This is a genomic window from Chitinimonas sp. BJYL2 (assembly GCF_027257935.1).
Taxonomy (GTDB): Bacteria; Pseudomonadota; Gammaproteobacteria; order Burkholderiales; family Chitinimonadaceae; genus Chitinimonas.
The window spans coordinates 399,444-455,366 of sequence record NZ_JANZKW010000003.1 but is presented as its reverse complement, the minus strand read 5'-3'; the positions used below and the strand labels follow the sequence as shown (position 1 = coordinate 455,366).

General features: G+C 61.5%; 58 protein-coding genes and 1 tRNA gene (2 of these 59 running past the window's edge). 29 read left to right on the top strand and 30 right to left on the bottom strand.

Annotated features, from left to right (window positions below; all coding sequences use genetic code 11):
* From ybaL to O9X62_RS11970, 4 genes are all read right to left on the bottom strand, one after another.
* On the bottom strand, positions 1–1,406 hold the 5' portion of the coding sequence (gene ybaL, locus O9X62_RS11985; RefSeq protein WP_269533111.1) for a YbaL family putative K(+) efflux transporter. Its footprint begins 304 nt before the window's first position; only the first 1,406 of its 1,710 coding nucleotides appear in the window; it begins with the start codon at positions 1,404–1,406; its stop codon lies beyond the left edge, outside the window.
* Between the two features lie 34 nt (positions 1,407–1,440).
* Complete coding sequence (locus tag O9X62_RS11980) at positions 1,441–2,022, bottom strand: HD family hydrolase (protein WP_269533110.1); 582 nt, start codon at positions 2,020–2,022, stop codon at positions 1,441–1,443.
* On the bottom strand, positions 2,019–3,719 hold the full coding sequence (locus tag O9X62_RS11975; protein ID WP_269533109.1) for a glutamine--tRNA ligase/YqeY domain fusion protein: 1,701 nt from the start codon (positions 3,717–3,719) through the stop codon (positions 2,019–2,021). Before O9X62_RS11975 ends, O9X62_RS11980 begins: the two co-directional genes overlap by 4 nt.
* A gap of 91 nt (positions 3,720–3,810) precedes the next feature.
* On the bottom strand, positions 3,811–4,164 hold the full coding sequence (locus tag O9X62_RS11970; RefSeq protein WP_269533108.1) for a DMT family protein: 354 nt from the start codon (positions 4,162–4,164) through the stop codon (positions 3,811–3,813).
* Between the two features lie 67 nt (positions 4,165–4,231).
* On the opposite strand from O9X62_RS11970, the gene O9X62_RS11965 reads away from it, so the two are divergent.
* The gene (locus O9X62_RS11965; RefSeq protein WP_269533107.1) at positions 4,232–5,383 is read left to right on the top strand and encodes a tetratricopeptide repeat protein; all 1,152 of its coding nucleotides are present in this window, start codon (positions 4,232–4,234) and stop codon (positions 5,381–5,383) included.
* A gap of 6 nt (positions 5,384–5,389) precedes the next feature.
* Positions 5,390–6,649: a murein L,D-transpeptidase family protein gene (locus tag O9X62_RS11960; RefSeq protein ID WP_269533106.1), complete on the top strand. Its 1,260-nt coding sequence runs from the start codon at positions 5,390–5,392 to the stop codon at positions 6,647–6,649.
* A 162-nt stretch (positions 6,650–6,811) separates the two neighbouring features.
* Here O9X62_RS11960 and O9X62_RS11955 read toward each other — a convergent pair whose 3' ends face one another.
* On the bottom strand, positions 6,812–7,552 hold the full coding sequence (locus tag O9X62_RS11955) for a beta-ketoacyl-ACP reductase (RefSeq protein WP_269533105.1): 741 nt from the start codon (positions 7,550–7,552) through the stop codon (positions 6,812–6,814).
* Positions 7,553–7,873: 321 nt separating this feature from the next.
* Complete coding sequence (locus tag O9X62_RS11950) at positions 7,874–9,478, bottom strand: ABC-F family ATPase (RefSeq protein ID WP_269533104.1); 1,605 nt, start codon at positions 9,476–9,478, stop codon at positions 7,874–7,876.
* Positions 9,479–9,617: 139 nt separating this feature from the next.
* Here O9X62_RS11950 and O9X62_RS11945 point away from each other — a divergent pair, with 139 nt between their 5' ends.
* Together O9X62_RS11945 and purL are read left to right on the top strand one after the other, a co-directional pair.
* Positions 9,618–11,105, top strand: coding sequence for a hypothetical protein (locus tag O9X62_RS11945; protein ID WP_269533102.1), 1,488 nt, complete (start codon positions 9,618–9,620; stop codon positions 11,103–11,105).
* 101 nt (positions 11,106–11,206) lie between these two features.
* Positions 11,207–15,160, top strand: coding sequence for a phosphoribosylformylglycinamidine synthase (purL, locus tag O9X62_RS11940; protein WP_269533100.1), 3,954 nt, complete (start codon positions 11,207–11,209; stop codon positions 15,158–15,160).
* 176 nt (positions 15,161–15,336) lie between these two features.
* Here purL and O9X62_RS11935 read toward each other — a convergent pair whose 3' ends face one another.
* Genes O9X62_RS11935 through cutA form a run of 3 tightly spaced genes read right to left on the bottom strand, consistent with a single transcriptional unit; the run spans position 15,337 to position 18,004 of the window.
* Positions 15,337–15,876, bottom strand: coding sequence for a TlpA disulfide reductase family protein (locus O9X62_RS11935; protein WP_269533099.1), 540 nt, complete (start codon positions 15,874–15,876; stop codon positions 15,337–15,339).
* A gap of 5 nt (positions 15,877–15,881) precedes the next feature.
* Positions 15,882–17,672, bottom strand: coding sequence for a protein-disulfide reductase DsbD (gene dsbD / locus O9X62_RS11930; RefSeq protein ID WP_269533098.1), 1,791 nt, complete (start codon positions 17,670–17,672; stop codon positions 15,882–15,884).
* Positions 17,669–18,004, bottom strand: a complete 336-nt coding sequence (cutA, locus tag O9X62_RS11925; RefSeq protein ID WP_269533096.1) for a divalent-cation tolerance protein CutA — start codon at positions 18,002–18,004, stop codon at positions 17,669–17,671. Before cutA ends, dsbD begins: the two co-directional genes overlap by 4 nt.
* Here cutA and O9X62_RS11920 point away from each other — a divergent pair.
* On the top strand, positions 18,003–18,464 hold the full coding sequence (locus O9X62_RS11920) for an FxsA family protein (RefSeq protein ID WP_269533095.1): 462 nt from the start codon (positions 18,003–18,005) through the stop codon (positions 18,462–18,464). The genes cutA and O9X62_RS11920 overlap by 2 nt on opposite strands.
* Here the strand turns inward: O9X62_RS11920 and O9X62_RS11915 are convergent, their stop codons facing one another.
* From O9X62_RS11915 to O9X62_RS11895, 5 genes are read right to left on the bottom strand one after another with little or no spacing between them, the layout of a single operon-like run.
* Positions 18,465–18,758: a DUF167 family protein gene (locus O9X62_RS11915; protein ID WP_269533094.1), complete on the bottom strand. Its 294-nt coding sequence runs from the start codon at positions 18,756–18,758 to the stop codon at positions 18,465–18,467.
* Positions 18,755–19,342, bottom strand: coding sequence for a YggT family protein (locus tag O9X62_RS11910; protein WP_269533092.1), 588 nt, complete (start codon positions 19,340–19,342; stop codon positions 18,755–18,757). The genes O9X62_RS11915 and O9X62_RS11910 overlap by 4 nt, the downstream gene beginning before the upstream one ends.
* A gap of 35 nt (positions 19,343–19,377) precedes the next feature.
* Positions 19,378–20,184 (bottom strand): pyrroline-5-carboxylate reductase, encoded by an 807-nt coding sequence (proC, locus tag O9X62_RS11905; protein ID WP_269533090.1) that lies wholly within the window; start codon positions 20,182–20,184, stop codon positions 19,378–19,380.
* Positions 20,181–20,777, bottom strand: a complete 597-nt coding sequence (locus O9X62_RS11900) for a hypothetical protein (RefSeq protein WP_269533088.1) — start codon at positions 20,775–20,777, stop codon at positions 20,181–20,183. The genes proC and O9X62_RS11900 overlap by 4 nt, the downstream gene beginning before the upstream one ends.
* The gene (locus O9X62_RS11895; RefSeq protein ID WP_308446468.1) at positions 20,774–21,490 is read right to left on the bottom strand and encodes a YggS family pyridoxal phosphate-dependent enzyme; all 717 of its coding nucleotides are present in this window, start codon (positions 21,488–21,490) and stop codon (positions 20,774–20,776) included. Before O9X62_RS11895 ends, O9X62_RS11900 begins: the two co-directional genes overlap by 4 nt.
* Before the next feature lie 65 nt (positions 21,491–21,555).
* Here O9X62_RS11895 and O9X62_RS11890 point away from each other — a divergent pair, with 65 nt between their 5' ends.
* Positions 21,556–22,596 carry a type IV pilus twitching motility protein PilT gene (locus O9X62_RS11890; RefSeq protein WP_269533087.1) on the top strand — a complete coding sequence of 347 codons (1,041 nt, stop codon included), beginning with the start codon at positions 21,556–21,558 and terminating at the stop codon, positions 22,594–22,596.
* 161 nt (positions 22,597–22,757) lie between these two features.
* Positions 22,758–23,894 carry a PilT/PilU family type 4a pilus ATPase gene (locus tag O9X62_RS11885; RefSeq protein ID WP_269533085.1) on the top strand — a complete coding sequence of 379 codons (1,137 nt, stop codon included), beginning with the start codon at positions 22,758–22,760 and terminating at the stop codon, positions 23,892–23,894.
* A 24-nt stretch (positions 23,895–23,918) separates the two neighbouring features.
* Here the strand turns inward: O9X62_RS11885 and O9X62_RS11880 are convergent, their stop codons facing one another.
* A complete protein-coding gene (locus tag O9X62_RS11880) occupies positions 23,919–24,671 on the bottom strand; it encodes an ABC transporter substrate-binding protein (protein WP_269533083.1) in 753 nt (250 codons plus the stop codon).
* A gap of 142 nt (positions 24,672–24,813) precedes the next feature.
* On the opposite strand from O9X62_RS11880, the gene O9X62_RS11875 reads away from it, so the two are divergent.
* Both O9X62_RS11875 and O9X62_RS11870 read left to right on the top strand, forming a co-directional pair.
* A complete protein-coding gene (locus O9X62_RS11875) occupies positions 24,814–25,614 on the top strand; it encodes a hypothetical protein (RefSeq protein ID WP_269533082.1) in 801 nt (266 codons plus the stop codon).
* Positions 25,615–25,621: 7 nt separating this feature from the next.
* Positions 25,622–26,536 (top strand): FecR family protein, encoded by a 915-nt coding sequence (locus O9X62_RS11870; RefSeq protein ID WP_269533080.1) that lies wholly within the window; start codon positions 25,622–25,624, stop codon positions 26,534–26,536.
* Positions 26,537–26,649: 113 nt separating this feature from the next.
* Here O9X62_RS11870 and O9X62_RS11865 read toward each other — a convergent pair whose 3' ends face one another.
* A complete protein-coding gene (locus O9X62_RS11865; RefSeq protein WP_269533078.1) occupies positions 26,650–28,158 on the bottom strand; it encodes a mechanosensitive ion channel family protein in 1,509 nt (502 codons plus the stop codon).
* A gap of 95 nt (positions 28,159–28,253) precedes the next feature.
* Here O9X62_RS11865 and O9X62_RS11860 point away from each other — a divergent pair, with 95 nt between their 5' ends.
* Entirely contained in the window at positions 28,254–29,492 is a 1,239-nt protein-coding gene (locus O9X62_RS11860; protein WP_269533076.1) for an EAL and HDOD domain-containing protein, read from the top strand.
* Positions 29,493–29,505: 13 nt separating this feature from the next.
* Here the strand turns inward: O9X62_RS11860 and O9X62_RS11855 are convergent, their stop codons facing one another.
* On the bottom strand, positions 29,506–29,883 hold the full coding sequence (locus O9X62_RS11855; protein ID WP_269533075.1) for a hypothetical protein: 378 nt from the start codon (positions 29,881–29,883) through the stop codon (positions 29,506–29,508).
* Positions 29,884–30,036: 153 nt separating this feature from the next.
* Here O9X62_RS11855 and ompR point away from each other — a divergent pair, with 153 nt between their 5' ends.
* The 4 genes from ompR to O9X62_RS11835 all read left to right on the top strand — a co-directional run bounded on the left by ompR (position 30,037) and on the right by O9X62_RS11835 (position 33,570).
* Positions 30,037–30,765, top strand: coding sequence for a two-component system response regulator OmpR (gene ompR, locus O9X62_RS11850; RefSeq protein ID WP_269533074.1), 729 nt, complete (start codon positions 30,037–30,039; stop codon positions 30,763–30,765).
* Between the two features lie 16 nt (positions 30,766–30,781).
* Positions 30,782–32,107, top strand: coding sequence for an ATP-binding protein (locus O9X62_RS11845; RefSeq protein WP_269533073.1), 1,326 nt, complete (start codon positions 30,782–30,784; stop codon positions 32,105–32,107).
* 82 nt (positions 32,108–32,189) lie between these two features.
* Positions 32,190–32,723: an SRPBCC family protein gene (locus O9X62_RS11840; protein WP_269533072.1), complete on the top strand. Its 534-nt coding sequence runs from the start codon at positions 32,190–32,192 to the stop codon at positions 32,721–32,723.
* A gap of 79 nt (positions 32,724–32,802) precedes the next feature.
* Positions 32,803–33,570 carry a 3-hydroxyacyl-CoA dehydrogenase gene (locus tag O9X62_RS11835; protein WP_269533071.1) on the top strand — a complete coding sequence of 256 codons (768 nt, stop codon included), beginning with the start codon at positions 32,803–32,805 and terminating at the stop codon, positions 33,568–33,570.
* 92 nt (positions 33,571–33,662) lie between these two features.
* Here the strand turns inward: O9X62_RS11835 and erpA are convergent, their stop codons facing one another.
* The 6 genes from erpA to rplM all read right to left on the bottom strand — a co-directional run bounded on the left by erpA (position 33,663) and on the right by rplM (position 37,367).
* The gene (erpA, locus tag O9X62_RS11830) at positions 33,663–34,013 is read right to left on the bottom strand and encodes an iron-sulfur cluster insertion protein ErpA (protein WP_269533070.1); all 351 of its coding nucleotides are present in this window, start codon (positions 34,011–34,013) and stop codon (positions 33,663–33,665) included.
* 153 nt (positions 34,014–34,166) lie between these two features.
* Positions 34,167–34,568 (bottom strand): polymer-forming cytoskeletal protein, encoded by a 402-nt coding sequence (locus O9X62_RS11825; protein ID WP_269533069.1) that lies wholly within the window; start codon positions 34,566–34,568, stop codon positions 34,167–34,169.
* Between the two features lie 3 nt (positions 34,569–34,571).
* Positions 34,572–35,282, bottom strand: coding sequence for a DUF6776 family protein (locus O9X62_RS11820; protein WP_269533067.1), 711 nt, complete (start codon positions 35,280–35,282; stop codon positions 34,572–34,574).
* Positions 35,283–35,289: 7 nt separating this feature from the next.
* Entirely contained in the window at positions 35,290–36,318 is a 1,029-nt protein-coding gene (argC, locus tag O9X62_RS11815) for an N-acetyl-gamma-glutamyl-phosphate reductase (RefSeq protein ID WP_269533066.1), read from the bottom strand.
* A 203-nt stretch (positions 36,319–36,521) separates the two neighbouring features.
* Positions 36,522–36,914: a 30S ribosomal protein S9 gene (gene rpsI / locus O9X62_RS11810; protein WP_269533065.1), complete on the bottom strand. Its 393-nt coding sequence runs from the start codon at positions 36,912–36,914 to the stop codon at positions 36,522–36,524.
* Positions 36,915–36,935: 21 nt separating this feature from the next.
* Positions 36,936–37,367, bottom strand: coding sequence for a 50S ribosomal protein L13 (gene rplM, locus O9X62_RS11805; RefSeq protein WP_269533064.1), 432 nt, complete (start codon positions 37,365–37,367; stop codon positions 36,936–36,938).
* 473 nt (positions 37,368–37,840) lie between these two features.
* Between rplM and O9X62_RS11800 the strand changes: the two genes are divergently transcribed.
* Positions 37,841–38,260, top strand: coding sequence for an OsmC family protein (locus O9X62_RS11800; RefSeq protein ID WP_269533063.1), 420 nt, complete (start codon positions 37,841–37,843; stop codon positions 38,258–38,260).
* A gap of 23 nt (positions 38,261–38,283) precedes the next feature.
* Here O9X62_RS11800 and O9X62_RS11795 read toward each other — a convergent pair whose 3' ends face one another.
* Both O9X62_RS11795 and coq7 read right to left on the bottom strand, forming a co-directional pair.
* Complete coding sequence (locus O9X62_RS11795; RefSeq protein ID WP_269533062.1) at positions 38,284–39,582, bottom strand: MFS transporter; 1,299 nt, start codon at positions 39,580–39,582, stop codon at positions 38,284–38,286.
* Between the two features lie 88 nt (positions 39,583–39,670).
* Positions 39,671–40,288, bottom strand: a complete 618-nt coding sequence (coq7, locus tag O9X62_RS11790) for a 2-polyprenyl-3-methyl-6-methoxy-1,4-benzoquinone monooxygenase (RefSeq protein WP_269533061.1) — start codon at positions 40,286–40,288, stop codon at positions 39,671–39,673.
* A 98-nt stretch (positions 40,289–40,386) separates the two neighbouring features.
* Between coq7 and O9X62_RS11785 the strand changes: the two genes are divergently transcribed.
* The 7 genes from O9X62_RS11785 (at position 40,387) to O9X62_RS11755 (ending at position 47,042) form a co-directional block, all read left to right on the top strand.
* The gene (locus O9X62_RS11785; RefSeq protein ID WP_308446467.1) at positions 40,387–41,061 is read left to right on the top strand and encodes a peptidylprolyl isomerase; all 675 of its coding nucleotides are present in this window, start codon (positions 40,387–40,389) and stop codon (positions 41,059–41,061) included.
* Between the two features lie 11 nt (positions 41,062–41,072).
* A complete protein-coding gene (locus O9X62_RS11780) occupies positions 41,073–41,567 on the top strand; it encodes a peptidylprolyl isomerase (RefSeq protein WP_269533060.1) in 495 nt (164 codons plus the stop codon).
* A 156-nt stretch (positions 41,568–41,723) separates the two neighbouring features.
* Entirely contained in the window at positions 41,724–42,467 is a 744-nt protein-coding gene (locus O9X62_RS11775; protein WP_269533059.1) for a UDP-2,3-diacylglucosamine diphosphatase, read from the top strand.
* Between the two features lie 132 nt (positions 42,468–42,599).
* The gene (locus O9X62_RS11770) at positions 42,600–43,091 is read left to right on the top strand and encodes a hypothetical protein (protein WP_269533058.1); all 492 of its coding nucleotides are present in this window, start codon (positions 42,600–42,602) and stop codon (positions 43,089–43,091) included.
* A gap of 42 nt (positions 43,092–43,133) precedes the next feature.
* Positions 43,134–43,916 carry an ATP-binding cassette domain-containing protein gene (locus O9X62_RS11765; protein WP_269533057.1) on the top strand — a complete coding sequence of 261 codons (783 nt, stop codon included), beginning with the start codon at positions 43,134–43,136 and terminating at the stop codon, positions 43,914–43,916.
* A gap of 100 nt (positions 43,917–44,016) precedes the next feature.
* Positions 44,017–44,625 carry a glutathione S-transferase gene (locus O9X62_RS11760; protein ID WP_269533056.1) on the top strand — a complete coding sequence of 203 codons (609 nt, stop codon included), beginning with the start codon at positions 44,017–44,019 and terminating at the stop codon, positions 44,623–44,625.
* 158 nt (positions 44,626–44,783) lie between these two features.
* Positions 44,784–47,042 carry an arginine/lysine/ornithine decarboxylase gene (locus O9X62_RS11755; protein WP_269533055.1) on the top strand — a complete coding sequence of 753 codons (2,259 nt, stop codon included), beginning with the start codon at positions 44,784–44,786 and terminating at the stop codon, positions 47,040–47,042.
* A 66-nt stretch (positions 47,043–47,108) separates the two neighbouring features.
* Here the strand turns inward: O9X62_RS11755 and lysA are convergent, their stop codons facing one another.
* Complete coding sequence (gene lysA / locus O9X62_RS11750) at positions 47,109–48,347, bottom strand: diaminopimelate decarboxylase (RefSeq protein ID WP_269533054.1); 1,239 nt, start codon at positions 48,345–48,347, stop codon at positions 47,109–47,111.
* Between the two features lies 1 nt (position 48,348).
* A complete protein-coding gene (locus tag O9X62_RS16030) occupies positions 48,349–48,462 on the bottom strand; it encodes a lipoprotein (RefSeq protein WP_374708394.1) in 114 nt (37 codons plus the stop codon).
* 76 nt (positions 48,463–48,538) lie between these two features.
* Between O9X62_RS16030 and cyaY the strand changes: the two genes are divergently transcribed.
* From cyaY to mscL, 4 genes are all read left to right on the top strand, one after another.
* Entirely contained in the window at positions 48,539–48,853 is a 315-nt protein-coding gene (gene cyaY, locus O9X62_RS11745) for an iron donor protein CyaY (protein ID WP_269533053.1), read from the top strand.
* Positions 48,850–49,293 (top strand): YqaA family protein, encoded by a 444-nt coding sequence (locus O9X62_RS11740; RefSeq protein ID WP_269533052.1) that lies wholly within the window; start codon positions 48,850–48,852, stop codon positions 49,291–49,293. Before cyaY ends, O9X62_RS11740 begins: the two co-directional genes overlap by 4 nt.
* Positions 49,294–49,593: 300 nt before the next feature.
* Positions 49,594–50,541 carry a porin gene (locus O9X62_RS11735; RefSeq protein WP_269533051.1) on the top strand — a complete coding sequence of 316 codons (948 nt, stop codon included), beginning with the start codon at positions 49,594–49,596 and terminating at the stop codon, positions 50,539–50,541.
* Positions 50,542–50,724: 183 nt separating this feature from the next.
* Entirely contained in the window at positions 50,725–51,177 is a 453-nt protein-coding gene (gene mscL, locus O9X62_RS11730) for a large-conductance mechanosensitive channel protein MscL (protein ID WP_308446466.1), read from the top strand.
* Positions 51,178–51,246: 69 nt separating this feature from the next.
* Here mscL and O9X62_RS11725 read toward each other — a convergent pair.
* Positions 51,247–51,323 (bottom strand) — tRNA-Arg (locus tag O9X62_RS11725).
* Between the two features lie 209 nt (positions 51,324–51,532).
* Here O9X62_RS11725 and O9X62_RS11720 point away from each other — a divergent pair.
* Entirely contained in the window at positions 51,533–52,339 is an 807-nt protein-coding gene (locus tag O9X62_RS11720) for a cytochrome c5 family protein (RefSeq protein ID WP_269533050.1), read from the top strand.
* 74 nt (positions 52,340–52,413) lie between these two features.
* On the opposite strand, the gene O9X62_RS11715 is transcribed toward O9X62_RS11720, so the two are convergent.
* Entirely contained in the window at positions 52,414–53,577 is a 1,164-nt protein-coding gene (locus tag O9X62_RS11715) for a DUF1501 domain-containing protein (RefSeq protein WP_269533049.1), read from the bottom strand.
* Positions 53,578–53,588: 11 nt separating this feature from the next.
* Positions 53,589–55,007 carry a DUF1800 family protein gene (locus tag O9X62_RS11710; protein ID WP_269533048.1) on the bottom strand — a complete coding sequence of 473 codons (1,419 nt, stop codon included), beginning with the start codon at positions 55,005–55,007 and terminating at the stop codon, positions 53,589–53,591.
* 209 nt (positions 55,008–55,216) lie between these two features.
* Here O9X62_RS11710 and O9X62_RS11705 point away from each other — a divergent pair, with 209 nt between their 5' ends.
* Both O9X62_RS11705 and O9X62_RS11700 read left to right on the top strand, forming a co-directional pair.
* A complete protein-coding gene (locus O9X62_RS11705) occupies positions 55,217–55,468 on the top strand; it encodes a YfhL family 4Fe-4S dicluster ferredoxin (protein WP_269533047.1) in 252 nt (83 codons plus the stop codon).
* Positions 55,469–55,546: 78 nt separating this feature from the next.
* Positions 55,547–55,923, top strand: the 5' portion of a protein-coding gene (locus O9X62_RS11700; protein WP_269533046.1) for a hypothetical protein. 388 nt of this gene lie beyond the right edge of the window; only the first 377 of its 765 coding nucleotides appear in the window; its start codon is at positions 55,547–55,549; its stop codon lies beyond the right edge, outside the window.

Below are 55,923 nucleotides of genomic sequence, written 5' to 3'. Positions count from 1 at the left end.
CCACGGGCGCGGAGACGCTCGACACGTTCGCGGTTCTGCTCGGCCACCACATAGGGGATGCCCTGCTCGTCCAGCGCCATACCGATACGCCGGCCCACCCGTCCGTAACCCACCAGCACCACCTGCCCGGCCAGATACTTCTGCTCGGTACTCATCGGCAGCTCGGCCAGCGGGTCGGTATCGCGTTCCAGCGCACGCATCAAGCCGGGCTTGGCCCGCAGCCAGCGGGTCAGCGGTGCAATGCCGGCAAAGGTCAGCGGATTGATCGCGATCGAAATCAGTGCGCCGGCCAGGATCAGGCTCTGGCCCTCGGTGGGCAGCAGGCCAAGTGCCACGCCAAGACCGGCAAGGATGAACGAGAACTCGCCGATCTGAGCCAGGCTGGCCGATACCGTGAGCGCGGTGTTGAGCGGGTAGCGGAAAGCCAGCACCAGGGCGCCAGCGGCAATCGACTTGCCCACCACGATGATGGCCACCACCGCCAGCACCTGCAGGGGCTGGTCAAGCAGGACGCGGGGGTCGAACAGCATGCCCACCGACACAAAGAACAACACGGCAAAGGCATCGCGCAGGGGCAGGGATTCCTCGGCCGCGCGGTGGCTGAATTCGGACTCGCGCATCACCATGCCGGCAAAGAAGGCACCAAGCGCAAACGACACGCCGAACAGCTGGGCAGCCCCAAATGCAATGCTGACGGCCGCCGCCACCACCGCCAGCGTGAATAGCTCGCGCGAGCCGGTCTTGGCCACATGCCAGAGCAGTTTGGGCAGCACTTTCTTGCCCAAGCCCAGCATCAGGCCAATGAATACCGCGACCTTGAGCAAGGTCAGCCCCAGCGCCAGCCAGACATTGCCATCAGCAGCTTCTGCCCCTTTGCCGCCCAAGGCACCCGCCAGCGGCGGCAGCAGCACCAGCACCAGCACCATCGCCAGGTCTTCGACTACCAGCCAACCCACGGCCAGCTTGCCGTTGAGCGTATCGAGTTCGCCCTTGGCTTCCAGCGCGCGCAGCAGCACCACCGTGCTGGCGACTGACAATGCCAGGCCGAATACCAGCGCGCCGCCCAGACCCCAGCCCCAGTACCAGGCTACGGCAGCACCCATCGCGGTCGCGACCGATATCTGCAATACCGCACCCGGCACGGCCAGACGCCGTACCGCCATCAAGTCCTGCAGGGAAAAGTGCAGGCCCACACCGAACATCAGCAGCATCACGCCGATTTCGGCGAGCTCCGAGGCGATCTGCATATCGGCCACAAAGCCGGGCGTGTAAGGGCCGATAAGGATACCGGCCAGCAGATAACCCACCAGAGCCGGCAGTCGCAGCTTGTCTGCCAGAAAACCGAATATAAGGGCCAGGCCCAGTGCCGATGCGATGGTGGTGATCAACGGAATCGCATGGGGCATGGGCAGGCTCTCCTCGGGTTCGGGCTGTGGGGTATCAGGTCAACCACCCCGCGTCGCGGGCGGCCTCGAGCCGGGGCAGGACGTGTTGCCACAAGGTGGGTGCCGCGTCGTTGATCGGCAGGTTCTTGCGGATCACCTGCTCGAAGCGCACCGCATTCTCGCGCCAGCCTATGCCCTCATTCGCCAGATTCTGCAGCATGGGCATCATGCGGTCGCAGGCATAAGCGAAGCGGCCCTCAGGCGTGTCACGATCTTCATATTCACGCCACAACGCCATGAAGGCATCACGCTGTGGGGCGGGCAGCATGCCGAACAGACGCTCGGCTGCTGCTACCTCCTTGTCTGCTTTGTCGGCCGCAGCTGACTCGTCGTAGAGAAAGGTGTCGTCGGCGTCGATTTCGACAATATCGTGTACGAGCAGTATCTGCACCACGCGGTTCACTTCAACCGCCGGCTCGGCATGCTCGGCCAGCAGCATGGCCATCAGCGCGACCTGCCAGCTGTGCTCCGCGCTATTTTCATAGCGCGTCATGCCGACTGGCCGTGTCCTACGCAAGACCGCCTTGAGCTTGTCGAGTTCCAGCAGGAATTCGAGCTGCGCCGCGAGCACGCTCATTTGGTCCAGCTGTCCTTCAGCCCCACAGTGCGGTTGAACACCACGCGTCTGCCCGGCTGATGTTCGACACGGTCGGTAACAAAGTAACCGAGGCGTTCAAACTGGTAGCGGGTTTCCGGGGCGGCGTCGCGCACGGCGGCTTCCACATAGCCGGTCACGGTTTTCAGTGACTCGGTGTTAAGGAACTGTTTGAAGTCGACGTACTGGCCGTCGTCGCCACGAACGGCATCTGGGCGTTCTACCGTGAACAGGCGCTCGTACAGGCGCACTTCGGCCTCCACCGCATGCTCAGCCGAGATCCAGTGGATCACGCCCTTGACCTTGCGGCCGACCGGGTTCTGGCCCAGCGTGGCCGGGTCGATGGAACACTTGAGCTCTACCACCTTGCCGGTAGCGTCCTTGATGACTTCGTCGCACTTGATCACATAGCTGTAGCGCAAACGCACTTCGCCGCCGGCCGTGAGGCGCTGCCAGCCCGGTGGCGGGGTTTCGCTGAAATCGTCGCGTTCGATATAGATGACCGGCGCAATCGGCACCTCGCGCTCACCGAATTCGGGATGGTGCGGATGGAAAGGCGCGGTACGTGAGCCGGTAACACCCGCTTCAAAATTGGTCAGTGTGACCTTGATAGGATCAAGCACGGCCATCACGCGCGGGGCCTCAGCTTCCAGCGTTTCGCGCACGGCGCCTTCGAGCACCGAGAAATCGACCACGTTCGGTGTTTTGGATATACCGCAGCGCTCGGCAAACAGGCGGATGCCGGCCGGGCTATAGCCACGGCGGCGCATGCCGCTGATGGTGGGCATGCGCGGGTCATCCCAACCGCTGACCAAGGCTTCAGTCACCAGCTGGTTGAGCTTGCGCTTGGAGGTCACCGTATAGAGGAGCTCCAGACGGGAAAACTCGATCTGCTGCGGGTGGCACGGGATGGTGATGTTATCGAGTACCCAGTCGTACAGCGGGCGGTGGTCTTCGAATTCCAGCGTGCACAGCGAGTGGGTGATGCCCTCGAGCGCGTCCGAGATGCAGTGCGTGTAGTCATACATCGGGTAGATGCACCAGGCGTCACCCGTGCGGTGGTGATGTGCACGGCGTATGCGGTAGATCACCGGGTCGCGCAGGTTCAGGTTGGGTGAGCCCATATCGATCTTGAGGCGCAGCGTGCGCGAACCATCGGGGAACTCACCGGCGCGCATACGCGCGAACAGATCGAGGTTCTCCGCCACCGAGCGATCACGGTAGGGGCTGTTACGGCCGGGCTTCTGGAAGTCGCCACGGTAATCGCGCATTTCTTCGGGTGTCAGCTCGCACACAAAAGCCAGACCCTTGTTGATCAGCTCCACGCCATATTGATATAGCGTTTCAAAGTAATCCGAGGCGTAGCGCACACCACCATCCCACTCAAAGCCGAGCCAGTGCACATCGGCCTGGATGGCCTGCACGTATTCGTCTTCTTCCTTCTCGGGGTTGGTGTCGTCAAAGCGCAGATTGCACTCGCTGGCGTAGCCGCGACCCTTGTAGTCTTCCTTGATGCCGAAGTTCAGGCAGATGGACTTGGCGTGGCCCACGTGCAGGTAGCCGTTGGGTTCCGGCGGGAAGCGGGTAATGGTGCGCGGGTGCTTGCCGCTGGCGAGATCGGTGTCGATCACATTGCGGATGAAGTTGCTGACAACCGGGGCGGCATTTTCGTTGGACATAAAATCGGTTCACGCTGGATTTGTGCAATACGGCGATTTTACCCGATAGCCGGCCCCGCGCGCCCAAGCAATACCAAACCCGGCTGACCACTCAACTCCGGAACATGAAGTACACGGCACCCAGAAGGCACAAACCCGCCCAGACAAAGTCCCATTTGAATGGCTGCTGCATATAGAAAATCGCAAATGGGACAAACAGCGCCAGGGTGATCACCTCCTGGATGATCTTGAGCTGCCCTAGCGTGAACACCTGATAGCCAATACGGTTTGCCGGCACCTGCAACAGATACTCGAACAAGGCGATGCCCCAGCTCGCCAATGCCGCGATATACCAAGGCTTGGCCGACATGTCCTTGAGATGGGCATACCAGGCAAAGGTCATGAAGACATTCGAACAGACCAGCAGCAGGATGGACACGAGTCCGGCAGGCAGAGCGGTATTCATCGGGGGCGATGGCGGCGAGTCTGGTAAAATTGGCAGTTTGTGTCGAACCCGGAACGCTGTCCAGCCGATGCCGCTTACCCGCTTGCTCCCCTCCCTGCTGTGCCTTGCCTTGCTGGCCGCCTCCCACGCCGGAGACGCCGGGGACATTGCCGCCAGCCTTCAGCGTGGCCGTGCTGATGATGCCCTGAAGGCCGCCGACAAGGCGCTGGCCAGTTCACCCCGGGATGCCCGTCTGCGCCTGCTGCGCGGCAATGCGCTGGCGCAGCTTGGTCGAACGGCCGAAGCGATACAGGTCTTTACTGCGCTCACCAGTGACCATCCGAACCTGCCCGAGCCCTATAACAACCTGGCTACGATCTACGCCCAGCAAGGCCAGCTCGACAAAGCACGGGCCGCATTGCAAATGGCCCTGCAGACAAACCCGGCGTATGCCACGGCCCATGCCAACCTTGCAGATGTTTATGCACGCCTCGCAGCACAAGCCTACGACAAAGCCTTGCAGCGGGATGTGGTGGAACGCCAGGCCCGGCCCCAGGATGCGCCGCCAACGCAACCCGCGCCCAAACTCGCGCTCGTGCCCGATCTCTTAAGCCGCACGGCACCCGCTAATAGCCGCCCTGTGGTTTTGGCCCAGGCGCCCACGCCGGCACCCACGCCGGCACCCACGCCGGCACCCACGCCCGCGCCAGCACCCTCGCCGACTCCCAAGCCGGTCGCCGCCAGCAAACCTGTCGTGGTCGCCGCCGCGCCCAGCCCGACACCGGCACCCGCTGCCAGCAAGCCGGCTATGCAGCCGGTAACAGCGGCGCCCGCCCCTGCGGCCCAGCCCGGCAAGGTACCAGCACCTACCCCGACGCCTGCGCCGGCGGCCGACAAGAACAAAGACGCCGAAGCGCAGGTCAGCAAAGCCGTCATCGCTTGGGCGGACGCATGGGCAGACAAACGCGTGCCTGCCTATCTGGCCAGCTACAGCCGCCAGTACAAACCCGCCGGCATGAGCCGTAGCGAATGGGAAAAGCAACGCCGCCAGCGGATTGAAAGCGCCAAGAAGATCAGCGTGAAGGTGGGCAAGCTGCGCATCAAGATAGACGGCAAGAAAGCCACTGCCCGCTTCGTGCAGCAATACAGCTCGGACAAGACCGACAAATCCACCGTTAAGACCTTGATTCTGGAGAAGAATGGTGACCGTTGGCTGATCTCGGAAGAACGGGTAGGATAAGTGTCCATGCGTCGTTCCTGGCTGAAAGTCTGTACCTGCCTGATCGCGGGCCTGTATCTGGCCCCGGCTGCCAATTCCATGCAATGGCAGCGTCCCGGCGTCAGCGACCTTCCTGCGCTCGCGCAGGCGGCGCTCGCTACAGCGCAATCGAATCCCGAAGCACTCGTGGTCGCGGCGCTCAACGCCATCCGCCAGAATCGTCTGACCGATGCTGACCGCATGGTTGATGCCCTGCTCGACGCCAAACCCAATTACCGCCTCGCCCATCTGCTCAAGGGCGATTTGCTGATGGCCCGCGCCCAGCCACTGGCTGGCATAGGCAGCGCTCCCGTACGTGACGACAAGCTCGACGATCTGCGCGCCGAGGCCACGGTCCGGCTTGCCCGCTACGACGCCCCCCCGCCCACCGACCAGATTCCCGCCAACCTGCTGCAACTGACACCGGCGCAGAAACACGCGCTGGTCGTGGATGCCAGCAAGTCGCGGGTCTATCTGTTCCGCAATGAAGACGGCACGCCGCGCTTTGTTCGCGATTTCTACGTCACCATCGGCAAACTTGGCTTTGACAAGAACCGCGAGGGCGATCAGCGCACACCGCTGGGTGTGTATTTCGTCACCGGCCACATGCCGCGTGAGCAGCTCGACAAGAGTTACGGCAATCGTGCCGAGCTCTACGGCGTGGGCGCTTGGCCGCTGTCTTACCCCAATGACTGGGACAAGCAGATGGGCCGCACCGGCAGTGGCATCTGGCTGCATGGCGTGCCATACGACACCTACAGTCGCGCGCCCAAGGCATCGAATGGCTGCGTGGCCTTGTCGAATACGGATATGGCGGCGCTGGGTGCCTATCTCACCCCGAACACGCCGGTCATCATTGCGCCAGCGATCCAGTGGCTGAATCAAACCGAATGGGCCGCACGCCGGAATCAGGCGATTGCGGAAGTCGAAGCCTGGCGACGTGACTGGGAAAGCCTCAATACGCCCCGCTATCTGCAGCACTATGCGAGCGAGTTCCGTAGCGGCAATCATGATCTGGCCAGCTGGAAGACCCAGAAGGCAGCCGTGAACGCCGGCAAGCAGTGGGCCAAGATCCGTCTGGACAACGTCAACCTGTTTGCCTACCCCACCCGCGAAGGCGACATGCTGATGGCGGACTTTGCGCAGGATTACCGCAGCAGCAATCTCGACAACCGTACCCGCAAGCGCCTGTACTTCAAGCAGGAACGGGCTGACTGGAAGATCGTGTTCGAAGGATCGCTGAGCTGAGGCGCTTTACTTAGGATGCACTCAAACAAAAGCCCGTCGATACACGACGGGCTTTTGTTTGAGTGCACGGGGTGCAATGAGCCCCCTTGGCCACATTGCACATCACAACCCGGACATGGCTTGGTGCAATGCGCGTAGCTTCTGCGCCCTACATCTCCGGCATCAGATGACCAGACCACCATCCACCGACAGCACCGCACCGTTGATATAGCTGGCGTCATCACTGGCCAGGAAGGTGTAGACCGCGGCGATTTCCTCGGGTTGGGCCAGGCGCTTCAGCGGTACGCGCTCTTCCATCGACTGGATCACCTTTTCGGGCATGTCCTTGAGAATGGGCGTCGCCACGAAACCCGGGCACACGGCATTGCTGCGGATACCCTTGCGGCCCAGTTCCTTGGCCCAGGTCTTGGTGAAGCCGATAACGCCGAACTTGGCCGCAGCGTAGTTGCTCTGCCCGAAGTTGCCGTAGAGGCCCACCACCGACGACGCGTTGAGGATGACGCCCGTTCCCTGTGCAACCATGATGTCGACCACGGCCTTGGCACAATTGAATACGCCTTTGAGATTGATATCGATCACGCGGTCGAACTGCTCTTCGGTCATCTTGGTGAGTTGCGCATCAGCGACGATGCCGGCATTGTTGACCAGCACATCCACACGCCCCCACTGCGCCTTCACGGCGGCGACCATGGCGTTGATCTCGGCCATGTCAGTGACATTGACGACGTGGCCGACGGCCTCGCCACCCTGGCCGACAATCTCGCTGACCACCTGGTCAATGCCGGCACGATTCAGATCGCAAACCACGACCCGCGCGCCTTCCTTGCCGAAACGCAGGGCCGTGGCACGCCCGATACCGCTGGCAGCCCCGGTGATGATGGTGACTTTGCCCGACAAACGCATCTTGATGACTCCCGGTTGATTTCACTCCGACCAGACAGGGGCTGGCCCGCAAGAGGAAACGCAGCGCCCCGGTAGGGAACGCTGCGTTTTGTCTGCTCCATGCTTCTTCTTTGTCTGTATACGGTCGAGCGGCCGTTGCGGTGGCTCCACGTGACGGTGTCATTGCACCGATTTGATGTCTGCTGATGTTCGGCAGACTGTGCTGGAATTGCGGAGCCGATAATAGTACGGGCCACCTAGAGCAGCAACTCTAAGCGGGAACTAATCGTCAAATCACGAATCTTGTCCGCAAAATGCAACAGTTCCCGCTGATTTCCCAGCTCACTCCAAGCCCTGGCTGGCCAGATAGTCTTCATAGCCACCGATATAGTGTTCATAGGTGCCGTCGCCGCGCAGTTCCAGAATCTGCGTCGCCAAGGAGGACACAAACAGACGGTCGTGCGAAACGAAGATCAGCGTGCCCTTGAACAGATCGAGTGCCAGGTTCAGCGATTCGATCGATTCCATATCCATATGGTTGGTCGGTTCATCCATCACCAGCACATTGGGCTGTTGCAGGATCAGTTTGCCGTACAGCATGCGGCCCTTTTCACCCCCCGACAGCACACGCACCGACTTCTTCACGTCGTCGCCGCTGAAGAGCAGCTTGCCGAGCACACCCCGCACGACCTGATCGTCATCACCGGGCTTGGCCCATTGCTTGAGCCAGTCGAACAGGTTGTCGTCGCAATCGAAGTCCTCTTCGTGATCCTGCGCAAAGTAACCAATCTCGGCCTTTTCTGCCCACTTCACTGAGCCGGCATCGGCCTTGAGTGCGCCCACCAGCATCTTCATCAGCGTGGATTTACCCACACCGTTACCGCCAATCACGGCCAGCTTCTGATTGGCCTCAAAAATCAGGTTCAGCCCCTGAATCAGTGGCTTGTCGAAGGACTTGGACAGATTGGTCGCCTCGAAGGCCTGGCGGTGCAGCTTGATCTTGTCGTCAAACTCGAAACGCACGTAAGGGTTCTGCCGCGACGAGGGCTTCACCTCGACCATGCCTTCCTTGATCTTGTCGGCCAGCTTGAGGCGGCTGGTGGCCTGACGCGCCTTGGATTTGTTGGCCGAGAATCGCGCAGCAAACACCTGCAGTTCGGCAATCCGCTCCTTGGCTTTGGCATTGGCACCGAGTGCGCGCTCGCGCGCTTGCGTGCTGGCCAGCATGTAGTCGTCGTAGTTGCCCGGATAAATCTGAATGGTGCTGTAGTCCAGATCGGCCATATGCGTACAGACCTGGTTCAGGAAGTGACGGTCATGGCTGATGATGATCATGGTGGAATCACGCTCGTTCAGCGTGTTTTCCAGCCAGCGGATGGTGTTGATATCCAGGTTGTTGGTCGGCTCGTCCAGCAGCAGCACTTCGGGATTGCTGAACAGGGCCTGCGCCAGCAGCACGCGCAGCTTCCAGCCCGGCGCCACCTCGGACATGGGGCCGAAGTGTTGCTCGATCGGAATGCCGGCGCCAAGCAGCAGCGCACCTGCGCGCGCTTCGGCATCGTAACCGCCCATCTCGCCGAACTTCACCTCCAGATCAGCCGCACGCATGTAGTCGTCTTCCGTCGCCTCGGGGTTGGCATAGATGGCGTCTTTCTCGTGCATGCAGGCCCAGAGCTCGCCGTGACCCTGCAGCACCACATCGATCACTCGCTGGTCTTCATAGGCGAACTGATCCTGGCGCAGCTTGCCCAGACGCACACCGGGATCGAGGCTGACATTGCCTGCTGTCGGCTCCAGGTCGCCGCCCAGAATCTTCATGAAGGTGGACTTGCCGGAGCCATTTGCACCAATCAGGCCGTAACGGTTGCCGCCGCCGAACTTGACGGAGACTTTCTCGAACAGCGGCTTGGCGCCGAATTGCATGGTGATATTGGCTGTAGTGATCAAGCTGAGGGCTCCTGAAACCGTGACATGTCGCAAAAATAAAAATCCGCGCATGGCGCGGTGCGGCAAAATTGCGTAATTTTAACATAGCTGCCCTGCGCAACCGCCGGCCCCAATAACAGAAGAAGACCCAGAAGCGGATATGTTCGACTTTTCCAGCCTGATCGACGTCCTGATGCGCCGTGCCCGCGAGGAGGAACCTCAGGGCCCCAGCTTCACCCAGTTGATTGTCGAGTTGCCGGCCGAAGACACGCTCGCCGCGATGATCGAGATCAACAAGGCGCTTGCCGCCCTCAACCGCAATCCGCGCCTGAGCCTGAAGGAGCGGTATCAATCCGTACGCAGCTGCGATGAAAAAGCGCGGCCGCTGACAGCCTTGCTCAGCAAGGTCTACCACGGCGAGGAGCAGATCGAGCAGATCCTCCCGCATCAGGTCATGCCCACCCTGCTGGCGTGCTGGAAAGAACTGGCATCGGCCTACAAGCTGTGCCTGAAGCAACACGCCCAAGCCCCCAGCCCCAAGTTCGAGCAAGAGGCGCAACTGATCACCTTGCGCGCGATCATCTATTACAGCGAGCAGGCCAAGTGGTCCTATCTGCGCTATTTCGATGCCGAACCCCGGCTATGGCGCAGCCTGAACAATCTCTATCAGATTGCTGAAGCCGCCGGCTTTGCCGACAAGATGATGGCGCCCTACCCCGATATGGCTGCCACTTCGGTCAGCCGCGTGTATCGGCATGCCCTGCTGCTCAAACTCAGCGAACCCGAACGCCATCGGATTGAAGAAATCTGGATGCTCGACCAGCTGCTGGATATGTGGGTGGACGATATCTCCCTGGAAAGGGTTATCCGCCCACGCGATCAGAGCTTTGCCATCAATCTGGATGAACCCAAGCCCCCCATGAAGCTGCGGCGCAATATGGTGGGGGAACGCTATCGGTATTTCGATACCGAAACGCTGGCAGATCGGCTGGCGCAGGCCAGCGTGTTTGCCGCCCAGGGCGTGGCAACCGTGCCCATCATGACCGAGCAGCTTGATCATCCGCGCCTGGCGCGTTTTCTCGGCGATCTCTCGGTGGTGTACTCCCGCGTAGGGCAGTCGCGCGCCAGGCGCAGCGAGCGCCGGCTGAAAGATCGCCCGGCCGATGCTGCCATCGGCTTCGACGTGATCCATACCCTGCTGGCCCATGGTCGCGGCACCAGCAACTGGGAACCCTGGAACCTGCTGGATGAAAGCGGCAACGGTTTCGGGGCGCAGTATCGCTCGCACTATGACGACCGGCTGACCATCGGCGAGTTGCTGGCACTGCGCAGTGGCGACACCACCTGGCTTGCTCTGGTGCGCCGGCTGCATAAGTCGTCGGAAGGCAATGTGCGGGTCGGGGCAGAGCGTCTAGCCGCCCAGCCAGCCCCTGTGATGCTCGCAGGCGGCTCGGGCAATGTGCCGGCGCTATATTGCGCTGAGTCGCCACATGGCCGTGTTCTGGTAATGAATCTGGCTCAACACGAGGCTGGCGCGCTGTTTACGCTGGCGTCCGGTACCAAGCGCTTCACCATCAAGCTTGGCCCGGCGCTGGAAGTACTGCCTACCTGCGCCATCTGCAATTTCAACGTGCTGGCCAAAGACTGATCCTTGCGGAACAGCCCGACGACTCCCGTTGGGCCAGCAAAGCGGTGGGCTTTCCGGTAAAATTCGCGGGCTTTCTCCCCCATTACCGCACGGCCTAATACATGCCCACTGTTCTCAAGCTCCGTGGCGGCATCGCCCTCTCCGCGTTCCGTATCGAAAAACTGGTTCAGCAACTGGCTGCCGCCGGCATCCGCGATGTCGCGCCGTATGCCGAGTTCTGGCACTTTGCCGAGCTGAACGCAGCGCTGGATGCCGACGAGCAAGCCAAGCTGGCCCGCATTCTGGCCGACGATCAGCCCGCCGATGATGCACGTGCCCAAGGCAGCCAGCTACTGGTGACGCCACGCATCGGCACGATTTCGCCGTGGTCGTCCAAAGCCACCGACATTCTCAAGCTGTGCGGTCTGGACAAGGTCAGCCGCATCGAGCGCGGCATGGTGGTGTATGCAGGCCGTGCGCTGACTGCCACCGAACAAGCCAAGCTGGCCGAACTGGCCCACGACCGCATGACCGAGAGCGTCTGGCCCGGTCTCGATGGCATCGAAAAGCTGTTCTCGCATATCGAGCCGCAACCGCTCGCCAGCGTGGACATCCTGGGCGGCGGCCGTGCTGCACTCGATGCCGCCAACCGCGAGATGGGTCTGGCCCTGTCGGATGATGAAGTCGAGTACCTGGTCGAGAACTTCGGCAAGCTCAAGCGCAACCCGACCGATGTCGAGCTGATGATGTTTGCGCAGGCCAACTCCGAGCACTGTCGCCACAAGATTTTCAACGCCGATTTCATCATCGACGGCGAGGCCCAGGTCAAATCGCTGTTCGGCATGATCCGCGATACCCATAAGGCGCATCCGCAAGGCACCGTTGTGGCTTACTCGGACAACGCCTCGGTGATCGAAGGCGCAGGCATCCTGCGCTTCTACCCGCAGGCCGGCAGCCAGGAATACCGCTACAACGCCCGCCCCACCCACATCCTGATGAAGGTGGAAACGCACAATCACCCCACCGCGATTGCCCCGTTTGCCGGCGCCTCGACTGGCTCGGGTGGCGAGATTCGCGATGAAGGCGCGACCGGTCGTGGCTCGCGCCCCAAGGCTGGCCTGTGCGGCTTCACGGTATCGAACCTGAACCTGCCCGGCTTCAAGCGCCCCTGGGAGCAGTTCAGCAACACCCAGGCTGAATACGGCAAGCCCAACCGCATTGTCTCGGCCCTGCAGATCATGGTCGACGGCCCCATCGGCGCCGCCGCCTTCAATAACGAGTTCGGCCGGCCCAACCTGGCTGGTTACTTCCGTACCTACGAGGAAAGCCACCTCGGCGAGATGCGCGGTTACCACAAGCCCATCATGATTGCCGGCGGCCTCGGCAACATCGATGGCGACCATGTGGGCAAGCACGATATCCCCGAAAGCGCGCTGATCGTGGTGCTCGGCGGCCCCGGCATGCTGATCGGTCTGGGCGGTGGCGCGGCCTCGTCGATGGATACCGGTGCCAATGCTGCCGATCTGGACTTCGACTCCGTGCAGCGCGGCAACCCCGAAATCCAGCGCCGGGCGCAGGAGGTCATCGACCGCTGCTGGCAGCTGGGCGACAAGAACCCGATCCTGAGCATTCACGACGTGGGAGCGGGCGGCATCTCCAATGCCCTGCCTGAACTCGTGCACGGCTCGGACCGTGGTGCTGTGTTCAAGCTGCGCGATATCCATATCGAAGAAAAGGGCATGTCGCCCGTCCAGATCTGGTGTAACGAATCGCAAGAGCGTTACGTGATGGCGATTCCCGCCAACGCACTCGATACCTTTGCCGCCATTGCCGAGCGCGAGCGCTGCCCCTTCGCCGTTGTCGGTACTGCCACGCTCGAAAAACAGCTGGTGCTGGATGACAGCCACTTCGGCAACAAGCCGGTGGACATGCCCATGGACGTGCTGCTGGGCAAGCCGCCCAAGATGACGCGTGACGTGAAGCGCCTGTACCCTGAGCTGCCAACGTTTGATTCCAGTTCACTGGATCTGTTTGAAGCGGCCTACCGCGTGCTGCGTCTGCCCGCCGTGGCCGACAAGCGCTTCCTGATCACGATCGGCGACCGCTCGGTGGGCGGCATGACGGTGCGCGACCAGTTCGTCGGTCCTTGGCAGGTGCCAGTGGCCGATGTGGCCGTGACCACCATGGGCTTCGAGACTTATCTGGGCGAAGCCATGGCCATGGGCGAACGTACGCCGCTGGCACTGATTTCGGCACCCGCATCGGGCCGGATGGCCGTGGGTGAAGCCATTACCAATATCGCTGCCGCCCCGATCGCCAAGCTCGGCGACGTGAAGCTCAGCGCCAACTGGATGGCCGCCGCCGGCCATCCCGGCGAAGATGCCAACCTGTTCGATACCGTCGAAGCCGTGCGCGATCTCAGCATCTCGCTGGGCTTGAGCATCCCGGTGGGTAAGGACAGCCTGTCCATGAAGACGGTGTGGCAGGAAGACGGGCAGCAAAAGGCGGTGGTGGCCCCGCTATCGCTCGTCGTATCGAGTTTTGCCCCGGTTACCGATGTACGCCGCACGCTCACGCCGCAGCTGCGTACCGATCAAGGTGATACGGATCTGCTGCTGATTGACCTTGGTCGCGGCAAGTGCCGCCTCAGTGGTTCGGCGCTGGCTCAGGTCTACAAGCAAGTCGGCAACCACGCACCCGATCTGGAAGACCCGGCAGCGCTCGCCGCCTTCTTCCAGGTGGTGCAGCAACTCAACGCCGACGGCAAGCTGCTGGCCTACCACGACCGCAGCGATGGCGGCCTGTTCGCCACCGTGACTGAAATGATGTTCGCCGGTCACACCGGCGTGACGCTGGACGTAGACGAGCTGTGTATCGAACGCCGCCGCAACGAGCGGGAGTTCAGCGAGTACACCCCTGAGTCGATTGCCCGCGCTGAAAACGGCCGCATGATGGGCGTGCTGTTCAATGAAGAGCTCGGTGCCGTGCTGCAAGTGCGCCGCAGTGACACCCACGCCGTCATGGCTGCCTTCTTTGCAGCCGGCCTGCGCAGTCAATTGCATGTGATCGGCACGCTCAACGACGACGACCGCCTCAAGATCAAGAAGCGCAACCGTCTGGTGCTCAACGAGACCCGTACCGATCTCTACAAGGCCTGGGCCGAAACCAGCTGGCAGCTCCAGCGCCTGCGCGACAACCCGGCCTGTGCCGACAGCGAATACGCGCTGCTGGGCCAGAAGCAACGCGGCCTGTATGCCGAACTCAAGTTCGATCCGTCCGAGGATGTTGCAGCACCGTACATCGCCAAGGGCAACAAGCCGCGCATGGCGATCCTGCGCGAGCAGGGTGTGAACGGCCAGATCGAGATGGCCGCCGCGTTTGATCGCGCCGGCTTCACCTCGGTCGACGTGCACATGTCCGACATTCTCTCGGGCCGTCTCTCGCTCAAGGACTTCCAGGGGCTCGCCGCCTGCGGTGGCTTCAGCTACGGCGACGTGCTGGGTGCGGGCGAAGGCTGGGCCAAGTCCATCCTTTTCAACAGCCTGGCGCGCGACGAGTTCGAAGCCTTCTTCCAGCGTGGCGATACCTTCGCACTGGGCGTGTGTAACGGCTGCCAGATGATGTCCAACCTCGCCGAGATCATCCCCGGCGCGCAAAACTGGCCCAAGTTCCGCCGCAATGCCTCGGAACAGTTCGAAGCGCGTCTCGTGATGGCAGAAGTGCCCGACAGCCCCAGCCTGTTCTTCGCCGGCATGGGCGGCTCGCGTCTGCCGGTGGTGGTATCGCACGGCGAAGGCCGCGCGGTATTCGCCAACCAGGCCGACCGCAAGACGGTGCTGACCGCCATGCGCTATGTGGACGACCGCGGCAACGCTACCGAGGTGTACCCGCTGAACCCCAACGGCTCGCCCGACGGCATTGCCGGTGTCACCACTGCCGATGGCCGCTTCACCATCATGATGCCGCACCCGGAACGCACCTTCCGCACCGTGAACCTGAGCTGGCATCCCGATACCTGGGGTGAGGATAGCGGCTGGATGCGCATGTTCCGTAATGCGCGCAAGTCACTGGGCTAAGCCTCTGTGATTGGTAAACAAAAGGCCCGCACAAGCGGGCCTTTTGTTTTGGGCGGCGGGGTAAGTAGGGTGCCATAAGGCTGAAGGCCGCATGCACCATCACGTCATCACCCCAATCGGTGCAATGCGCTGCGCTTATTGCACCCTACTCATGGATTGGCTCCTGCCCAGCAATGTCAAATGAAGGGTTTGAGCAAGGCATCTAGCTGCGCTTGCGTCAAACGCCCCGGATGCGCCGCGACCTGCTTGCCAGCGGCGTCGTAAATCACCGTAAAGGGCAAAGCACCCACGCGATTCCCCTCGGTGCGCATCAGCTCCATGGCATCCTGCTCGCCGACCAGCACCGGGTAGTTGATCTTGTATTCATCGACAAACTTCTGCACATCGGCCGCGTTGTCGATCGCCAGACCCACAAAGCGCACCTTGTCGCCCACGGCATTTTGCGTGGCAATGAACTCGGGGATTTCTTCGCGGCACGGCGCACACCAGGTCGCCCAGAAGTTGACCACCAAGGGCTTGCCTTGCCATTGCGAGAAAACCTGCGGCTGGCCCTTGAGGTCCTTGAAACCCGATTGCCATAGCGTGGGCTTGGCCACGCCGTTTGCGGCCAGCGGTTCTGGCTGGGGTTTGAGTTGGGCCTGGCGGGTATAAATGCCGGCAGCCAAGGCGGCGGCAATGATGACGACGCCGGTAATCAGGGTAGTGGAACGTTTCATCAGGCTCAGACCGGCAGTTGTTGCAAACGTTGCAGGAAGGGTTCGGCGGCTTCAAAGCCGATCAGGCGGGCAGGGATTTCCTTGCCTTGGGCGTCGAAGAAAATCGTGCCCGGCGGGCCGAACAGACCGAAGCGCTTGAGCAGCGCCTTGTGTTGCGGCGTATTGGCGGTGACATCCGCCTTGATCAGCACCAGCTTGCCCAGTGCGCGCTGCACGCCGGCATCGCTGAATGTGAAGCGCTCCATCTCGCGGCAGCTGACGCACCAGTCAGCATAGAAATCCAGCATCACGGTTTTGCCACGGGCGGCGGCCAGGGCCGCATTGAACTCATCAACCGAGTTCACATACTGGAACGGCAGCTTGCCCTCAGCGGCCACGGCTTGTGCACCTGCCAGTGGTTTAAGCGGTTGCAAGGGATCACGCGCGCCAGCCAACAAGCCGACAAGCAGTGCAGCACCCGCCAGCACCAGCATGACGCCCAGCGCCTTGGCCAGCCGCTTGGCGGCTTTGGCGTGCGGCGGCAAAGGATCGAGTGCCGACAGTGCCACGCCGGCGCCAAGTGCCAATGCCGACCACGCCAGCATCAGCAACCAGCTTGGCAGCACCGGCGTGGCAATCCAGATCGCCACCGCCAGCATCACCGTCCCGAACACATTGCGCACGGCCGTCATCCAAGGGCCGGCCTTGGGCATGACATGACCGCCAAGCGTACCGACCAGCACCAGCGGCAGCCCAATGCCAAGTGCCATCACGTAAAGGGCCAGTGCGCCTTTGACGACATCACCACTGGCGGCGATATAGCCAAGGGCTGCGGCCAATGGTGGCGCGACACATGGACCGATGATCAGGGCCGAAAGCGCTCCCATGGCAAATACAGGAAGCCAGCGGCCACCCGGCAGGCGGTTCGAGGCATCGTTCAATCGGGATTGCAGCGCATTGGGCAGCTGCAGTTCAAACAGGCCGAACATGGACAGTGCCATGATGACGAAGAACACGGCGAAGGCGCCGAGAACCCAGGGATTCTGGAGGGCGGCGGAGAGCAAGGTGCCCGAAAGTGCCGCAGCCACACCCGCTACCGCATAGGTCAGCGCCATGCCCTGCACATACACCATGGCCAGCGCAAAACCCCGACCACGACTGACCGTCGCCCCCTGCCCAACAATGATGCCGGACACGATGGGCAGTAGCGGGTACATGCAGGCGGTGAACGCCAGACCCAGTCCAGCCAGAAAGAAGAAGGCCAGCAGGGCCAGCAACTTGCCGGAACCGAACAGGTCGGCACCATCGCTGGCCGTCCTGGGTGCTGCCTGCGGGGTAGCCGCTCCCGCCGCATCGCCAAGCAGGTTGCTGACGGCACGGCTGGCATTGCCGGCCTTACCGTCAGACAGGGGCAATTCAACAGTTTCGGGCGGATAACAGATTCCCGCGTCGGCGCAACCTTGCGAGACGATCTTGATGCGCGCATCGGCGGCCATGGGCTGCTTGCTGCGCAGCGTGATCGTCACGTTCTGGCGGTAGACCTCGACCTCGCCGAAATAGTCATCATGCTTTTTCTTGCCCGGCGGAATCTCGGCGGTGAGCGCCTGCTCACCCGGTTGCAGACTGAACTTGAACTGATCACGGTACAGGTAGTAGCCGTCGGCGATATCAAAGCGTACCGAGGCCTCGGTGTCGCTGTTTTTTTGCAGCGTGGGCTTGAAAGCTTCGGCAGCCGGCAGCAACTCATCGGGATTGATGGCCGCCCAAGCCGGGAAAGTGAGGAACCCGGCGAGCAGCGCGGCGACAAAGCGTTTCATGCTGCACTCCCGGTTTCGGCGCGTACCCAGTCCAGATAAGCTGGCAAACCTTGTGTCACAGGAAGTACCAGCAGCTCGGGAAGCTGGTAAGGATGCAGTTCGCGGATCGCGTTTTCCAGTGCCGGGTAGGCACGGTGCGTGGTCTTGATCAACATCGGAATCTCGGTAGCGTGCTCAAGCTTGCCTTCCCAGCGATACAGGGAGCGGGCAGGCGCGAGTAGATTGACACAGGCAGCGAGCCGGCGTTCGATGAGCGCGCCGGCCAATTGTTCGGCCACCCCTTCATCGGGGGCGGTGCACAGTACCACCAGAACGGAATCTTGTTCACTCATGTTCAGAAAACTCTTGCCCTTTGTGGGCCTTGGATTATTGCTGCTACCGCTGGCCGAGCTGCTGGCCATCATCACGTTATCGCAGTGGATAGGCTGGTGGATGCTGGTGTGGCTGGCGCTCAGCGGCGTGGCAGGATTACTGGTACTCAAGAGCTGGCGCGCCGCCACGGCCTGGGCAGTGGTCGACAGTATCAAGTCCGGCGAAGTACCGATACGCCGGCTGTTCTGGGTGGCGCGCACCTTGGTGGCTGCCCTGCTGTTCGTGTTCCCCGGCCCGGTCAGTGATGTACTCGGTTTGATCCTGATTCTGCCCGTCTGGCCCAGCCCCAAGGGCTTCGCCATGCCCGGCATGGCGGGTATGGGTGCATCCCGGCCGGCCAACGATGGTGTTTTTGAGGGCGAATTCAGCCGCGTGGACGAGATTGCCGGCGCGTTGCCGCCAGGCAAGGACCCGCGCTGATCACGCTTCCGCCAGCAGCGCGTCGGGGTGCCGCGCGCTGCCGTTGATCCTGACCCGTTTGTGGCGCGAGAGTTCACCGTTTTCCAGCACCACCGCGTTGCGCGGCACATCAAACCAGTCGGCCAGCCAGGCAATCAGCGCCTTGTTGGCCCTGCCCTCCACCGGGGGTGCCGCCAACCTTAGCTTGAGCGCGCCATCATGCAGCCCGGCAACTTCCGTCTTTTTGGCGCCGGGTTGCAAGTACAGGCTCAGCACCCAGGCGCCGCCGTCCTGTCGCGCCCAGTTGTGCGTCATGCCGCCTGCACGATGAAGGCCATCAGCTGCATTTCCAGCGGTGCCACGGCAAAGTTCAGCAACATCTGCAGGAACAGGATAAGCACCAGCGGACTCAGGTCGATGCCGCCAATCAGCGGAATCATCCGCCGCAACGGCGCCAGAAATGGGCGCGTGAGCGCATCCAGCAAGGGAGCCAGCGGGTTGTAGGGATTCACCCAGCTCATGATCGCGTGCACCAACACCGCACCGAACAACAGATACAGCGTGAGTTTGAACAGTTCAAGCACGGCCAGCATGGAGAGCCCGATACCGGCGGTCGGACTCCATAGATTGACTGGCCACGGCGAGATCAGCAGCAACAACACATGCATCAACAAGGCGCCCAGCCACGCCAGCAGCAAGGTGGCGGTGTCGTAAGTCCCAGCACTGGGAATCAGCCGCCGTGCCGGCAAGACAATGAAATTGGTCAGCTTGACCGTGAACTGCGCCAGCGGATTGCCAAACGGTGCACGGGCTACCTGCAGGTAAAAACGCAGCAACAGGTTGAGCAGGAAAAAGCCCACCAGGTTCTTGATCAGGAAGGCCAGCGGCTCATACAGCATCGGTTTGTCTCCAGCAGTCAGGCCGGTTAGGAAAGTTACTTGCCCAGTTCATCGGCAAGTTCGGCAGCACGGGCGCAGGCAGCATGGGCGCCCGCCACAATGCCGGCCTGCACACCGGCTTCGTTCATGCGGGCCAGCGCAGCTGCCGTCGTGCCACCTTTGGAGGTGACCTTCTCGCGCAACGTTCCCACTTCGTCATCGCTGGCCATGGCCAGTTTGATGGCGCCATCGAAGGTGCCATAGGCGAGCTGGCGGGCAGTTGTCGCATCAAAGCCCAGTTCGCGGGCTGCAGCTACCAGCGACTCCATGAAATGGAATACATAGGCAGGGCCGGAACCCGAGATGGCAGTAATGGCATCAATCTGCTGCTCCTGCTCTACCCAGACCACCTGCCCTACGCTCTGAAGGATGCGGCTGGCAACTTCCCGATCGGCAATGTCGGCCTGAGGGCCCAGCCAGGCTCCGCTGACGCCCGCACGTACCAGAGCCGGCGTGTTCGGCATTACCCGGACCAGTCTCGCCCGGCCACCCAGCCAGCGATCAAGATCCGCCATACGGATGCCGGCAGCGATGCTGATCACGAGCCGCCCCGCCAGCGCCCCGGCCTGATTGCGGGCCACCTCGGCCAACTGCTGCGGCTTCACGGCCAGTATGGCCACGTCCGTCGCCGGCAGCGGCACGTCCGCTGCAAGGGTCGTCACCCCGAATTCGCTGGCAAGCTGGGCACGCTTGCCCGCATCGGGCTCAACCACATACAAGTCGTTTGCGGCGTAGCCCTGCTGCAAGAGGCCGCCCAGCATGGCGGTCGCCATATTGCCACCACCGATAAAGACGATTTTCATGGGGATTCACTTTCCGTAGCCGGGGCGTGCATTGGTGCGGACTCCCCGATGGTGATGGCTGGACGGCGCTTGAGAAGCAAGTGCCGGAGCAGGTTGAAGTAGAGTTTGTCGAGTTCGCGCTGACCCGAGAACGGCAGTATCAACTCACCATCACGGTGTTCAAGCTGCAGCGAGGCCAGGCGGCCTTCGTGCAGCGCATAGCTCAGTCGATCAATCTGTTCGAGCAGCAAGATGGTGGACACTGGCGCGCCCCAGCCGCAGTAGGTGAGCGACAGGTGGCGGGCATCCAGCTCCAGTACCGAGCGCCAGAACCATGCGCGCACATACCAGAACACGCCGGCTGCCAGCAGTCCGCCCATCAACGCAATGGCCAAGGCCATGGGTGACTCGCTCAACAGGCCCACGGTGAACAGCAATAGCAGGATGGCCAGCACTATCCCTGCAGCAAACTGAAGCTTGAGCCGGTACGGCGAACCGTCGGGCATGCGCTGCCATGCGGAAGCCAGCTCCAGCCGGTCTCGGCTATCGCCTTCTTCCACGCGCAGCCAGCGAGCGAGTTCGGCCAGCGTTGCCGGTGTGTGCGTTGTGCTCAAGCCTGATTCTCCAGCGGTGCAAGCGGTGTCTGGCGGGCGCCAAACAGGGCGGTACCCACGCGCACCAAAGTGGATCCTTCGGCAATGGCCTGGGCCAGGTCGGCCGACATGCCCATCGACAAGGTATCAGGCACAAGGCCGGCCTGGGTGATTTCGTGGCGCAGCTGACGCAGCAATCCGAACTGCTGACGCAAGACCGGCTCGGCGGCATCCGCGGCGGGAATGCACATCAGGCCGCGCAGCCGCAGCCCGGGAAGCTTGGCCACCGCCAATGCCAGCGGCAGCGCCTCGGCCGGGTCGCAGCCGGACTTGCTGGCTTCGCCCGACACATTCACCTGAATGCAGACATTCAATGGCGGCATGGCCACCGGCCGCTGAGCCGACAACCGCTCGGCGATGCGCAGCCGATCAACGCTATGCACCCAATGGGCACGCTCTGCCACCGGGCGACTCTTGTTGCTTTGCAACGGCCCGATGAAATGCCATTCCAAGTCAGCGAGATCTGCCAGCGCTTCGGTCTTGTCGACCAGCTCCTGCACATAGTTCTCGCCGAATGCGCGCTGCCCGGCCGCGTAGGCAGCCCTTACCGTTTCAGCAGGAAATGTCTTGCTGACGGCAAGCAGCGTACACTCGCCCGGTGCGCGGCCAGCGGCCTGCAGCGCGGCATCGATGCGGGCTTGCACCTGCTGTCTGGATTTCTCGAAGTCCGCCATCCATAATGCCTTGCAAAATGTGCCGCAAACCCAATTGGCATGCGGCTTTGAACGGGGAATTATAAATGGAAATCTCGGAACTTCTGGCGTTCTCGGTCAAGAACAAGGCCTCGGACTTGCACCTCTCGGCCGGCATGCCGCCGTGTATCCGTGTACACGGCGATGTACGCCGCATCAACCTGCCGGCGATGGAACACAAAGACGTTCATGACATGGTGTACGACATCATGAACGACGGCCAGCGCAAGACCTATGAAGAAACGCTGGAATGTGACTTCTCGTTCGAGATTCCCGGTCTTGCCCGTTTCCGCGTCAACGCCTTTAACCAGAACCGCGGCGCCGGCGCCGTATTCCGTACCATTCCCTCCAAAGTGCTGAGCCTGGAAGACCTGAATGCCCCCAAGGTATTCAAGGAAATCGCCGAGACCCCGCGCGGCATCGTGCTGGTGACCGGCCCTACCGGTTCGGGCAAATCGACCACGCTGGCGGCGATCATCAACTACATCAACGAAAACGAGTACGGCCACATCCTTACGGTGGAAGACCCGATCGAATTCGTGCATGAATCGAAAAAGTGCCTGATCAACCAGCGTGAAGTCGGCCCGATGACGCTGTCGTTTGCCAACGCGCTGCGTTCCGCACTGCGGGAAGACCCGGACGTCATCCTCGTGGGCGAAATGCGTGACCTCGAAACCATCCGCCTGGCGCTGACCGCCGCCGAAACCGGCCACTTGGTGTTCGGTACGCTGCACACCTCGTCCGCCGCCAAGACGGTTGACCGTATCGTTGACGTGTTCCCGGCAGCCGAAAAGGAAATGGTCCGGTCGATGCTGTCAGAATCCTTGCGTGCGGTGATCTCACAATCGCTGCTCAAGACCAAGGACGGCAACGGCCGGGTGGCAGCGCACGAGATCATGATCGGGATCCCGGCCATCCGTAACCTGATCCGCGAGAACAAGATCGCGCAGATGTACTCGACGATCCAGACCGGCCAGCAGCACGGCATGCAGACGCTGGATCAGTGCCTGACCGATCTGGTGCGCCGTAACCTGATCACCAATGCCGAGGCACGCAGCAAGGCGATGAATCCGGATAACTTCAAGTAAGTCCGCTCAACCATTGTTTGAACCACCAGGTCACGGCGTACCGCCAAAGCGACGCCGGCCAGTGGCTGGATTGGCCCTGTAGCAGGCGTCGGTCCAGTTAAACGCACGACGACACACGTTGCCAGTTCGACTCGGTGAGATCGAATTGCAGGAGTAAGACCATGGAAAAGGAACAGGCCACCAAGTTCATGCACGATCTGCTGCGACTGATGCGGCAAAAGAATGCGTCGGACTTGTTCATTACCGCGGATTTTCCGCCCGCGATGAAAATCGACGGCAAGCTCACGCCGGTATCCAGCCAGGCACTCAGCTCGCAGCACACCAAGGAACTGTGCCGCGCGGTGATGAATGACCGGCAGGCTGAAGAATTTGAAGCCACCAAGGAATGCAACTTCGCCATCAGCCCCGGCGGTATCGGCCGCTTCCGCTGCAACGCATTCCAGCAGCAAGGACGGATTGGTCTGGTATTGCGGACCATCACGACCGACATCCCCAAGTTCGATGATCTGGGCCTGCCGGTGGTGCTCAAGGATGTGGCGCTGGCAAAGCGCGGTCTGGTGATCTTTGTGGGCGGTACCGGTTCAGGTAAGTCGACCTCGCTGGCAGCGATGATCGGCTTCCGGAACGAGAACAGCTACGGTCATATCATTACGATTGAAGACCCAGTCGAATACGTACACGAACACAAGAACTGTATCGTGACCCAGCGTGAAATCGGGGTGGATACCGATAACTGGCACAACGCGCTCAAGAACACGCTGCGGCAAGCCCCCGACGTGATCCTGATCGGTGAAATCCGCGACCGCGAAACCATGGATTACGCGGTGGCCTTTGCCGAAACCGGTCACCTTTGCATGGCCACCCTGCACGCCAACTCGGCCAACCAGGCGCTGGACCGGATCATCAACTTCTTCCCTGAAGAGCGCCGTGCCCAGCTGCTGATGGACTTGAGCCTGAACCTCAAAGCATTCATCTCGCAACGGCTGATTCCGCATCGCTCTGGCAAGGGCCGGGTGGCAGCGGTAGAAGTGATGCTCAACAGTCCGCTAATCTCCGACCTGATCTTCAAAGGCGATGTGCACGAGATCAAGACCATCATGTCCAAGAGCCGCGAACTCGGCATGCAGACCTTTGATCAGGCGTTGTTCGATATCTACGAAGAAGGTCGTATCAGCTACGAAGACGCACTACGCAACGCCGATTCGGTCAACGACCTGCGTCTGAAGATCAAGCTGGACTCCAAGGAATCGAAGAACCGGGACGCCATGGCAGGGCTGGATCACCTGGATATCGTCTAGACGCGCACCCCGTCCTTTGGCGGCTCAGTGCGCCGACTGATAACGCGCCAGGATCTGCGCGATATCGCCGCGTTTGCGCATGCGTTCCAGCGCCGCCAGCGCTGCCTGCCCCGGCTGGCCCGTGCGGATGGGCGTCGCACATTCAATCTCGTAGCTATTCACCACCAGCGGGTTTGCGGCAAAGCGGACACGCTGGTGTTTTGCATACCAGGCCAGCACCAGACTATCGACCAAGGCGTAATCCGATCTGCCCAGCAGCAGCTTGGATAAGGCCAACGCAGGCGTGGGCGCATCCTCGCGGACAATCTGCTTGCCCAGCTGCACCTGCAAGGCGTCCGGATATACATACCCAAGCACCGTGCCCAGCGTCTTGCCGCGCAGCTCAGCCAGGTTGGCCGGGCTAGGCGTATCTGCGCGGGCCACCACCACGTCCTGCACGGTGAAGAGTGTGCCGCTCCAGCGGTAATCTGCCGGATTGCCGACCCAGCGACGATTCAGGAAGCAGCGCAAATCGACTTCGCCATGCATGACGGCGTTATCGATGCGCTTGCGCGGCAGGGTCAGTACCACCACAGGCACATTCATCTCCCGTCCCAGGGCCCCATACAGCTCATGCATGATGCCGCCGCTCAAATGCCCTTGTGCATCCACCTCGCCAATCGGCATACCCCAGCCGGACGACGCGCTGACCCGCAGTGGTGCCGCCCGGACAGACCAAGGAGCCAAGGCAATCATCAGCAAGAGGCAGGCATGCAGGAAGGTGCGCATATATTCCATGTTAGTGCCTGAGCACGGGCTCGGCACCCTGTACCGACACTGTGGTGAAGATGCCGCCACAGCCACGCTGATCTCCCGACAAACTGGCGCACCGCCACATCAGACCTAGAATGAGGTCACGTGCCCCCGGGAGATGCGCACCATGATTCGCCTTACGATGCCCTGTTTGCTGGCCGCGCTGGCGCCACCCTTGCTGGCGGCGGACTTCACGCTGACAAGTGGATGGGGTTACAGCGACTACGATGATCCACTGGTGCGTGAATGGTCCGTTCCGCTGGGCTTCTCTTATCGCAGCAGCGACTGGAGCGTGGATGCGAGCGGCAACTGGCGTCAGCAGCGTGCCAGCGTGGATCAGGCCCTTGCAGGACGAACGGGCTTCAAAGCCGTGCGCGTGGGCCAGCGTCTGGTCTGGGTGCCCGTACAGCGGCCGCGCCCGGATGGCGCGCTGGGACGCGTTAACGGCTGGGGCGACGTCAACCTAAATCTGGGACGCAGTTTCAGTTTCGGGGAAGAGAACGACCCTTGGGGTATGGATTGGCGCGCTGGGGTGAAGCTGCCCACGGGTAGTGAGGAGAAGGGTTTCTCCACCGGCAAGACGGACTGGTCGCTGTCTGCCAGCTTGAGCCGCGGCTTTGGGCCCTATCAGTTGAGCTGGAGCAGCGGCTACAGCTGGCTGGGCAAGCCGGCGGGCCAGACCACCCGCAACGTCTGGAACAGCGACCTCTACCTCGGTTATGAGAATCCCCAGGGCTTTGGCATGGGCATGGACTACGCGTGGTCGCAAAATGCCACGCCCGGCTATCCGTCTTCACGCAGTGTCAGCCTGTCGGGATACCTGCCCCTGGGCGAAACGGGGCGCCTGGGTATCAACCTGATGCGCGGCCTGTCTGACGACGATCCGCAGCAGGATATCTCGATCACCTACAGCTATCGCTTCCCCTGAGGCCACCATGTTGCGCATGCTCTTGCTGCTGTCGCTTGCTTGCTCGTCACTTGTCCACGCTGCCATTGCCGGACGCATTGAGGCCGCCGGTGGCGAAGTAGCCCGCTTCGATCTTCATGGTGATCCTCAGACGACCGTCGTGACCAGCAAGGTCTCGGTAGGCGATACCTTGCTGACCGGTGCCAAGGGCTGGATGGTGGTATCGATGAGTGATGGTGCCAGCCTGACCCTGCGTCCCAATACGCGTGTGCGGGTTGACGATTATCGCTACAGCGCCGACAGACCCGATGATTCCCGTGCCTGGATCAGCTTGCTGACCGGTGCCTTGCGCTCGGTGACCGGGCTGATCGGCCAGAGTCACAAACCCGCCTACCGGCTGGCCACGCCCACGGTGACTATGGGCATCCGGGGAACCGATCACGAAACAGTGGTGATTGAACGCAGCGACGATCCGGATCTGCCCGCTGGCGTCTATGACACGGTGCATGAAGGTGAAACCCTCATGCGCGCGGGAGGCGCCGAGTTGACGGTTCGTCCCGGCGAGGCCGCCTTTGCGGCGCAGGGTGCCGATGCCAGGCCGGGCTTGCTGGTACGCCGGCCCGCTGTATTCGAGCGATTGCGACAGTTTGCCCAGGAGCATGGCATCGAGTCTGTGTTGAATCGCTTGCACGAGCGCACGGATCGCGGCTTCCGCGCACGACCGCTCTCTCCGGAGCAGCGCGATAGCCTGCTGGAGCAGGGACGGCAGGCCCTGCGCGAGCGGATGGAGTCGCGACAGTCAGAACGTCAGGAGGACGGGGCCACGGGCATGATGAACCCGCCACCCCGTGCGGAACAGGCGGAGCAGGCAATCCGGCAACGGATGCAGAACCGGCGGGAACAAGGTAAACCGGTGGTGCCGCCGCGGCGACGCGCTAACTGAAAATGCGCCGCTTCCCGGCCAAACGGCCGAACTGTTATCCGCCAAACCAGGCAACCCGACGACAGACAGGTTGCCGTCCGTGCCAACAAGGGATTGTTACCAGGCCGCGGTGCTTACAGCCCGAAGAAGCGGCGAATGCGTTCGAGCACCTCCGCCTGAGGGGGGCTGGCCGGCGTACTGAGCTTGTCGCGGCTATGCAGATGGTTCTCTGCCATGCGCTCGGCCAGTATCCGCGATAGCGTATCTGCCAGACTGGGGCGGGCGGTGAGAATGGCTTCAAAGCCGGCACGATCAAGCCGATAGCATTCCACATAGCTGGCAGCCACCACCGTTGCCGTGCGCGGCGCGCCCAGCATCAGGCCCATTTCGCCAAAGAAGCTACCCGCCTTGAGGTGGCCGAGCAGATCCGCTGTCGGGGTATCGTAGTCGTGCCAGACGTCTACTTCCCCCACGGTGAGGATATAGAGCCAGTGCGCAACCGCGCCCTCACGGCTGATGACATCACCACACTCGAACGGCGCAAAGCGCAATTGCACGGCCAGATGGCGACGCTCCTCGTCGGTGAAATCGGCAAACAGCGGTACACCCGCCAGCGCCGTGAGCCGACGCTCCAGATCCACTTCCTGTCGCTGGGCTGCAGTCTTGTCGTTGTCCTTGGTCATCAGGACATTGTGGCTGGGCGCAGCCATAGGAATCCCGTTACGGACCATGGCGGCCACAAGGTGGGCGCGGACCTGGGAGTCGGTACCGTCATCGGCCAGAAAGTCCGTCAGCCAGTAGCGCAGCGCGTAGCGGCCAATGCCATCGCGCATTTCCATCAGCACGGCATGGGGGGGCGGTTCGCTTGCCACCCCGTCGATATGCGCATCACGAATGGCCATATGCATCAGCTCGAGCACACGCGCGGGCGGATGATCCCAGCTCACCTCCAGCCACACCCAGCGTCGCCAGACGAGCGGATGACCATTGAAGCGCTTGCCCACGAGCTGGAAGCTGTTCTTCATCAGCCAGGCATTGGGGACCACCACGGTTTCACCGTTACGGGTCTCGATCAGGGTAGAGCGCCAGCCGATCTGCAGTACTTTGCCGGAGACATCCGGCAGCTTGACCCACTGCCCCAATTCCAGCGAATCATCGAGCTGTAGCGCAATGCCCGAAAGGATATTGCCCAGCGTATCCTGCATCGCAAAGGCCAGCACCGCCGTGATCACGGCCGATGTGGTCACCAACTGCGACAGATCCAGCCCGGCATAACGCAGCCGCACCAGCCCCCAGACCAGATAGGCCACCATCACCAGCACATCTTCGAGGATGCGCGGCGGCTCGATCCTTAGCGCGGCAAGCCCTAGCCGGAACAGCGCCAGGCCAAACAGGCGGATGACAACCAGGCCCAGGATGATGGTGAACAGCTCGACCAGAATGCCGGCTGCTTGCTTCATCCCGTGAGCCTCGGCCAGATGGCCCAGCGACAAGCCGATCAAGCCGCCGATCAGGAACAGGATGGTGAGGGCCACATTACGCCGCTCGGCGGGACGATAGCGGTACAGCGCAAACAGCAGGATGCCGCACACCAGCAGGATATACGGCCATTCGTGGCGGGACAGATAGGTGATATCAGGCATGGATGACTCGCATGGATTGCTTTCAGCATAGCCAAGTCACCGAGCGACGGGCGAACTGGCTTGCTACGATGAAATCACACACAGACGCCTCTGCCATGCCCACACCCCAATTCTTTCTTGGCCGCCAGCCCATTGTCGGACGTGATCGCGAACTGGTTGCCTATGAACTGCTGTTCCGCACCAGCCTCGATAACGCGGCGAGTGTGGCCGATGACGTCACGGCCAGTGCGGCGGTCATCCAGCACGCCTTCTCCGGCCTCGGACTGGACTCGGTGCTGGAGGACAAGCTCGGCTTCATCAACCTCTCCGAACCCCTGTTGCAAAGCGATGTGATCGAGATACTGCCGCGCGAACGCGTGGTGCTGGAGCTACTGGAAACCATCGAACTCACCCCAGCGGTCGTGGAACGCTGCCGTACGCTCAAGGCTGCGGGTTACCGGCTGGCGCTGGATGATGTGATCCGCTTTGATGAGGCGCAGCGGGCCATACTGCCACTGATCGAGATCGTGAAGCTCGACGTGCTGGCCATGAAGCCGCATGAGATCGCCCTGCTGGTGCATCAGCTCAAGCCCTATGGCGTCAAGATCCTGGCCGAAAAGGTCGATTCCACCGAACAGCGCGATTTCTGCCACGAGCTGGGCTGCGATCTGTTCCAAGGCTACTACTTTGCCCGACCGACCATACTCAGCGGCCGTCCGGTGCAGCCATCTGCCATGCTACTGCTCAAGCTGCTGGGGCAGGTCATGGCCGATGACGATATCGACGCGCTGGAAGACACGCTCAAACAGGCACCAGACCTGACGGTGCACCTGCTACGCATCGTCAACTCGGTGGCCTTCGGCCTGCCGCGCACCATTTCCAGCGTGCGCACCGCACTGACCCTGCTGGGGCGCGCGCAGCTGCACCGCTGGGTACAGATCATGGTCTTTGCCCAGCAGTCAGCGGGCCACCAGACCAGCGATCCGCTGGTACAAACCGCCGCGCTGCGCGGCCGATTGATGGAGCGACTGACCCAGACCCTGCGCCCCGAGGACGCTGCTCTGGCAGATCGCGCTTTCATGGTCGGCATGCTGAGTCTGATCGATGCCCTGTTCGGCAAACCGATGACGGAGGTGATCACGCCCTTGCATCTGGAGTCGTCGGTGGAATCGGCACTGCTGGCACGTGAGGGATGGCTAGGGACGCTGCTGCGGCTGGTGGAAGGATTCGAACTTGCCGATACCGATGTCACTACAACCCTGCTGGCGGCCTATCCCGCGCTGGATCTGGATGTGATCAACCGCCTGCAGATCGAGGCCATGAGCTGGGCTGCGCGACTGGGGCGCGAAGAGTAGTCTCAGGCTTGCGTCAGCGCGACGGCCCGGCCGCTTCTGCCGCTTCGGCAGCCTCGACCTGTGCCGCACGGGCACGCTGTGCCTCCATACGCGCGCGCCGCTGCTGGCGCAGCAGATGGATTTTGTCGCGCCGCTCCTCCAGGCGTGCGCGCAGCCTGGCTGCCTCGGCCTCGGTCAGGTCTCCGCGGGCAACCGCGTCGCGGATGCGTGCCTCTCGATGCCGGAACCGGTCTGCAAGGGCACGCTGGCGCATCTGCTTGGCGGCCTGTTTGGCAACCAGATGCGCGCGCTCGCTATCTGCCTGCTGTTCAGCCATCACAACGTCATCCTGCGCCCGTGCCAGTACAGGCAAGGTAATCAGACTGGCGATCAGGATGATGAAGCGGTGCATGGCAAGAAACCGTAGCTGAGTGTGCCGAGCATACCCGCGGTCAGGCCACGCGGCATGGCGCAATTGTAAATCGGCACCACCGCCGTGCCCTACCGAAACGGATTTTTACATCTATCCCGAAAGCCTGCCCCGGGACTCGCTACACTGCCGCACATGACGACGACCTCGCCCCGCAAGATCCTGCTGATTGACGATGACCCGCGTTTGCGCGAGCTGGTACAGCGCTATCTCAACGATCAGGGTTTCTCGGTAGATGCCTTTGAAGACGCCTCCAGACTGGAGGCGCGCCTGCAACGTAATCGCCCCCATCTGGTTTTGCTGGATCTGATGATGCCGGGCGAAGACGGGCTGGCGGTGTGCCGCAAACTGCGCGCCATGGGCGATAACATTCCCATCATCATGCTGACCGCACGCGGTGACGATATCGACCGCATCATCGGTCTGGAAATGGGTGCCGATGACTACCTGCCCAAGCCTTTCAATCCGCGTGAGTTGCTGGCCCGCATCAACGCCGTACTCCGTCGACAGAAGGAACCTTCGGCGCTGGCCGCACCCTTGACCGAAGGAGAGCACTTCAGCTTCGGCCCGTTCAAGCTCGAAATCGCCAACCGCAAGCTCCTGCGCGAGGGCGAGACCATACCGCTGACCAATGCCGAGTTCGCCCTGCTACGCGTGTTTGCCAGCCATCCACGCGTGCCCTTATCCCGCGAACGCTTGATGGAGCTGGCGCGAGGACGCGAGCACGAGGCCTTTGATCGCAGTATCGATGTCCAGGTTTCTCGCCTGCGGAAGCTGCTGGAAACGAGCCCGGCCGAACCTGTCTATCTGCAAACCGTATGGGGCTTTGGCTATGTTTTTGTCCCCGACGGTGGCGAACGCTAGGAGGCCACTGTAGTCCATGCCACGCTGGTTCAAGCGCTGCCTGCCGCAGACCATCTTCTGGCGACTCGCCTGGCTGACCGCGATTGCGCTCTTGCTCAGCGTGCTGTTTGCGCTCGCATTGTTCAATTACAGCCGGCAGCAGATCATTGCCGATCAGGCTGTCGAGCAGATCAGTGAGGTGCTGGCCAGCCTGGAAGATGATCTGGACGGGCTGACCCCCACAGAACGTGACGAGTGGCTGGATATCAACCGACGGCCCTACGCCCCCCACCTGCTCCCGTTCCAGCACCCTGACACCCCTACCGCGACGCGCTTGCGCAGCTCGCAGAACCGGCTGCTTGCGCGCGTGCTGCGCGAACGGCTCGATACGGTGGGAGATATCCGTGAAACCCCGCCACCCAAGCGGCAGCTCTGGGTTGAAGTGCGTCTGCTTGGGGAGCGCTGGTGGCTGGTGGTGCCACTGGGACGGTTCCGCGCCGCTTCAGCCTGGCCGGTTTGGGCCAGCATCCTGATCTTTGCGCTGGCCGCGCTGGCAGTGGCGGCACTGTTTGCCTGGCGCATCAATCAGCCCTTGCGCGAGTTGCGCGCCGCCGCCGCCCGGCTCGGCCAAGGCGAGCGCCCCGAGCCCTTGCCGGAAACGGGTCCGCTTGAAGTCCGCGACCTTTCCATCAGCTTCAACCGTATGCTGGCTGATCTGGATACCAGCGAGCGCGAGCGGGCCATCATGCTGGCCGGCATCTCGCATGATCTGCGCACCCCCTTGGCGCGGCTCAAACTCGGTGTCGAGATGATGAGCGATACCAGCCTGCAGGACGGGATGCGGGAGGATGTGGAGGATATCGAGCGCATCCTCGGCCAGTTTCTCGATTTTGTCCGCGGTCTCGGTGATGAAGCTCCCCAATTGAGCGACCCAGCCGAGCTGGCCAGAGGGGTTGCAACACGTTACGCCCGGGCTGGTCACAGTATCGAGATCGATCTTGCCGACACGCTCGTCCCGGTGCTGCTGAGACCCCTGGCGCTGCAGCGCGCCCTGGGCAATCTGCTCGATAACGCGATTCGCTACGGCGCCGCACCCTGGGTGCTGCGTGTGTCGCCGCACGCCGGCGAACTGCATTTCAGCGTGATCGACCACGGTAATGGCATCCCTGCCGAGCTGCTTGCCGCGGCGCGCCAGCCTTTCCAGCGACTCGACAGCGCACGCCGGGCAGATGGCGGTAGCGGCCTCGGCATGGCGATAGTCGAACGGATTGCCCGCATGCACGGTGGCCGGCTTGATCTGGTAACGGAAGATGGGCTGACGGCCACCCTCGTTGTGCCGGCCAGCCCACCCGCCACGAAGTGACGTAAACGTCACTTTGATCCGGGCTTGGGCTATAGTCGCGCCCATCATCCGCTTTGTTGACTGTCACTTCCGGGAGTAGCCCATGAAACTGCTCAAACGCATCGTCCTGATCCTTGCCGGCCTTGTGGTGTTATTCGTCGCCATCGGCTTTCTGCTGCCCAGTCACTTCCGTGTCGAACGCAGTACCGTGATACAGGCCCCTGCCGGAAAGATTTTTGCGCAGATCGATTCCCCGGCCGCGTGGAAAACCTGGACCGTGTGGAACCAGCGTGATCCGGCCATGCGAATCACTTACAGCGGCCCGACGCGTGGCGTCAACGCGGCATGGCAGTGGGAGAGTGCCACCGAGGGCAACGGGAAGATGACGTTCACGGCTATCGAGCCTGATCGGCAACTCACCTACAAGCTGGAGTTTCCCGATATGGGCATGGTGTCCACCGGCATCGTCCAGCTGGAAGCCGCAGAAGGCGGGACCCGCGTGCGCTGGACCAACGAGGGCGAGCTTGGCGGTAGCCCGGTCAATCGCTATTTCGGCCTGCTGATGGATCGTCTGGTCGGCCCCGATTTCGAGTCCGGCCTGGCCAACCTCAAAGCCCGTGTCGAGCAGGCGCCCTGACCACTCCGGCGACTCTCATTCATCCTGCCCTGACGGCCGCCCGGCAGGGCTCCATCCCTACCTTCTGGAGACAAGTCAGATGCAGATTCCAAACAGTGTATTCCTCGTCAGTGGTGGCGCATCCGGGCTGGGCGCCGCCGTGGCGCGTCGTGCCGTCCGTGAGGGTGGCAAGGTCGTCATCGTCGACCGCAATCGCGAAGCCGGCGAGCAGCTGGTCGCCGACCTGGGCGCTGCAGCACGTTTTGCCGCTGCCGACATCACGGATGAGGCAAGCTGCAAGGCGGCCGTGGCACTGGCCATCAGCGAGTTCGGCCGCCTGGATGCGCTGGTGAACTGCGCCGGCATCGTTCACGGCGAAAAGGTGCTGGGCAAAGACAGCGTCCACGCGCTCGATACCTTCCGCAAGGTCATCGAAGTCAACCTGATCGGCAGCTTCAACCTGCTACGCCTGGCTGCTGCCACCATGGGCCAGCAAACACCCGGCGCCAGCGGTGAGCGTGGCGTGATCATCAATACGGCTTCGGTTGCCGCCTTTGATGGCCAGATGGGTCAGTGTGCCTATACGGCCTCCAAGGCCGCCATTGCCGGCATGACGCTGCCCGCAGCCCGTGATCTTGCGCGCTCGGCCATCCGAGTAATGACCATCGCACCCGGCATCTTCAAGACACCGATGATGGCGAGCCTGCCGCAGGAAGTGCAGGACAGTCTGGCTGCGAATGTGCCCTTCCCTTCTCGCCTGGGTGACCCGGACGAGTACGCGTCGCTGGTCATGGCGATAGTGGGCAACCCCATGCTCAATGGCGAAACCATCCGCCTTGATGGCGCCCTGCGCATGCAACCCAAATAAGCCGGATCTGCTAGCCGCCCCAAAGCAAAACGCCCCGGTTGTCCGGGGCGTTTTTTATCTACAGCAGCTTGTTTACAACAGCGCAGACAGGATCAGACCGAGAACGAGGAGCCGCAACCGCAAGTGGATGAGGCATTCGGGTTCTTGATCGTGAACTGGGAGCCTTCGATACTTTCGACGTAATCGATTTCGGCGCCCACCAGATACTGATAGCTCATCGGATCTACCAGCAGGGTGACACCATCCTTGGTAAAGGCGCTGTCGTCCTCATTGGTGATCTCGTCAAAGGTGAAGCCGTACTGGAAGCCAGAGCAACCACCGCCAGTCACGAATACACGCAGTTTCAGGTCCGGATTGCCCTCTTCGGCAATCAGGTCAGCCACCTTGGCGACGGCAGAGTCGGTAAACACAAAGGGGGTGGCGAGGTCGGCGGGGGCGTTCATATGGGGCACTCCAGGCAATTCAATGATTTAACGGCAATTATCCGCCCTGACCACGCATTTGTTAAGCGTGATACAGCAAAGTAAGGGCAAGCCGCTGGTTGACGAACCATTCGCCGCGGCGCGGAAAAATTATCTGTCGCTGCTTAGATGGGGCTACTCCGACTTGGTTTCAAGCACCGGCTTACCCGATGGCGCACCCGCCATATGGATCAACTGCCCCGAAACCACGGCACCGGGATGCATTTCCAGCGTGTGGTAATGCACATCGCCCTGCACGCGACACTTGGCCTGTAGCTCCAGATAGTGGGTAGCGTAGATCGGTCCTTCAATCACCCCGTTCAGCACCAGATGCGCCACCCGGACGGTCCCCTTGATGCGCGCCTTTTCACTGACAACCAGCGTGCTCTGCTTGTCTTCGACCGCCGTCACATCACCCGTGATTTCGCCATCGACCCGCAAACCGCCCGAAAAACTCATATTGCCGGTGATATGGGTCTCCAGACCGATCAGGCTATCAATACGGCTGGTGGCTTTCTGTTTGTCGTTTCCAAACACGGTTCATCCCTTTACGTCGTAATTGCGTGTCAGCTTGGCGCGGCTCTCGCCATCGGCATAGACGCGGATCTCGACCTGCTTGAGCCGCGCATCGGGCGGCAATTCGGTCTCGCGCTCCAGACGATGATAGCGAGTGACGTTCACCTTGATTCTGGGTGCAGGCCAGACCAGCGACTCGCGTCGCCCACCCCGCTCCACCACCAGACGGAACTCCACTTCACCCCGGAAGGCCTCCTGGGTGGACTGCCCCTGTACCAGTATCGCCCGCAAGCGGTAATGCCCCGGCGACACAGGCTCAACCCGGAACTGATCCAGTGCCAGCGCAGGCGCCCGATCTGTTTTGGTCAGCAAAGATTCGTAGAACGCGATCTGCTCGCGCAAGGCACCGTTATCGGCCTGCAACTGAACCAGCTGACGCGAAACCGTTTCGCGTGTCGAGGTTTCCAGCCTCAGCTGCTGCTCCAGTGCCTGTGCACGCTGCGCGGATTCCTGCAGTTCGCGTGCGAGCCGGCTCGCATCCTGGCCGACCTGACTGGCCAAGGCGCCATGGCGACCTTGCTGCTCCCCATAAAGGTAGAGTCCATAGCTACCCGACGCCAGTACGATCAGACCCAACAGTCCAAGCGCCAGCCGGGCCGGCCAAGGCAGATGCCGACGCACTGCCAGACGGGCAGTGGCCAGATGATTACCCCGACGCTTCCAGCGGCCGATCATGCCGGGGTCAGGGCAGCAAGGGAACGACGTCCAGCCCGGTATCCTCGGGCAGGCCGAACAACAGGTTCATGTTCTGTACTGCCTGACCAGCGGCGCCTTTGACGAGGTTATCAATCACCGACAGGATCACCACCGTGTCTCCCCCCTGGGGCCGATGCACCGCGATCCGGCAGGTGTTACCACCGCGGACCGAGCGAGTCTCTGGCGTACTGCCACGCGGCATCACATCCACAAAGGCTTCGCCGGCATAACGCGTTTCATAGAGCGCCTGAATATCCACATCCTTGCTCAGACGCGCGTACAGGGTCGCGTGGATGCCACGAATCATGGGAGTAAGGTGCGGTACGAAGGTGAGTCCCACCGGCTTACCGGCGGCGCGGCTAAGGCCTTGGCTGATTTCGGGCAGATGGCGATGGCCACCCACGCCGTAAGCCTTGAAATTGTCGCCGGCTTCGCACATGAGCGTATGGACCTCGGCCTTGCGGCCTGCACCGGAAACGCCCGACTTGCAATCCGCGACCAGATTGCCGGTTTCCACCACACCCGCCTCAATCAAGGGCAGGAGGCCGAGCTGAACGGCGGTGGGGTAACAACCGGGGTTAGCAATCAAGCGGGCATGACGAATCTGTTCTCGATTGACCTCTGGCAGACCATATACCGCCTCGGTGACGAGTTCGGGGCTGGCGTGACTCATGCCGTACCACTTCTCCCACTCGGCCACATCCTTGATACGGAAATCGGCAGCCAGATCGATTACCTTCACGCCCGCGGCCAGCAAGGCACCCGCTTCGTTCATGGCAATGCCATTGGGTGTGGCAAAGAACACCACATCACACTCGTCCAGCCTGGCATCAGCGGGGGTGGAGAATTGCAGGTTCACCCGACCACGGAGGCTTGGATACATCTCGGACACCGGCATGCCGGCTTCCTTGCGCGAGGTAATGGCGGTCAGCTTTACACCATGGTGGCGCGCCAGCAGACGCATCAACTCGACACCGGTATATCCCGTACCCCCGACTATGCCCACCTTGATCATGCCAACCCCTGTGCCTCTAGCAGAAACGAGTGGCGATCATACCGCGTTTCAGCGATATGCCGGATAGATAAGGCGGGCTGATACGCAGTGGAATGCGCTTGCGTGCGTTTCGAACAGGCAACAAAAAAGCCGCCAGTAAACTGACGGCCTTCTTGCGGCTTGCGCCGGCGTAATCGAACGAATCTTCGTGTCGAATCTGGCGATTAACGCTTCGAGAACTGCTTGGCGCGACGTGCTTTACGCAGGCCGACCTTCTTACGTTCGACTTCCCGGGCATCGCGAGTCACGAAGCCAGCGGTCGACAGCGAAGGCTTGAGGGCCGCGTCGAACTCGATCAGGGCGCGGGTGATGCCGTGGCGCAGGGCGCCGGCTTGACCGGTTTCGCCACCGCCAACCACATTCACCAGAATGTCGAAGGCTTCGACGTTCTCGGTCAGCACCAGGGGCTGACGCACCATCATGCGACCGGTTTCACGCGAGAAGTATTCGTCCAGCGGCTTGCCGTTGACGACGATCTTGCCCGAACCCTTGGTCATGAAAACGCGAGCTACCGAGCTCTTGCGACGGCCCGTGCCGTAGTAGTACTTGCCAACCATTTTTAAGTCCTTGTATCCGGTTTAGTTGATCTCGAGGACTTTAGGCTGTTGCGCGGTGTGCGGATGCTCGGCGCTAGCGTAGACCTTGAGTTTCTTGATCATGGCGTAGCCAAGCGGGCCCTTGGGCAGCATGCCCTTGACAGCCTTTTCGAGCACGCGCTCTGGGAACTTCCCCTGCATTTCAGTGAAGGAGCGTTCGTAGATACCGCCCGGGTAACCCGAGTGGCGGAAGTAAGTCTTTTGCTGGGCCTTGTCACCGGTCACGCGCAGCTTGCCTGCGTTGACGACAACGATGAAATCACCGGTGTCGACGTGAGGGGTGTAAATGGCCTTGTGCTTGCCACGCAGACGGTGGGCGATGGCGGCGGCGAGGCGACCAAGCACCTTGTCGGTGGCGTCCACCACGAACCAGTCGCGCTGGACCTCGTGCGGCTTGGCGGAGAAGGTTTTCATACGGCTCTTCCAGATTCGTTCGATTTACGGAAAGTCGCGCATTCTATTTGCAAAAACAATGGGCTGTCAAACCCGATCAGACTGATCCGGTCAAGCCGTTGCACCGACGTCTCACTTGCCGGCTGCGCGCAAAAAAAAGGCGCAAGCCGTAAGGGCTTGCGCGCAATTCCACCAAAGAAGGAGGATGGAGGAGACAACATCAAAGCACACACATTGCGTGTAAAGCCCTAATGCAGTTCGAATACTATCCAGTCTGCCGTGTTTGTGCAATCACTTTTTTGTGCAATGCGCCAATAAACAAATGAACGGTAGTACAGTTACACGACAGCAAGCCAACATGGTCTTGATAATTGGCGCCAGCCCGACAATTTTGTAGTTAATCACTCATTGCGCCAGTCGTATTTTTGCGCACTGCAACATAAACCCTGCCTGGCCGTTCGTAAGCCCCAGGCGACTTTCTTCGTGGAGAACCCATGCAAGCCCGTGTGAAATGGATCGAAAACGTCAGTTTTCTGGCGCAGAGCGAAACCGGCCATGCCGTACTGATGGATGGCGCACCTGCCGCGGGCGGGCAGAATCTGGGCCCTCGCCCGATGGAGATGGTGCTGATGGGAACGGGCGGCTGCACCGCTTTTGATGTGGTCGCCATTCTCAAGAAAGGCCGCGCCGACATTGTCGATTGCGAAGTACGGCTCGATGCGGAGCGTGCTGAAACGGACCCCAAGGTATTCACCCGGATCCATATGCACTTCATCGTCACCGGGCGTCAGCTCAAACAAGAGCAGGTCAAGCGCGCTATCGACCTCTCTGCAGAGAAATACTGTTCGGCCTCGATCATGCTGGGGCAGGCAGGCGTGGCGATCACACACGACTTCGAGATTCGCGAAGCCTGAACCGTACAGCCTGCTAGCCCGGCTCAGTGATCCGGGCTGCTCGCAGGATCCTCTTGCGTGAGGATATCGCTCGAACGAGTCGGCAAGCGCATCAGCAAACGTGCGGGTGACCGGCGCAATGCATGCCAGGTCAGGGCCGCACCGAGCACAGCAATCGCCGCCAAGGCACCGCGCAAGCCGAATAGGGTGGCCAGGGCGCCACCCGTCAACGCACCCAATGGTGCCGGCGCCACGGTGGCGAAACGCATGGTCGCAATCATCCGGCCCAGCAAGGCATCCGGCGTCACCGCTGCACGCGCCGCCAGATAGTTGATCGAGAACAGCGTTGCGCCAAATGAGAACAGCGATTGCGCCAAGCTTAGCCAGAGTACCGGCCATGCTGTATCCGATGGAATCAACGCAAAGCCGGCCCATGCCACCGCCGTCGCGGCAAATCCCCAGCCCACCGAGGGGCCGATGCCCAAGCGGGCACCAATGTGTTCGGCGCTGACCGCGGCAATCAGGCTGCCCACGCCCCCCAGCATGAAGGTCACCCCCATGGCACCGGCATCCAGGCCCAGTTCACGTGTGGCAAACAGCACCAGAATGGCTGCGAGCATGTAGTTGAGCAGCTGCCAGCAAGCGGTCTGGATGGCAAAGGCCCGCAGCACGGGGGTTTGCCATACCAGCTGCAGGCCGGCACGAATTTCCGACCAAACCGACTCGCCACTGTTTTCCAGCTGCGGTCGGGGCTCGACTGCCTCAATGCGGCGCAGCACCAAAGCAGAAACCATGAACGACAGGGCGTTGAACAAGATCGCCAGCGGCGCCCCCAGCGCCTGGATCAGCACCCCGGCCAGCCCCGGCGCTGTGACCTGCGCCGTGGAGGCGGTTGCCATGAACTTGCTGTGTGCCTCAACCAGACGATCCTTGCCGATCAGGGTGGCCACATAGCTCTGGTGTGCCGAGCCACCGATGACTTCGCCGGTCATGCACAGAAAACCCACCACCCAGAGAACCGGCATCGACAAACAGTCCAAGGCCCACGCCAGCGGAACCAGAGCGAGTGACAGCGCGCAGCCGATATCCCGCATCATCATGAAGGGCATCCGGCGTGCGCGGTCTATCCAGACACCGGCATGGAGGCTGAACAAGGCAAAGGGCAAAACCTCGATGGCCATCAGTACGCCCATTTCCATAGGCGTGGCATGCAGCAGAAGTGCGGCCGTCAATGGCAAGGCAAGGCGGGAAATATGCGAGCCGAAGTCGGAAATCCCCTGTGCGGACCATAAGCGCACGAAATCAGGATTACGCCACAGCCCGCCAGGTCGGAATACGCGCATGGCGGCAGATGCTGTCTGGAAGAGTTGGCGTGCAAGCGCGGCGGGATCACCGTCGATCTTGCGGATGGAAATGCGTTCCGGCGCGGGATCAGACGCGGTAGGACAGACTGGTCATCACCCGCGACATTGCCCGCATGGCCAGCTTGGCTGGCATGGGCAATTCGGCAGCGCCGAGCGTGACGGCCATCTCGGCATGCGCGGTTTCATCGATGTGCATCTGGTCCACAATGGCGCGGCTGCGGGTGTCCTGCGCCGGCAGGCTGGCCAGATGACCTTGCAGGTGCTCGCTGACCTGCCGCTCCGTTTCAGCCAGAAAACCGAGATTCCAACGGTCACCGATCAAGCCCGCGGCAACACCCATGGTCAGCGACCCGGCATACCACAGCGGATTGAGCACGCTGGTGTGGCCACCGAGTTCATGGACACGCTCTGCGGTCCAGGCCAGATGCTCGACCTCCTCATGCGCCGCCTGCTGCAGCGAAAGCCGTGTGGCAGGATCCCGGGCAGTGAGTGCCTGGCCTTGGTAGAGCGCTTGCGCACACACTTCACCACAATGATTCACACGCATCAGCCCGGCCGCATGACGCTTCTCTTCGGCGCTCAGCTCGGGCTCGGCCAAGGTAGCGTCCGGCCGGGGTCTGACCGTACTGGCTGGCGCAAAGACGGTGCGCAATGCGCGGTCGAATTCTGTAATCAATCTGTCCATGGGCGGCCGGGAAACGAAGGCGGGAATGGGCTGATTCTAGCAGGCTGCCACAGGGGGCTGTGCTACCATCCGGGCGGGTTCCCGAATATATCTGCGCCATGAAACGCTTACTTCTCGCCAGCCTGCTTGTCTTGATGCCGCTGTTCGCCACAGCGGCCAACCCAGTGGTCCGCCTGAGCACCAATCAAGGCAATATCGATATCGAGCTGTTACCGGAGAAGGCACCGAAAACGGTGGTCAACTTTCTCCGCTATACCAAGAAAAAGTACTACGACGGCACAGTGTTCCATCGCGTGATTCCGGGTTTTGTAGCCCAGGGTGGCGGTTACACGGCCGATCTGAAATGGAAGCCGGCCGACAAACCCATTCCCAATGAGGCCGGCAATGGCCTCAAGAATGAACCCTATACCGTTGCCATGGCGCGAGAAGCCGCCCCCCACACGGCCAATAGCCAGTTCTTCATCAATCTGGCCAATAACAGTGCGCTCGATTACCGCGATGAGAACAGCAACCGGGGCTGGGGCTATGCCGTCTTCGGCCGTGTGGTAGCGGGCATGGATGTGGTTCAGAAAATCGCCGCCATTCCCACCGGTCGACTCAACGGCATGATCGATGTCCCCCTGCAGCTGGTCGTGGTCAAGAAAGTGGCCGTCATGCCCAACTATGTACTGCCGGCGCCGCCGGTCGTACCTGCAGAAACGGCTCCAACCCCGCCGGTCGCTCCGCCAGAGGCGCCTGAAACGCCCGAAGCGCCCGTCAGCCAACCCCAATGAAAGGATTTCCCATGCGCGTCAATCTGCATACCAACCACGGCCTCATCGGCATCGAGCTCGACGAGGCCAAGGCCCCGAAGACCGTGGCCAACTTTGTGGAATATGTCAGCAGCGGCCATTACGACGGCACCATTTTCCACCGCGTGATCAACGACTTCATGATCCAGGGTGGTGGATTTGAACCCGGCCTCAAGCAGAAGCCTACCCGCGCACCCGTTGAGAACGAGGCCGCCAACGGACTCAAGAACGATATGTACACCATTGCCATGGCCCGTACCCCGGATCCTCATTCGGCAACGGCCCAGTTCTTCATCAATGTGGGCAATAACGGCTTCCTGAACTTTACGGCGGCCAATTCACAAGGTTTTGGCTACTGCGTCTTCGGTCGGGTTGTTGAGGGCACCGATGTCGTTGACGCCATCAAGGCTGTCAAGACGGACTCCAAGGGCTTCCATCAGGATGTACCCGTCGCCGATGTGATCATCCAGAAAGCCGAACTGGTCTGATCCTGTTCTGATCCGGATACCCGCGTTACAGGCTTCCGGATACCACGCACAGCCGGTAAGCCCTGTTAAGGCTGCCGGCTGTTGCATTTGCTGCGGCCTGCCCACTTTGGCACGCCGGCCCGCAACCGACACCTACACCGCCCACGATACCCAGCGATGAAACCCGTTCTGTTTGCTTCCGACCTGCACCTGTCCGATTCAGACCCGGAGACGGTTACGGCGTTTCTGGCATTTCTAGCCGGCCCCGCGCGTCAGGCCAGTCAGCTCTACCTGCTGGGTGATGTGTTCGAGTACTGGGCCGGCGATGACGACGATGATCCGCTCAATACCCGGATCGCGGCCGCGTTACACGCGCTCGCCAGCCAAGGGACCGCCGTGAGCCTGATGCACGGCAACCGCGACTTTCTGCTGGGCCACGACTACGCCCGACGTTGCGGTGCCACCCTGCTGGATGATCCGGTGCTGATCGAGCTTGCAGGTCGCCCGCTGCTGTTGAGCCACGGCGACGCGCTCTGCACCGACGATCTGCCCTATCAGCAGTTTCGTCAGATGGTGCGTCAGCCCGCTTGGCAAGCGGCCTTTCTTGGCCAACCGCTGGCGGCCCGCAAGGCGGAGATCGCCCGTATTCGTGCCGCGAGCGAAGCGGCCAAGCAGGCCAAGGCCATCGAGATCATGGACGTGAATGCCACGGCGGTCGTGACGCTGTTGGCACAGTATCCGGGTGCACATCTGATACACGGGCATACCCATCGGCCCGCCAGCCACCGGCATGAAGTTCAGCACGGATTGCGGCAACGCTGGGTGTTGCCGGATTGGTACGCCGGCAAAGGGGGCTATCTGGCTGCCGACGAACGGGGCCTCACCTTCCATGGCATCAATCAGGACGCGGCCTGGCGCTGAGCGGCCGCATGAGTACCGTCCGGCAATAGCCGCTACCGTCGATTGACAAGCCATCGTGACGGCATAGACTGCGCGTCTTATTGCGGCGCAACAAAAAGACGCCCAAGCCAACGAAACCGGGAACGACACCTCATGAATGCCTTCGCCAACCCTTGGGCCTTACGCAGCACCGATCAGCAGGTCGAATGGCTGCAGGAAGGCTCCGAGTTGCTGCGCCGCGGCATGGAGCGTCTGCTCACGACACAGCAGGAAGGCTATCGCGACTGGCTGCAGGCACTGGCTGCACGCCCCGCTTCACCCGCCCAGATCGGCGAGCATGTCGATCATGGCGTGAATCTGGGTTGCGCCTTGCTTGTCGCCCAAGTATCCCTGATGAATGATGCCATCCAGCTTGCAGAGCGGGCCTTGGCCGATCAACAGCGCCAGCTGCTTGGACAACTTGACACACAAACGGCCTCGCCCCTGCATGATCCGATGCGCAAGGCGCTGTGCGTGAGCGCCTGCACGGCCGACTCAATGTCCAAAGCTGTCCGTCAGGTCGCCAGCTTTGCCAGCCATCATCTCTCCACCGCCGCCGTCAGCGCCGTACAACAGGCGCGCGACAAGATCACCAGCACACACTGAGACGCACATGCCGGTTTGTGCCCGTCCCGCGCCGAGCCGCACATGCTGACCCTGCACGATGCCGGTCTGAACCGGGATGGCCAGCCGGTCCTGCAAGGTATTCATGCCCAGGCAGCACCCGGTAGCCTCACAGCCTTGCTGGGCCCCAACGGCGCGGGCAAATCCAGTCTGCTGGCCCTGCTGAGCGGCGAACTGGCGCCGGACCAAGGGGCGTGCCACTTCGGCGGAGAACCCATCGCAGGCCTGAATGCCAACCGGCTGGCCCGCTACCGCGCCGCGCTAGCGCAAGAAAGCTCGCTGGATTTTGACTTCAGCGTACGGGAACTGGCCCGACTGGGCGGCACACCGTTCCCGGAGATTCCGGCTGCCGTGCTCGAAAGTCTGATCGACAGTGTGCTGCAGCTGGTAGATGTGACCGCCCTTGCGCCCCGTCGCTACCTCAGCTTGTCGGGTGGAGAACGCCAGCGGGCGCAGCTTGCCAGGGTGCTTGTGCAGGCCTGCCTCGCGGCCAGTCACGGCCCGGCGCTGTTGCTGCTCGATGAACCCACTGCCAGCCTCGACCCCCGTCATCAGCATCTGCTGCTGGCCGGCCTGCGTGAGCTCTCTCACAAGCTGCCACTGATCACGCTGGTCAGCCTGCATGACATCAACCTGGCACGCAATTACGCGGATCAGGCCTGGCTGCTATGTCAGGGCCGGCTTGTCTCCTCTGGCTTGCCAGGTGAATGCCTGAACAGCACCACGCTGGCCACGGTATTCGAGCTGCCGGCGCGCGAGGTCGAGGGGCAAATCCTCTTCGGCCTGCCACCCGTACGTCAGGCATGAGCGCCAGCCCTTCGCGAGCATCGCAACCGCACGCCGGCCCTGCTGGTCAGCTGCCCCGTCCTTGCCTAGAATTCAACCTCCAACCTGTGGCCACTCCTTCATGAAGCTGATCGCCTCGCTGACAAGCCCTTACGCCCGCAAAGTGCGCGTCGTCCTGCACGAGAAGCGTATAGAGTGTCCGTTGACCGTGGATACGCCATGGAACGCCGATAGCCAGGTGCCGCATTACAATCCGCTCGGCAAGGTGCCCGTGCTGGTCCTGGACGATGGTTCCACGCTGTTTGATTCGCGCGTGATCGTCGAGTATCTGGATCATGTCTCGCCAGTGGCGCGGCTGATTCCGGCTGAATACCGTCAGACCATACAGGTCAAACGCTGGGAAGCTCTGGCCGACGGTGTAGCCGATGCCGCGATTGCGATCTTTCTTGAGCGCAAGCGCCCGCAGGATCAGCAAAGCCCCGAATGGATCGCGCGCCAGCAGGGCAAGGTCGATGCCGGTCTCGCCGCGCTGGCAGCCGATCTGGGTGAGCGTGCCTGGTGCAATGGTGAAACGTATACACTGGCCGATATTGCCGTAGGCTGCTGCCTGGGCTGGCTGGCCTTCCGCTTCCCCGAGCTGGATTGGCGTGCCCGCCACCCCAATCTGGCGCGCCTGATGGATAAACTTGAACAACGTCCGGCTTTTGCCGAAACCCTTCCTCAAACCTGAGCACGCGGACACAACGCCTAGCGCATAACTGAATACTTCCCCCAACAAGGCCGTATCCGTGTGGGTACGGCCTTGCGCATTTTTATTGCGGCGGGTCACAAACCTGTCGTGCTGCCATTGCACACTCCGGCCAGTGTTGGCCGATGTTGGAGAAAGACATGAAATTCCGCTTCCCCGTTGTCGTCATCGACGAGGATTTCCGCGCAGACAATTCGAGCGGCCTGGGCATCCGGGCGCTATCCACCGCGATCGAGGCCGAGGGCTTCGAGGTTGTCGGCGTGACCAGTTATGGCGATGTGGCCGGCTTTGCGCAGCAACAGAGCCGTGCTTCGGCCTTCATCCTGTCGATCGACGACGAGGAGTTCGTCGGCGCGCAAGCGGGCGAGGAAACCTCGGCCATCCACAACCTGCGTGCGTTCGTGGAAGAAATCCGCTTCAAGAACAACGACATCCCGATTTTTCTCTATGGCGAAAAGCGCACCAGCCGCCACATCCCCAACGATGTGCTGCGCGAGCTGCATGGCTTCATCCATATGTTCGAGGACACACCCGAATTCGTGGCCCGCAGCATCGTACGCGAAGCCCGCCAGTATCTGGACAGCCTCGCCCCGCCCTTCTTCCGCGCACTGCTGCACTACGCGCAGGACGGCTCCTACAGCTGGCACTGCCCCGGTCACTCGGGCGGCGTGGCTTTCCTGAAGAGCCCGGTCGGGCAGATGTTCCATCAGTTTTTCGGCGAGAACATGCTGCGCGCCGACGTCTGCAACTCGGTCGATGAACTGGGCCAGTTGCTGGATCACACCGGCCCGATTGCTGCGTCCGAGCGCAATGCCGCGCGCATTTTCGGTTGCGACCATCTGTTCTTCGTCACCAACGGTACGTCCACCTCGAACAAGATGGTCTGGCACGCCACGGTAGCGCCCGGCGATATCGTCGTGGTGGACCGCAACTGCCACAAGTCCATCCTGCATTCGATCATGATGTGCGGCGCAATTCCGGTGTTCCTGATGCCCACACGCAATCACTACGGCATCATCGGCCCGATTCCGCTGAGCGAGTTCCAGCCTGAAACCATCCAGAAGAAGATCCAGGCCAACCCATTCGCACGGGAAGCGCTAGCCAAGCGCCCGAACAACAAGCCACGCATCCTTACGATCACGCAGTCCACTTACGACGGCGTGCTCTACAACGTGGAAATGATCAAAGAAGTGCTCGGCGACACCATCGACACGCTGCACTTCGATGAAGCCTGGCTGCCGCATGCGGCCTTCCACGATTTCTACAAGAACATGCACGCCATCGGTCGTGATCGCCCGCGCTCGCAGGATGCGATGGTGTTTGCCACGCAATCGACACACAAGCTGCTGGCGGGCCTCTCCCAAGCCTCGCAGATCCTCGTGCAGGAATCGGAAACGCGTCAGCTCGACCGTCACCGCTTCAACGAGGCCTACCTGATGCATACCTCGACCAGCCCGCAGTACTCGATCATCGCCTCCTGCGATGTGGCGGCCGCCATGATGGAAGCGCCCGGCGGCACCGCGCTGGTTGAAGAGTCGATTGCCGAGGCGCTCGATTTTCGTCGCGCCATGCGCAAGGTCGATGCGGAATACGGCGACTCCTGGTGGTTCAAGGTCTGGGGCCCGGAATACCTGGCCGAAGAAGGCATCGGCTCGCGCGAAGACTGGGTGCTCAAGGCCGACGACCACTGGCACGGCTTTGGCGGCCTGGCCGACGGCTTCAATCTGCTGGACCCGATCAAGGCCACCATCATCACCCCGGGCCTCGATGTGGATGGCCACTTTGCCGATACCGGCATCCCGGCGGCCATCCTCACCAAGTACCTGGCCGAGCATGGCATCATCATCGAGAAGACGGGCCTGTACTCGTTCTTCATCATGTTCACCATCGGCATCACCAAGGGCCGCTGGAACACCATGGTGACCGAGCTGCAGCAGTTCAAGGACGCGTACGACGCCAACTCGCCGCTGTGGCGCGTCATGCCCGAGTTCATTGCCAAGAACCCGCATTACGAGCGCATCGGCCTGCGCGACCTGTGCCAGCAGATCCACGAGGTCTACCGCGAGAACGATGTGGCTCGCCTGACCACCGAGATGTATCTCAGCGATATGGTGCCGGCGCTCAAGCCGTCCAAGGCCTTCAGCAAGATGGCCCACCGCGAGATCGAACGCGTGGCGCTGGATCAGCTCGAAGGCCGCGTCACCGCGATCCTGCTGACGCCCTACCCGCCCGGTATTCCGCTGCTGATTCCGGGTGAGCGCTTCAACAAGACCATCGTCGATTACCTGCGCTTTGCGCGCGCCTTCAACGAACGCTTCCCCGGCTTCGAGACCGATATTCACGGTCTGGTGAAGCATGAGGATGGCGAGTACTACGTGGACTGCGTGATCGGCGAGTAAGCCTTTGTCACCACCATGAAAAACGCCGCGTTGATCGCGGCGTTTTTCATGGGGTACCTACCGGCTTCACGCCAATAAGGACTTCTCGTTGGCCAGCAACTCGTCCAGCGTCTCGCGACGGCGTATCACCCTTGCCTTGCCTTCGCCGACCATCACCTCCACCGCACGCGGCCGGGTGTTGTAATTGGAGCTCATGGTCATGCCATAGGCGCCAGCCGACAATACGGCCAACAAATCGCCTTGTGCCACGGCAAGCTCACGATCCTTGCCCAGGAAATCACTGCTCTCGCAGACCGGGCCGACTACATCGTACGTATGCTTCTCGCCCGTGCCTGGCGCAACTTCAACGATATCGTGATAAGCCTGATACAGCGCAGGGCGCATCAAGTCATTCATGGCAGCATCGACGATCGCAAAGTGTTTGGTCTCACCGGGCTTCACGTATTCGACACGCGTCAGCAACAAGCCGGCGTTACCGACCAGCGAGCGGCCTGGTTCGAGCACGATCTTGAGATTGCGGCCAGCCAGCCGAGCCAGCAGCGGCTTGGCGTAGTCGGCCACATCGGGCGGCGTTTCGTCGGTGTAACGGATGCCGAGGCCACCGCCCAGATCGATGTGTTCGAGCACGATCCCATCTGTCGCCAAGGCATCGATCAGCGCCAGCAAGCGTTCCAGCGCGTCCACGAAGGGCGTCACTTCGGTCAGCTGCGAGCCGATGTGGCAGTCGATACCAATCACGCGCAGGCCGGGCAAGCTGGCCGCCAGTCCGTAGACACGACGCGCCTGATCGAACGCCACACCGAACTTGTTGTCCTTGAGGCCAGTGGAAATATATGGGTGCGTCTTGGCATCCACATCCGGGTTCACCCGCAGGCTGACCGGTGCCTTGACCCCCAGTTCGACAGCCACCGCACTGAGTCTGTGCAGTTCGGGCTCGGATTCCACATTGAAACAATGGATACCGGCTTGCAGCGCCACACGCATTTCATCTGCCGTCTTGCCCACGCCCGAGAACACGATGCGCTCGGCCGGCACACCCGCTGCCAGCGCGCGCGCCAGTTCGCCGGCTGAGACAATGTCACAGCCCGCACCCAGCCTGGCGAAAGTCTGCAACACCGAAAGGTTGGAGTTGGCCTTCATCGCGTAGCAGATCAGTGCATCGGGAAAAGCCTTGCGATAAGCCTTGAAGGTATCGCTGAGAAAGGCTTCCGAATACACATAACAGGGGGTGCCGAATTCGGCGGCAATATCGGCCAGCGCCAGGCCATCAAGGGCCAGGCCCTTGGCAGTAGAGGTCAGATTCATCTTATTTCTTCGTGTCCGTGCCGGCCTTTGCGGCGTCCGGCTGATAGAGCGGGCCCTTGTAGCCACAGCCAGCAACAAGGACGAGGGTCATCAAACAAAGGGCAAAGCGGCGCATGGCGGCCCCGGAGCGGTAAAATGGCCATACTAGCAACCGCAAGCCCCCGCGGCCAATGACCGAAAGCGCATGAACAATGAACGAGAGTGAATTCCTCAACGCCAGTGATGCCGTATTCGACCGGATTGAAACGGCGCTCGACGACGGCGAATTCGATGTGGATCTCAACCGCAACGGCAATGTCTTGGAGATCGAGTTCGACGACGGTGCCAAGATCGTCGTCAACCGCCACGCCGCCAATCAGGAGCTGTGGCTTGCAGCGCGCGCTGGCGGCTTCCATTACCGCTTCAAGGACGGCAAATGGCTAAGCACGCGGGAAAATGGCGAGTTCTTCGACCAGCTTGCCGGACTGGTTGCCAGCCACCATGGTGATCGACGGCCTGCATTTTGATCGGGCTTGAATGGCTGACCAACCTGTCGCCGGCATGGGGGCTGAGCGGGCTGTTTCTCTCTGCATTCCTCTCCTCTACCCTGCTCCCCGGCAATTCCGAGTTGCTGCTCGCGGGCTGGCTCAGCCTGCGGCCGGAAACCCTCGGTCTGGCCGTGGCGCTGGCCACACTGGGCAATACGGCAGGCGGCACGACAACCTTTCTGCTGGGCAAGCTCGCATGCCGGCATCCCGGTATGAAGCGCCGGCAACCATCCGCCCGCACTCGTGCTTGGCTTAGCCAAGCAGGCAGCCCCGTACTGCTGCTCAGCTGGCTACCGGTGCTGGGGGACGGTCTCTGTTTTGCAGCGGGCTATCTAGGCATCCCGACTGGCCGCGCCGTACTCTGGATGGGGGCGGGAAAAGGGCTGCGTTACCTGCTGATTGCCCTGCCATGGCTGTAAGAATGCGTCCGCCTGAAGGGAAACTACTGTTTCGTAGTCCCTGTTACAACATCTCCATGACGTAATTATGTTGCATTGCCGCAACCCGTCAATTTTTTACAACAAGTGATTTTTCTTTTTATTTCAACAGCTTAACAAAAGAATCATAAAAATTGCGTGCTAGCCATCAGGGTTATCACCCACGCAGCAACATTGCTTCGCGCTTCAAGCGGCGCCTATCATTAGCCCGAGTTTTATGTTCGTCCGATAATCGGGCGACCCTGATGCAAGTCGTTATCTTTACTTGAACAAGGACACACCATGAATAAGAAACTAATCGCCCTGGCTGTTTCCGCTGCCGCTCTGGCACCGGCCGTGTACGCTGAGAATGAAGTGATTCTGTACGGCCAACTGAACGTGGCTGTGCAAGCTGGCAAGATCAACGTTGCTAACGGCGCCGCCCAAAGTGATCAACTTGGCGTGCAAAACATGGCTTCGCGCATTGGCGTGAAGGGTCAGGAAGATCTGGGTGGTGGCATGTCCGCTTTCTTCTTGGTCGAAACCGATGTTGCGCCGGACAACTCCGCCAATAGCGGTTCCTTTGCCTCGCGCGAAGGCTGGGTGGGTCTGAAGGGTGACTTCGGCACAGTGTCCCTGGGTCGCGGCAAGAGCCTGTACACCAAGACCACTGAAGAGCTGGACATCTGGTATCTGGATCAGTCCCTCGGCCTGACCGCCAACAGCAGTGGCGATCACGTCTATCGCGTTTCCAACGCTATCCGCTACACCTACGAAGCCGGTCCTCTGACCTTCGGTATCGAAAACGGCTTTGGTGAGAACAAGGCCAGTGGCAAGAAGGCCAATAACGATCTGGGCGCAAACGTGAAGTTTGCAGCCGAAGACTTCTCGGTGTTCGGCTCGCTGCACACCGTCAAAGCAGATGGCGTGCCGACTGAGAAGCACCTGGTCGTTGGTGGTAGCTTTGCCCTGGGTGATGTCACGCTGGGCGCTGCTGTTCAACGCCGTGATACCGGTAGCGTCAAGTTCACCGACCCCCTGGTCAGCATCGGCTATGCCGTTGGCGACCTGAGCCTGAACGCTGGTGTTATCAGCTGGGATAAGGACATGGGCGACGCCAAGGCTCAAGTGAACCTGGCTGGTTACTACAGCCTCTCCAAGCGTACCGTTGCCATGGTCGAATACACCAACAACTACGCTGGCGTGAAGAAGAACAACGTGCTGTCGGTGGGTGTCAGCCACTCGTTCTAATCGCAGTCGCGATACGCAAGTCCCCGGAAAAGGCAGCCTCGGCTGCCTTTTCTCTTTGGTGGCCGTCAAACCGGTGATGCTTATCCGAGAGTGGCTTGACACCGGCCCGCCGCATTGCCAACCTGACCTTGCTTGGCCAATCCGTATCTGTCTGGCCACCCTATTGCTTACAGGAGCCCCCTCATGTTCAAGGAATTCCGCGAATTCGCCATGCGCGGCAATGTCGTCGACCTGGCCGTCGGTGTCATTATCGGTGCCGCGTTCGGCAAGATTGTCGACTCGCTGGTCAAGGATGTGATCATGCCGCCCATAGGCTACCTGCTCGGCAGCGTGGATTTCTCCAATCTGTTTCTGGTGCTCAAAGAGGGCGCCAAGGCAGCGGGACCCTACGAGACACTGAAGATGGCCCAGGAAGCCGGTGCGGTGACCATCAACGCCGGTCTGTTCATCAATAGCGTGGTCAGCTTCATGATCGTGGCATTCTCGGTGTTTCTGCTGATCCGGACCCTGAACCGTCTCAAACGCGCCGAAGCGCCCGCGCCAACCGAGGTCACCACCAAGGCCTGCAGCTATTGCTTCAGCGCGATCGACATCAAGGCCACGCGCTGCCCCTGCTGTACTTCTACGCTGAACTAGGCATAGTCAGCCAACCCAGAGCCACAGAAATGCAAAAAGCCGGTCAAAGACCGGCTTTTTTTGATGAAGTGGCGCGCCCAGCAGGGATCGAACCTGCGACCTTCAGCTTCGGAAACTGACACTCTATCCAACTGAGCTATGGACGCGCGAAGGGGCGCAAGCATACCGTGGTTTGCTCGCCAGCGTCCAGCCGCATACGCCAGCGATTGGAGGGGCGGTGTTTCATCGCTATAATCGCTGGGTTCGAAGGAATCCCTGTCCGCGGCCTCCCGGTTTTTGAGCACCAACCACGGTTCCGGTTTTCTTCCCCGTACTGATACACCTGATACAAACAGCGCAAAAAAAGGATGGCAGCATGAGCGAAGCGCAAGCCGAATCCACGATGTCGGCCAAGACACTGATCGCCGTGGTGGTCGCCACGATCGTCGGTATTCCCCTGTTTATCTACCTGATCATCAAGCTCGCCACGGGCGGCTTGCAAGTAGACCCGCAGGGCCCGACCATGACCGAAACCGCCGTGGCCGCACGTATTCAGCCTGTCGGCGAATCCAAGCTCGACGAATCCGGCCCTCCCGGCAGCCGCAGTGGCAAGGCGGTTTACGATGCCGTTTGTGCTTCGTGCCACGCAGCAGGCCTGGCCGGCGCACCCAAGTTCGGCGATACCGCCGGCTGGGCTGCACGCCTGAGCAAGGGCTTCAGCAGCATGGTGAACAATGCCATCAAGGGGATCAATGGCATGCCGGCCAAGGGCGGCGCAGCCGACCTGACCGACGATGAAGTCGCTCGTGCTGTGGCCTATATGGGCAACGCAGCCGGCGGCAAGTTCACTGAGCCCGCCATCCAGGGCGCACCAGCCGCCGCAACTGATGCCGCCGCACCTGTTGCAGACGCTGCCGCTGCTGCGCCTGCCAAGGTGGATCTGGCTGCCAAGGGCAAGGAAATCTACAACAGTGTCTGCATGGCGTGCCATGCCGCTGGCGTGGCCGGTGCCCCCAAGGTAGGCGACAAGGCCGCTTGGGCGCCGCGTATCAAGGGTGGTCTGGATGCTGTGGTGAAGACCGCCGCCGCAGGCAAGGGCGCCATGCCGCCCAAGGGTGGTTTCGCGGGTTCGGATGAAGAGTTCCGTGCCACGGTTGAATACATGGTCAACGCGTCCAAGTAATCAATCCGCCTGAACCAGGCAGTTTCAGCACAGACGGCACATCTTCGGATGTGCCGTTTTGCTTTGGGCAGCCATCAGGCTCTCAGCATATCCAGTGGCGTGTAGCGGCCACCCAGTGCCGCCTCCCCATCGCTATGCCAACAGTAGCGGCAGGCGGTGGCATAAAGCTGGCGGAAGTCCACCGAGTGGCGCAGATTGCCGCTGTCCAGATTGGCAAGATCTGGTGCCTTGCCATACAGGCCGCCGCGCACCGCGCCCCCCAGCAAGAAATGGGCGCTGGCCGTGCCGTGGTCCGTCCCCCCGGAGCGGTTTTCCTGCGGCCGACGACCGAACTCGGCGTAGGTCATGATCAGCGTATCCTGCCAGCAGCCCAGTTCAGTCAAGGCTTGCTGCAACGCCCCCAATCCCTCCGCCAGTTCGGTCAGCAGCCGCTGGTGGGTAGCTCGCTGATTGACATGCGTATCGAAGCTGCCAAGCGTGAGCCGAAACATGCCGATTTGCCGGTTGGCCGCCAAGGCTTCCATGGCCGTTTTGACGGTACGTCCAAAGCCATGAGCAGGGAAAGGCGTGTCGAGTTTCGCACCCGAAACCAAGCCGCGGGCCGCCAGACGGATATCGTCCTCGACCTTGTACAGGTGGGTGAGTGCGGCATTGTGCATACCTACGCTCATATCACCCGCCAGCTTGGCCTGACGGGCAAAGCTGGCCGGACTCTGCAGCACCAATGAGCGCGCGCCGCCATCCAGTGGGCCGAGCGCTGGGCTACCCACTGCAATGCCGTCGGCAATAAAGCCGGTCGGCAAGGGCCTTGCAGCGAACTGGCGCGTCAGCCAGCCCGTTTGGAGCACGGTGTCGCTGCTGGATGCGGTATCCCAGATTTCAATCGAGCGGAAATGCGAGAGATTGGGCTTTGGATAGCCCACGCCCTGCACCACGGCCAGCTCGCCTAGCTGCCATAGCGGCATCAGCGGCAGCAAAGCCGGATGCAGGCCGGTTTGTGCATCGAGCGGCAAGACCTGATCACGTTCAATGGCAATGGTCGGGCGTAGCGCGTAGTAGGCCGGGTTCGCGTACGGCACAACGGTGTTGAGGCCGTCGTTGCCGCCTTTGAGCTCCACCATGATCAGCAACCTGGGCTTGCCGCCCGTGCCGGCCGGTGCGGCAGCCCAGGCGACGCTGCCGGATAGGCAGGCGGCTGACCACAGGCTGCCCAGCTGGAGAAACTGGCGTCGTTGCATGATGTGCCTCCTTACTTGAGCTGGAACAAGGGGTCGAGCACCAGCCTGCTGATAGCCTCGGCGGGAGATGCAGTCATCATCGTGCTGTCTGCCTCGGGTTCGAGCGGCAGAAGCAACAGGCTGGCACGCCCCAGCCCGCCAGCCTGCGCCACCCAGTCGTCCAGATGCAGATCTTGGGCGCGCCGGCTCAAGCGCAGGCTGGCGCGGTCGCTCCGATCTGCGCCAGCCATAGCCGCGACGTCGGCGCTCTCTGCGGCACGGAATATCCTCGCCAGCAGCTGCTTACGGGTCAGCAGGGTCTGGCTGTTGATCCAGTCTGTGTAGCCCGGCCAGCCTTTGACGTTGGGCGGATTGAACAGGTCTTGTCCCAGGCCGCGGTTCACGGCCATGGTGGTGCGCCAGTCCGGCGGCGTGATGCCGAACTGGCGGAATGTACCCAGCGTGAGCTCTACCGGCGATTTCACCAGTACGCCACGGTTGGCTTCGGCGTAAAAGGCATCCGACACCAGCAGCGCACGCATCAGTGGTTTGATCTCGTAACGATGCTGCCGGAAAACCCGCGCGAGACGCTTGAGCTCGCGGGCGTCTGGCTCAGGCGAGACGAATTCCAGCCACAGCTTGCGCGTGATGAACTCGGCAGTTTCCGGGCGTGCCAGCAGCCGTTCCAGAAAAGCATCCGGGTCGTAGTTGCCGCGCTGGCCGAAGATCGTCTTCTCGCCAAAATCGTGCTGGGCCAGGCGGAAGCGGTATGCGCCCGTATCGCGATCCAGGCTCATGCCAGTGAGTGCGCGTGCCGCTTCACGGATGTCCTGCTCGCTGTAATTACCCTCCCCCAGCGTAAACAGCTCCATCACCTCTCGCGCCAGATTCTCGTTGGGCTGGCCCTTGCGGTTCTGGATGGCATCCAGATACACCAGCATGGCCGGTGCCTTGATCGCGTCGTGCAACAGCTCGGCAAAGTTGCCCAGCGCGTGCTCGCGGAACTGTACGTTCTGCTGATACAGCCACTGCGGCTGCCGCACCTTCTGCAACGATGAAACGAAGTGGTTGTGCCAGAACAGCACCATCCGTTCGGTCAGCGGCGAGGGTGTATCGCGGATTTCGTCATACCACCAGGCGCGCAGCTGTACCCCGCGATCACGCTGCAGTTCACGCGCCGCCTTTTTTTCCACCTCGCTCAAATCCTGATAGCGACGTACCGGCGCGGGCTCGTTCACCCAGACAGGGGGCGTGGTAACAGCCTTGCGGCGGGTCTCGGCCAGCAGTTTGTCCACAGCAGCCGCTCGGTCGAGCCGTGCGTAGCTCGCAACCTCGTCGGACGTGGGGCCGAATCCGGTACGGGCCAGCAGATGGCGGGCGTCGCGTTCACCCAAGGGTTCAGCCGCCACAAACCGGCAACATGCCAGCAATACAATCAACACAAGACGCATGGAAAGAGCACTCCAGCCAGTTGGTACTTTGCAGCAGACTAATGCGCGCCGGGGCTTAGGCGCCAGCGCATAGGTCATCTGCTCAGGGAATTTACATCTGGAAACATCGGTCGAGCCGCTGATGCGACAAACCCGCCGCGCAAGGTGCCCTGATCTGCAGTGGTACAATGCTCCACTGACCCGTTCCAGATGTTTGCCGAGTACCGACCATGGCCCTGATGATTACCGACGAATGCATCAATTGCGACGTGTGCGAGCCCGAGTGCCCGAATCACGCGATCTCGCAGGGCGCAGAAATCTACGAGATCGATCCGGAGCTGTGTACCGAGTGCGTGGGTCACTTCAACGAACCGCAGTGCCAGCAGGTGTGCCCGGTAGACTGTATTCCGCTCGACCCGGACCGCAAGGAAAGCAAGGAAACCCTGATGGACCGGTATATCCGGATCACCGCCAAGGCCTGATCCACACCCGCCCCACAGAAGAGGCCTGCCATTGCAGGCCTTTTGCTTTGATGGCACGGGCTTTGCAACGCGCAGCCCATGCGCGCCCAAGCCACTGTCCCGACTTCCGGCCTGCCGCACGGCCACCCGCCGGCTGCAGCACCACCTCTGCGCCTGCCCGCAGCCGCCGGTTTTGAAGCCTGGTTCGCGCAGGCACTCGCTGCAGCCAGCCCGGCCGCCGATCCGCATCTGCTCAGCGGCCCCGCAGATTACGGCCTATGGGGCACAACGCCCGATGCGGAAGGCAAGCTCAATCTCACCGAAGTTGCAGAGAATCTGCGCGCCACGCTGCCGGCACTGGCGGCAAACCTCGGCAAGGCTTGCCGTGATCACAGCCTTGCTGTGCCGCCGATGCTGCGGCTTGAGGCACAGATCAGTCTGCAACCGACCTTGCCATTCGATCAGCGGGCGCAAGC

Coding starts and splice junctions, on each gene's coding strand:
- O9X62_RS11980 (WP_269533110.1), bottom strand. CDS start 2,022: ATGAGCGTGCTCGCGGCGCAGCTCGAATTCCTGCTGGAACTCGACAAG.
- O9X62_RS11975 (WP_269533109.1), bottom strand. CDS start 3,719: ATGTCCAACGAAAATGCCGCCCCGGTTGTCAGCAACTTCATCCGCAAT.
- O9X62_RS11970 (WP_269533108.1), bottom strand. CDS start 4,164: ATGAATACCGCTCTGCCTGCCGGACTCGTGTCCATCCTGCTGCTGGTC.
- O9X62_RS11965 (WP_269533107.1), top strand. CDS start 4,232: ATGCCGCTTACCCGCTTGCTCCCCTCCCTGCTGTGCCTTGCCTTGCTG.
- O9X62_RS11960 (WP_269533106.1), top strand. CDS start 5,390: ATGCGTCGTTCCTGGCTGAAAGTCTGTACCTGCCTGATCGCGGGCCTG.
- O9X62_RS11955 (WP_269533105.1), bottom strand. CDS start 7,552: ATGCGTTTGTCGGGCAAAGTCACCATCATCACCGGGGCTGCCAGCGGT.
- O9X62_RS11945 (WP_269533102.1), top strand. CDS start 9,618: ATGTTCGACTTTTCCAGCCTGATCGACGTCCTGATGCGCCGTGCCCGC.
- purL (WP_269533100.1), top strand. CDS start 11,207: ATGCCCACTGTTCTCAAGCTCCGTGGCGGCATCGCCCTCTCCGCGTTC.
- O9X62_RS11935 (WP_269533099.1), bottom strand. CDS start 15,876: ATGAAACGTTCCACTACCCTGATTACCGGCGTCGTCATCATTGCCGCC.
- dsbD (WP_269533098.1), bottom strand. CDS start 17,672: ATGAAACGCTTTGTCGCCGCGCTGCTCGCCGGGTTCCTCACTTTCCCG.
- O9X62_RS11920 (WP_269533095.1), top strand. CDS start 18,003: ATGTTCAGAAAACTCTTGCCCTTTGTGGGCCTTGGATTATTGCTGCTA.
- cutA (WP_269533096.1), bottom strand. CDS start 18,004: ATGAGTGAACAAGATTCCGTTCTGGTGGTACTGTGCACCGCCCCCGAT.
- O9X62_RS11915 (WP_269533094.1), bottom strand. CDS start 18,758: ATGACGCACAACTGGGCGCGACAGGACGGCGGCGCCTGGGTGCTGAGC.
- O9X62_RS11910 (WP_269533092.1), bottom strand. CDS start 19,342: ATGCTGTATGAGCCGCTGGCCTTCCTGATCAAGAACCTGGTGGGCTTT.
- proC (WP_269533090.1), bottom strand. CDS start 20,184: ATGAAAATCGTCTTTATCGGTGGTGGCAATATGGCGACCGCCATGCTG.
- O9X62_RS11895 (WP_308446468.1), bottom strand. CDS start 21,490: ATGGCGGACTTCGAGAAATCCAGACAGCAGGTGCAAGCCCGCATCGAT.
- O9X62_RS11890 (WP_269533087.1), top strand. CDS start 21,556: ATGGAAATCTCGGAACTTCTGGCGTTCTCGGTCAAGAACAAGGCCTCG.
- O9X62_RS11885 (WP_269533085.1), top strand. CDS start 22,758: ATGGAAAAGGAACAGGCCACCAAGTTCATGCACGATCTGCTGCGACTG.
- O9X62_RS11880 (WP_269533083.1), bottom strand. CDS start 24,671: ATGGAATATATGCGCACCTTCCTGCATGCCTGCCTCTTGCTGATGATT.
- O9X62_RS11875 (WP_269533082.1), top strand. CDS start 24,814: ATGATTCGCCTTACGATGCCCTGTTTGCTGGCCGCGCTGGCGCCACCC.
- O9X62_RS11870 (WP_269533080.1), top strand. CDS start 25,622: ATGTTGCGCATGCTCTTGCTGCTGTCGCTTGCTTGCTCGTCACTTGTC.
- O9X62_RS11865 (WP_269533078.1), bottom strand. CDS start 28,158: ATGCCTGATATCACCTATCTGTCCCGCCACGAATGGCCGTATATCCTG.
- O9X62_RS11860 (WP_269533076.1), top strand. CDS start 28,254: ATGCCCACACCCCAATTCTTTCTTGGCCGCCAGCCCATTGTCGGACGT.
- O9X62_RS11855 (WP_269533075.1), bottom strand. CDS start 29,883: ATGCACCGCTTCATCATCCTGATCGCCAGTCTGATTACCTTGCCTGTA.
- ompR (WP_269533074.1), top strand. CDS start 30,037: ATGACGACGACCTCGCCCCGCAAGATCCTGCTGATTGACGATGACCCG.
- O9X62_RS11845 (WP_269533073.1), top strand. CDS start 30,782: ATGCCACGCTGGTTCAAGCGCTGCCTGCCGCAGACCATCTTCTGGCGA.
- O9X62_RS11840 (WP_269533072.1), top strand. CDS start 32,190: ATGAAACTGCTCAAACGCATCGTCCTGATCCTTGCCGGCCTTGTGGTG.
- O9X62_RS11835 (WP_269533071.1), top strand. CDS start 32,803: ATGCAGATTCCAAACAGTGTATTCCTCGTCAGTGGTGGCGCATCCGGG.
- erpA (WP_269533070.1), bottom strand. CDS start 34,013: ATGAACGCCCCCGCCGACCTCGCCACCCCCTTTGTGTTTACCGACTCT.
- O9X62_RS11820 (WP_269533067.1), bottom strand. CDS start 35,282: ATGATCGGCCGCTGGAAGCGTCGGGGTAATCATCTGGCCACTGCCCGT.
- argC (WP_269533066.1), bottom strand. CDS start 36,318: ATGATCAAGGTGGGCATAGTCGGGGGTACGGGATATACCGGTGTCGAG.
- rpsI (WP_269533065.1), bottom strand. CDS start 36,914: ATGGTTGGCAAGTACTACTACGGCACGGGCCGTCGCAAGAGCTCGGTA.
- rplM (WP_269533064.1), bottom strand. CDS start 37,367: ATGAAAACCTTCTCCGCCAAGCCGCACGAGGTCCAGCGCGACTGGTTC.
- O9X62_RS11800 (WP_269533063.1), top strand. CDS start 37,841: ATGCAAGCCCGTGTGAAATGGATCGAAAACGTCAGTTTTCTGGCGCAG.
- O9X62_RS11795 (WP_269533062.1), bottom strand. CDS start 39,582: ATGCGCGTATTCCGACCTGGCGGGCTGTGGCGTAATCCTGATTTCGTG.
- coq7 (WP_269533061.1), bottom strand. CDS start 40,288: ATGGACAGATTGATTACAGAATTCGACCGCGCATTGCGCACCGTCTTT.
- O9X62_RS11785 (WP_308446467.1), top strand. CDS start 40,387: ATGAAACGCTTACTTCTCGCCAGCCTGCTTGTCTTGATGCCGCTGTTC.
- O9X62_RS11780 (WP_269533060.1), top strand. CDS start 41,073: ATGCGCGTCAATCTGCATACCAACCACGGCCTCATCGGCATCGAGCTC.
- O9X62_RS11775 (WP_269533059.1), top strand. CDS start 41,724: ATGAAACCCGTTCTGTTTGCTTCCGACCTGCACCTGTCCGATTCAGAC.
- O9X62_RS11770 (WP_269533058.1), top strand. CDS start 42,600: ATGAATGCCTTCGCCAACCCTTGGGCCTTACGCAGCACCGATCAGCAG.
- O9X62_RS11765 (WP_269533057.1), top strand. CDS start 43,134: ATGCTGACCCTGCACGATGCCGGTCTGAACCGGGATGGCCAGCCGGTC.
- O9X62_RS11760 (WP_269533056.1), top strand. CDS start 44,017: ATGAAGCTGATCGCCTCGCTGACAAGCCCTTACGCCCGCAAAGTGCGC.
- O9X62_RS11755 (WP_269533055.1), top strand. CDS start 44,784: ATGAAATTCCGCTTCCCCGTTGTCGTCATCGACGAGGATTTCCGCGCA.
- lysA (WP_269533054.1), bottom strand. CDS start 48,347: ATGAATCTGACCTCTACTGCCAAGGGCCTGGCCCTTGATGGCCTGGCG.
- O9X62_RS16030 (WP_374708394.1), bottom strand. CDS start 48,462: ATGCGCCGCTTTGCCCTTTGTTTGATGACCCTCGTCCTTGTTGCTGGC.
- cyaY (WP_269533053.1), top strand. CDS start 48,539: ATGAACGAGAGTGAATTCCTCAACGCCAGTGATGCCGTATTCGACCGG.
- O9X62_RS11735 (WP_269533051.1), top strand. CDS start 49,594: ATGAATAAGAAACTAATCGCCCTGGCTGTTTCCGCTGCCGCTCTGGCA.
- mscL (WP_308446466.1), top strand. CDS start 50,725: ATGTTCAAGGAATTCCGCGAATTCGCCATGCGCGGCAATGTCGTCGAC.
- O9X62_RS11720 (WP_269533050.1), top strand. CDS start 51,533: ATGAGCGAAGCGCAAGCCGAATCCACGATGTCGGCCAAGACACTGATC.
- O9X62_RS11715 (WP_269533049.1), bottom strand. CDS start 53,577: ATGCAACGACGCCAGTTTCTCCAGCTGGGCAGCCTGTGGTCAGCCGCC.
- O9X62_RS11710 (WP_269533048.1), bottom strand. CDS start 55,007: ATGCGTCTTGTGTTGATTGTATTGCTGGCATGTTGCCGGTTTGTGGCG.
- O9X62_RS11705 (WP_269533047.1), top strand. CDS start 55,217: ATGGCCCTGATGATTACCGACGAATGCATCAATTGCGACGTGTGCGAG.